Genomic DNA, 57,671 nt, shown 5'->3' on the forward strand with positions numbered 1-57,671 from the left:
GCACAGTTCAAGACGGCTAACCGCTTGTCAGCGGCCTATACGTTGACGATTGGGAGTCAAGAACTAGCTGACCAAACAGCTAACCTAAAGTCCATGGCAACGGGTGAAGAAGTTAGTGTGCCATTGGCCGATATCTATCAAGATTTTGAAAAAGTCGTGGCTACCAAGTTTACGGCAAAATAAGAGGGGAAAAGTTATGGAAAAGAATTTAAAGCGGACCACTTACGCTGGTTTAGTCGACGAACAATACCTCGACCAAACTGTCGTTTTAAAGGGGTGGGTGCAGAAGCGCCGAGACCTCGGAAGCCTGATCTTCGTTGATTTACGTGACCGTGAAGGCTTAGTTCAATTGGTCTTCAGTGAAGAATACGACAAGGACGCCTTAGCCGTTGCCGATCAACTCCGCAGCGAATACGTTATCGAAGTTCAAGGGACGGTCGTTGCTCGGACGCCGAAGGAAATCAATCCTGACATGCGGACGGGGAAGGTTGAAGTTCGGGTTACCGGCATCAACCTTTTAAACAAAGCCAAGGATTTGCCCTTTGAAATCAAGGATGGCGTCAATGCTTCCGATGACTTACGGCTGAAGTACCGTTATCTAGATTTACGTCGTCCAGAAATGCAACGGTCATTAATGTTGCGTAACCGGATTGTACAATCCGTTCACAGTTACTTCGATCAAAATGGCTTCATTGATATTGAAACACCTGATCTAACTAAGTCGACGCCAGAAGGCGCCCGCGATTATCTGGTTCCTTCACGGATCTACAAGGGTCACTTCTACGCTTTGCCACAATCCCCACAATTATTTAAGCAATTGTTAATGGGTTCTGGTTTCGATCGTTACTACCAAATTGCGCGTTGTTTCCGGGATGAGGACTTGCGGGGTGACCGTCAGCCAGAATTTACTCAGATCGATTTGGAAACCTCTTTCCTGACCGCTGAAGAAATTCAAGACATTACTGAAGGCCTGATCGCTAAGGTCATGAAGGATACATTGAACGTGGATGTCACCTTACCATTTGAACGTATGGATTGGGACGACTCCATGGCCCGCTTCGGGACCGACCAACCGGATGTTCGGTTTGGTATGGAATTGAAGGATCTGTCAGCTATCATGGCCAACACCGACTTCAAGGTCTTCTCTGGAGCCGTTGCTAACGGTGGACAAGTCAAGGCTATTGCTGTTCCCGGTGGTGCTGACAAGTATAGTCGCAAGGATATCGATAAGTACGGTCAATACATCGAACGCTTTGGTGCAAAGGGCTTGGCTTGGATGAAGGTGACCGATGACGGCTTCAGTGGTCCAATCGCGAAGTTCTTTAAGGAAGGCGACTGGTTCGACCAGATTACTACAGCTACTGGTGCTAAGAGTGGCGATCTTTTGCTGTTCGCTGCCGACTCTAAGCGTGTCGTTGCCCAAACTTTGGGTTACTTGCGTGTTGCGATTGCTAAGGAATTAGACATGATCGACCAAACCAAGTGGGCCTTTCTCTGGATCGTCAACTGGCCATTGTTTGATTACGATGTTGACTTGAAGCGTTGGGTTCCAGCCCATCACCCATTCACGATGCCTGCCGAGGGGGATGCCCACTATCTGAACGATGGCGAGGATCCACACAAGGCCTATGCTCAGAGTTATGACATCATTCTGAATGGTTTGGAATTAGGTGGCGGATCCATTCGGATTCACACTCGTGAACTTCAAATGAAGATGTTGAAGGCCTTAGGCTTTACGCCTGAACGGGCTGACCAACAATTTGGCTTCTTATTGAGAGCTTTGGATTACGGGTTCCCACCTCATGGTGGTTTGGCTATCGGGTTGGATCGGTTCGCTCGCCTGTTGGCTAAGCGCGACAACATTCGCGACGTCATTGCTTTCCCTAAGAATTCGAAGGCCACGGAACCAATGACGGAAGCGCCAAGTACGGTTGCTGACAAGCAATTAGTTGACTTGGACTTGCAGATTACGCCTGACGACCCAACCGATAAGTAGGTCGCGTTCCGGACAACTAAGAAACTGAATTTAATGAGACTGATTGATCGCTCATCTGGGTGACTGGTCAGTCTTTTTTATTGGCATTTGCCGAAAATTAGGCAATGCCGGTGGTTAACTCGGGGATGGGTTGACCTCGGTAACGAAAAGACGTTTAATAGAAATATTAGAAATTGGAGTGATTATAATGAGTGAAACTGAGACAGCGATTTTTGCCGGAGGATGTTTTTGGTGCATGGTTCAACCCTTTGAGACCTTACCTGGTATTCAAAAAGTGCTTTCGGGTTACACCGGGGGAAACGTTCCTAATCCGACCTATGAACAGGTTAAGAGTCAGACAACCGGCCATACGGAGGCCGTGAAGATTTGGTTCGATCCGCAGGTTATTTCGTACGACAAATTGGTTCGCTTGTATTGGCAACAGACAGACCCAACTGATGCTAGTGGCCAGTTTCAGGACAGAGGCGACAATTACCGCCCCGTCATCTTTGTTAATAGTCCGACCCAACGAGCCGTTGCCGAGACCTCGCGTCAAGCGCTGCAAGATCGCGAGCAATTTGACCAGCCAATTGTCACCAGAATTGAAGATGTTCAACCGTTTTACGTGGCTGAAGAACGACATCAGGAATTCTATAAGAAGAATCCGCGGGTTTATGCTGAACAGGAGGCTGGAGGTCGGTCAGCCTTCATTGCCAAGAACTGGAAAGATTAGAAGTCGCTAAGAGATCAGTTTGCCCGTGGCCGCCACGAGGGATAAATGCTATACTAATCCGAGCAATGACAACGATGGAAATAAGTGAGGTCGGTTTTTAAATCATGGATGATGTGCAGCAGTTAATGAAACGGCATACCTACACGACAAAGTTTTCCGTAGCGTTTTTCTATGGGTTACTGGTGTCAATCGCGGTGAACTTTTTTTGGACACCTGGTAAGATTTATTCTTCAGGTGTGACCGGGCTGGCCCAATTGGTTAACACGTTAACCGCGGGCTTGGGGGCCTTTCACATTACCACAGCATTGGGATTATTTTTGATTAATATCCCAATGTTTGTGTTGGCGTGGAAGCAGATCGGTAAAACATTCACTGTATTTACTTTTATTTGTGTGTTATTCGCGTCAATTATGATTCGGCTAATTCAACCCATTCATTTGACCAGTGACCCCATCATTTGTGCGATTTTCGGGGGAGCTGTCAATGGTTTTGGAACTGGCTTTGCATTGAAGAACGGGATCTCTACCGGTGGGTTGGATATCATCGGAATTGTTCTGCGACGGAAGACGGGACGAAGCATGGGAACCATTAACATCGCTTTCAACAGTCTCATTGTCATCAGTGCTGGGTTCGTTTATGGCTGGCCGTACGCGCTGTATTCAGCCCTGGGACTCTACGTGAATGCTAAGGTCATCGACATGACCTTTACACGACAACAGCGGATGCAGGTCATGGTCATTACGGACCGGCCCAAGACCGTGATCGACAGTATCCAAAACCACATGCGTCGGGGAATTACGATCGTTCATGGTGCAGAAGGGGCGTATCATCATGATGAGAAGACGATTCTTTTCACGGTGATTACCCGTTACGAGATGGATGCGTTGGAAACAGCGATGGAAGAGGCTGATCCTAAGGCATTCGTCAGCATATCTGATACGGTCAAAGTCCTTGGACATTTCTATGAGCCAAAGTGGTAAGCGGAGTGATCCGAGGGCGGTTGGCTGTTCTGGGACGTACGTTTCGCCCGTTTTAAAAAAGTCTCAAATATAAACGCCAAAGGTGAGGGGTTGTGACGATTGTCATGGCCCCTCACCGGTGATCAGATAAGCTTCAATCCCGTTTCTTAAGCCTTTTTAAAATTATCTAGGTTCAATGAAGAGATGTGGTATAATTCTCGGTGTTATGGGTAGCGAAAATAAGTGATATTGGTGATGAACGTGAAAGAGATTTATTTATGGTTAGTTCGACTAATGTCGCAGCTATGGCGTTGGCGGTCGAGGCGTGATGTGGTTTACCTCATGAGCTTTGACGACAACGTCCCTTTTATACGGGCAATGGGCCAATCGTTACCGCCAGATCGGCAGCTGTGGGTGCTTTATCGACCGAAACAACGTGCTGCGGCAGAGCGGTTGGAAGCCGATGGCATTCGGATATTGGAATTTCGGGATGGCTTGCGGTTCGTGTTAACAGGAATTCCTGTTGTGATGCGGGCTAGGGTCTTATTCTGCGATAACTATTACGCGTTTCTCGGTGGGCTAGCACATCCAGCAAATATGGTGATCGTGCAGTTGTGGCATGCCGCCGGTGCGATCAAGCGCTTCGGCTGGGAAGATCCCACGACGCCCGAACGTTCGGCAAGTGATCAGCGGCGATTCCAAGCGGTCTACGATCATTTCGACGAGTATGTTGTGGGGGCTCCAGCCATGGCCCAAGTTTTTGAACGTAGCTATCGTGCATCGTCCCAGCAGATGCATGTTCTTGGTTACCCACGTTCCGATCGGTTGTTAGACCCTAACTGGCGAGACCAGACCCACGAGCGGGTTGTGCGGTTAGCACCAGAGTTGGTTGACCAGCGGGTTATTCTATATGCACCAACGTATCGCGAAGGGGTCACGTTTACCCCCCCGAAAGGGTTAGCGGTGGCGTTGCGTGCGGATCCTAAGGCTAAGGTGGTGGTTAAGCTCCATCCGGCCTTAGCAAACGCCGCGGAACAATTACAACGTGAATTAGGTTCCCAGGTAGTGGTGGCTAAACACTTGAGTACGACGGAATTATTGACGGTTGCTGAGACTTTGGTAACCGATTATTCTTCTGTGGCATTTGACTACAGCCTGTTACCTAATGCACATAGCTTGCTATTTTATCTTTTCGATTTACCAGCCTATCAGCAAAATCCTGGGGTTCAAAGCGACCTTGCTGATTGGTTGCCAAGTCCAATGCTCACGACGAATGCGCAATTGGCAGCAGCAATTACGGCTGACGAGGCGACTGATTTCACTCAGTTTAACCGTCACTGGAATACTGCTAACGACGGATCCGCTACCACGCGAGTTATCCGTCGTTACGTTGATCTACTTAACTAGGTTAACGATTAAAAATTAAAGGAGTGCAGTGCCTTGAAAGAGGTTATCACCTTATTTAAAGAGCAGATTTCAAGTTTGGGGATTATCTTACGGATTTCCCGTTATGAGGATCAAGCCAGTTATCAGAGTCATTACTTAGGTTTAATGTGGGAATACTTATATCCCTTAATCCAAATCGGAATTTACTGGTTGGTGTTCGGTGTTGGTCTGAAACACGGTCAACCATTGAATGGGGTCAGTTACTTACCATGGATGGTTATCGGGTACTCGGCATGGTTCTTCATGAACCGGGCTACGCTGGATGCGTCAAAGAGTATCTTCCAACGGGTCAATATGGTGGCGAAGATGAAATTCCCAGTTTCTGCTTTGCCAACGATTAAGATTGTCAGCAACTTGAGTTCCTTCTGGACAATGATGGTCTTTTCCATCTTTATCGGGGCCTTGAATGGTGTTTATCCCAAGGTAGCCTGGTTCCAGTGGATTTATTACTTCTTTGCGATGATCTGTATGTTAGTGGCCTTAGGGATCTTCAACTCTTGTATCAGTGTGCTGGTTCGTGACTATCACATCTTACTTCAGTCGCTGATGCGGATGTTATTCTACATGTCCGGTGTGCTATTTAACTTCGTTACGACGTCGTTCCCCGCACCTTTCGTCCACTTGTTGGAGTTGAACCCGTACTACTACATCGTTTCTGGTTTCCGGGAATCCTTCCTGGGAACAGGCTGGTTCTGGGATCGGCCACTGTTGACGTTAGAATTCTGGTTATTTGTTTTCATCGTCTTCATAGTGGGATCACACTTGCACTTCAAGTTCCGGTCACGATTCGTTGATTTAATCTAGTTGAATTTGAAAGGAGCACGCGTCATGACTAAGGCAGTTCGTAAGATTACTCAGTCATTGAAGCTAGTTGCTCGTTATGGGCTCATCGTCTTGAACGATGGGCTTATTTGTTTACCTATTAAGCGGCGACTAGTTCTCTTTGAAAGCTTTAACGGAAAAGACGTCAACGACAATCCGGCAGCCATTTACCGGGCATTGGTGGCTAGTGACCCACGTTATCGTCAGACAGCTTATTTCAGTGTGAAACCTAGAGAGTATGCGAAATTGAAACAGCAATATCCGGAGGTTCAATTGGTTCGGCGGTTTACACTCAAGTGGGTCTGGCTCATGGCCAGAGCCCAGTACTGGGTGCTGAACTCTCGACTCCCAAATTGGTGGCGATCCAACCGGCACACGCGCACCATTCAGACGTGGCACGGGACGCCTCTAAAGAAATTGGGGGCCGATATTGAACACGTTGCCATCCCGGGAACGTCCACGGCCGATTACCATGAACAGTTTGTAACGGCGGCCTCACGGTGGGATTATCTGATTGCACCGAACCAATATTCTCGCGACATTTTTAGACGTGCTTTTGGCTATCGCGGACATTTTCTGACGGTAGGTTATCCACGAAATGATGTTCTCTATACCAAGAACCAACCGGCTAAGATTGCCGCACTTCGGCAACAGTTGTTGGGCCCAGTCAACGGGCCAGTCGTGACATATGCGCCGACCTGGCGTGATGACATGGCCGTGAGCGAGGGGGTCTATCGTTTCGATCTGCCGTTCGATCTCGGTGACTTTTTCAAGCATGTTCCAGCAGGCACACACCTGATTATTCGGCCGCATTATTTGGTCAAAGATGCCGTGAATATTCGTGGCTTCGAGGATCGTGTGACGGTGTTGGCCGATACTGATATTGCCGAACTCTATCTGATTACAGACTTGTTGACCACGGATTATTCGTCAGTCATGTTCGACTTTGCTAATTTAAAACGACCGCAACTTTTCTTTGCCTACGATTTAGAACACTATCGCGATCAGCTTCGCGGCTTCTACTTCGACTATCAAAAAGAAATTCCGGGTCCATTGGTTACCACGGCATCGGCTTTTTATGATCGATTGGATGAGTGGCAACGGCGTGGCGACTTCTCAGCCTACCGTGAGAAACAGGCAGCATTTAATCACAAGTTCTGTGAGTGGGAAGATGGGACGGCTAGTCAGCACGTGGCAGACTTAATTATCAGTGGAAAGGATGAGTAGTGATGTCAGAATTTCTAATTGGATCACATGTCAGCATGAAGGGAAAGTCGATGTTTTTGGGTTCGGCTCAGGAGGCGGCCCTGTATGGTGAAAATGTCTTTATGATTTATACAGGTGCACCGCAAAATACTCGTCGGAAGCCAATCGAAGAGCTTAACATTCCGGCAGGCCAAGCTTTTATGGCCGATCACAATCAACGGGCAGTAGTCATTCATGCGCCCTATGTGGTCAATCTTGGGAATACAGTCAAGCCTCAGAATTATGGTTTTGCCGTGGAATTTTTGACGGCAGAGATCAAACGGGCGGCAGCATTAGGGGCCAACCAGATCGTCCTACACCCTGGAGCCCATGTCGGGGCTGGTCCAGATGCCGCGATTGCTCAGATTGGCAAGGGACTTGATGAGATCCTGACTGCTACGGATGAACCGGTCCAGATTGCTCTGGAGACCATGGCAGGTAAGGGAACCGAAGTTGGCCGAAGCTTTGAAGAACTGGCTGCAATTATGGATGCGACCAGTGCTAACGATCGTTTGTCAGTTTGCTTTGATACCTGTCATACGAGCGATGCTGGTTATGACATTGCGACTGACTTTGACGGGGTTCTTAATGAATTTGATCATGTGATTGGTGTCGATCGTCTGAAGGTCATTCATCTCAATGATTCGAAGAATCCGCAAGGAAGTCATAAGGATCGGCACGCTAATATTGGGTTGGGAACGTTAGGATTTGATGTTTTAAATCGCATTGCGCATCATCCCCAATTGCAGACGGTGCCCAAGATTATGGAGACCCCTGTGATGGGACCCGATCGTAAGCATGGTGTCAATCCTCACGGTTACGAGGTGGCTATGTTGAAGGCCCAACAATTCAATCCGGACTTTGAAGCTGACGTCTTAGGAGAGAATCCAGTGGATGCTTTTTTGAATCGATAGATTATTCAGAACTTAAAAAAGTCACGTTCTGCCAGTGAAGGGCGAACGTGACTTTTAGAATTCGAATAACTTTAATCAGTCAGAGAATGGGGAATCAAATCGTAGTCAACACTCTCCATGATGAGGGTAGCCGTTTCTTCAATCGATTTGTTGGAAACATCAATGACCAGACAACCGATCTTCTTATAGAGCCGTTGCGCGTAGTCGAGTTCCAAACTGATCTTATCGGTATCTGAATAGGCACTGTCGGCAGGCAATCCATAAGAAAGCATCCGCTCTTGCCGAATCTTTCGTAGAATTTCGGGGCGATTGGTCAGACCGAAGATCCGCTTGGGGTCAACCTGCCAGAGTTCATCCGGCAGCTGTGTCGTCGGCCCCAGAGGGAGGTTGGCAACACGCAGACCCCGGTTAGCCAGGAAGAGCGACAGCGGGGTCTTAGACGTCCGTGAGACGCCAAGAATGACCAAGTCAGCCTTGAGTAGACCGGTCGGATCCTTCCCGTCATCATAAGCAACGGCAAACTCCATGGCGGCAATGCGATCGAAGTAGGTGTCATTTAAATTGTGCACCAGACCAGGAACCTCGACGGGAGTCATTCCGGTTGCTGTTTGCAAGACATCCATGGCGGGCTGGATGCAATCAAACTGATGTAAGCGATTGGCAACAGCAAATTCTTTGACGTGGGCACTTAATTTAGCATTAACTAACGTGTGAAAAATCATGGCACGTTGTTTTTTCGCCAGGTTGAGAATCCCATCCAAGATGGAATCTGTCTGAATGAAGGGGAAGCGCTGGTAGCTGGCTTCAACCTTGGGAAACTGCGAGATGGCTGTCTGGGCCACGGTTAGCGCGGTCTCACCGGACGAATCAGAGATAATGAATATGGCAATCTTTGGCATAACACCCAACTCCTCTAGTTATTTCTTATAGTGTACCCCGGAGACGAAATCGGTTCAAATTTTATTTGCTGGCATTATTGACGCGGTTTAGCAGTTTATGTATAATAGTTAAGAACCGTTACGCCGATGGATGAAATCCAATTGGTGTTATTATTTGTGCTCGGAGGGAGGGAATTTTATATGGCAAAGACAGTCGTTCGCAAAAACGAGTCTTTTGACGACGCTCTTCGGCGCTTCAAACGTACGGTTTCCCGTAGCGGTACTTTACAAGAATACCGTAAGCGTGAATTTTACGAAAAACCAAGTGTGAAGAAAAAGTTAAAATCAGAAGCTGCGCGTAAGCGTAAAGCCAAGAAGAAGCGTTTCTAAGTTCTTTTTGAAAGCTTAATAAAAAACCATCAATCGTTTTCGGTTGATGGTTTTTTATTGCGGTTAATTGGTTTCGTTGGTTATGACCACTTTTCCCATCATATGATGACTCTCTACCAGCTGATGGGCAGCTCGCAGGTTGTCTGCGTTGATGGGCTGTAGGGTCTTGGTTAACGTTGATTGCAGTTCCCCATTATCAAGTAGCTGGCCAATCCGTTCCAGAATATCGTGTTGACTGGTCATGTCCGCTGTTTGATAGTAAGACTTGGTATACATCCACTCCCAGGCAAAAGTGGCCCGTTTTTGTTTCAAAGCGCGGAGATCGACAGGGTGGTCGCTGCCAGTGATGGAAACAATGTGGCCACTAGGGGCAATAAGTTCAGCAATCTCGTGCCAATGTTGGTTGAGGTTGCTGAGTTCTAGAATGTAATCGACGTCATGACAGCCGAGGTCTCGGACCTGTTGGACGAGATCTTTTCGGTGATTGACCACGTCGTTTGCACCATGCGCTTTGGTCCAAGCAATTGTTTCGGGTCGAGAGGCAGTAGCAATGACATGCAATCCAACTGATTGCGCCAGTTGGGTTGCCACGGAACCGACACCGCCGGCCCCATTGATGATAAGGATGGTTTTTTCACGATTTTCAGAGGTGTCATCTCGTGGGATGCCAAGCTGTTCAAAGAGGGCCTCCCAGGCTGTGAGACTAGTTAGGGGCATAGCCGCAATTTCCGCGGGCTTTAAAGTCTTGGGCGCGTGGCCCACGATTCGTTCGTCAACGAGCTGGCACTCACTGTCCGTCCCTGGGCGAATGAAGGAACCAGCATAAAAGACTCGGTCACCTGGTTGAAAGAGGCTGACGGCCTCACCAGTGGCTTCTACGGTTCCATAGGCGTCCCATCCCAACACCGTTGGTCGGGCCAATGGTGTTTTAATTCCTTGGCGAACGCCGGTGTCGACTGGATTAACTGAAGTTGCCACGATTTTAACCAATAAGTCATGATCGGTTGGCGTCGGTTTCGGTTCAAAAAAGGTCGTCAAACTTTTTGGATCTTCAATCGGATAATACTGGGTGACGCCGATGGCGCGCATATCTGTCATCTTAAGACTTCCCTTCATACTTTCCAGACTAGCGCATTGATTCCAAAAATACAATTTCAGGTTCGTAAGAGAGACATCTTTACCTGACGTCGTTGCCAATAAGGTGTAAACTTAGTCATAAGATTGATTTTTAGGAGGAAATGTAATGAGTTTAGAAACCCAACTCAACACTGATTTAAAGACGGCCATGAAGGCCCACGATAAGTTATCTTTGAATGTGATTCGGATGATGAAGGCTGCCTTAACCAATGAAAAGGTTAAGCAGGGACATGACTTATCAAGTGATGAAGAGTTAACAATTGTTGCGCGTGAATTGAAGCAACGTAAAGAATCCATGGCAGAATTTGCCAAGGGCAACCGCGATGACTTGGTCGAAGGTGTCAAGGCAGAGATTGCGATCGTTGAAAAGTATGCACCTAAGCAATTGAGTGAAGATGAGATCACCAAGATCGTGGTTGATAGTATTGCTAAGGTATCTGCTAATGGCATGAGTGATTTTGGTAAAGTCATGGGTGTTGTGATGCCACAGGTTAAGGGAAAAGCCGATGGGGCCTTGGTTAATAAGACCGTTAAGGCACAATTAAACAAGTAGGACAGAAACCCGGTGTGGCGAATAGGCCAGGGGGTGTGGCCGTCACGATCTCTCGTGGCGGCTTTTTCAATCAGAGGAGGTTGAAAAGTGATGGTGTTAACCTATCAACGGGTGACGACGCCAACAATTGAAGAGAATCAACTCTTATTGTTAGCAGATCCCAGCCAGCGGTTAATCGATAGCTATGTGCCAATTAGCACTGTCTATGCGGCAAATGACACGACGGGCTTAGCGGGAATGGTGGTCCTAAAGCCACAAGAACCGTTGACGGTTGAGATCATGGCATTGGCGGTCATCCCAATTAAACAACGGCGGGGGTACGGTCGGGCTTTATTGGTTTTTGCCAAGCAATGGGCCATCGAGCATGGCTATCGTACCGTACGAATTGCGACCGGAACCACTAGTCTGAAGCAGCTTTACCTCTATCAACAGCAGGGATTTCGTGTGGTACGAGTCGACTCGAATTATTTCACGCGGAACTATAGTCAATCGATCATCGAGAACGGTTTAGTTTTACGGGACCGATTGATCTTGGAACGAGCAATTGTCTTACCAAATCTGCCAATCAATTGACTCCGGCCGACTTTTCACGCCGAATCCTTTTACAATCCCCGGCAATATGCTAAAATTTGTCTATCAGACACTAATTAAAAACAAAGGAGCCACCGTATTTGACTGAGAACGCAACGATTGAAAAAGAATATATCTTAGAACGGCCCGAGGACGAAATGGGGTTATTGGGCGCTCAGGATCAATTTGTGACGATCCTTGAGGAAGGGCTTAATGTCACGATCAAACCCTTCGGTAATTCAATCAAAGTCTCTGGTACGACTGAGGCCGTCGACCAAACGTTGGCTATTTTAAGCAACATGAGTGATCTCCTGGCCAAGGGGATCAAGTTAAACAGTGCTGATGTCCTCAGTGCGATGAAGATGTCTCAGAAGGGCACGTTGACTTATTTTAAGGATTTTTACACCGAAACGTTGATTCGTGACGCAAAAGGACGGTCCGTGCGAGTCAAGAATTTCGGTCAACGTCAGTATATCGATTCGATTAAGCACAATGACATTACTTTCGGTATTGGACCGGCAGGGACCGGGAAGACTTTCCTAGCTGTTGTGATGGCCGTGGCTGCATTGAAGAGTGGAGATGTGGAAAAGCTCATCATTACCCGTCCAGCTGTTGAAGCTGGTGAAAGTCTGGGTTTCTTGCCTGGTGACTTGAAGGAGAAGGTCGACCCATACTTGCGGCCAATCTATGATGCCTTGTACGCCATTCTTGGGGCAGAACACACGACACGGTTGATGGACCGCGGCGTGATTGAAATCGCCCCATTAGCTTATATGCGCGGGCGGACATTGGAATCGGCTTTTGTCATCTTGGATGAAGCTCAAAACACCACGAACATGCAAATGAAGATGTTTTTGACACGTTTAGGTTTTGGGTCCAAGATGATTGTTAATGGGGATATCTCCCAGATTGACTTACCCAACAATGCTAAGTCAGGACTGATTCAGGCCCAACACATTTTACAAAACGTGAAACATATTAACTTCGTCACCTTCAGCTCAGATGATGTGGTGCGCCACCCAGTTGTGGCCAGCATCATTAACGCTTATGAAGCCAACGATACTAAACCAAATGGAGCTAAAAAATAATGGATTTAGAGATTTATGATAAGACCAAAGATGGCGTGCCAGCCGAACACGTGAAATTGATTCAAGACGTCCTAGCCTATGCTGGGGATTACCTGAAGTTAGCTGATAACACGGAGATGTCTGTGACGTTGATGAACAATGAAGACATTCATCGAATTAACAAGCAATATCGTGGTGTTGACCGGGCCACCGACGTCATTAGCTTTGCGATTGAAGATGACGATGAAGAAGCCGCCGAATTTCCACTCGTGATGGATGACGAACTGGCAGCAGAGATTCCTGAAAACATCGGGGATATCTTTGTCTCGATGGATAAGGTTGAGGAACAGGCGGAATACTTGGGTCATTCCTACGAACGAGAACTCGGTTTTCTCGTGGTCCACGGTTTTCTCCACCTTAACGGCTATGATCACATGGAGCCGGAAGATGAGAAGGTGATGTTTAAGCTTCAGGCGGACATCTTGGATGCCTATGGCCTCAAGCGATAAACGGAAACAAACCGGGAAGAATCGGGCGTTTATTCAGTCGTTGGGTCACGCGTGGGATGGCCTACGGGCGTTGTTTCACTATGAACGTAACTTTCGGAAACACCTGGCCTTCGGTACGGCAGCCGTGTTGGCTGGTCTGATCTTACGACTCAATGTTAATGAGTGGTTGTGGTTGATGTTAGCAATCTTCCTAGTGTTAATCGCGGAGACCCTCAATACCATTGTGGAGGCCGTTGTGGACCTCGTGGTGGGGACAACCTATCATGATCTAGCAAAACGAGCCAAAGATGTGGCCGCTGGCGGGGTCCTGCTGGCCGCGACCTTCGCGGTGATTGTTGGGGCACTCGTGATGTTGCCGGCGCTGAGTCGTTGGTTTTAAGTGGAGGAAAATATGGATAATCCAAATTACAAATCAGGGTTCGTGGCCATTGTTGGCCGGCCCAATGTGGGGAAGTCAACGTTTTTAAACCGTGTGATTGGCCAGAAGATTGCCATCATGTCGGATACGGCGCAGACTACTCGAAACAAGATTCAAGGGATCTACACAACGGATGACGCACAAATCGTCTTTATCGATACCCCAGGGGTGCATAAGCCAAAGCACAAGCTGGGCGACTACATGGTCAAGTCGGCACTGTCAGCCTTAAATGAAGTCGATGCCGTGTTGTTCATGATTAATGCCGCGGAAAAGCGTGGGGCTGGGGACAACTTCATCATTGACCGCTTGAAGGATGTTAAGGCACCAGTCTATCTGTTAATCAACAAAATCGATCAGATTCATCCAGATGATCTGTTGCCAATCATGGAACAATACAAGACGGCTTTGCCATGGAAGGCCGTTTACCCGATCTCCGCTCTGGAAGGGAATAACGTCGATGATTTTCTGAGTGACCTGGTTGATCAGATGCCCAATGGGCCACAGTATTACCCTGAAGATCAAGTGACCGATCACCCAGAACGGTTTGTGGTGAGTGAACTCATTCGTGAAAAAATCTTTATGTTAACGCGTGAGGAAGTGCCACATTCAGTGGCCGTTGAAATCGAAAGTATGAAGCAAAAAGATGAGGACCATGTCCACATTGAAGCTACGATTATTGTCGATCGGCCAACCCAGAAGGGAATCATGATCGGTAAGGGTGGAAGCATGCTCAAAAAGATTGGAACGTTAGCACGTCGGGACATTGAACACTTGCTCGGTAGCAAGGTTTATCTACAACTGTGGGTTAAGGTTCAGCCCAATTGGCGAGACAAGTCCACGTTATTGAAGAGTTATGGTTACCGGAAAGACGATCTTTAAAACTGAAGGAAAGTAGGGATGCGGTGTGGCACGTCATGTTACGGATTTTCACGGCATCCTTTTATTTCGCCGTGATTACGCCGAACGGGATTTCCTAGTGAAGTTTTTGACGCAAGAATTCGGCAAAAAAATGTTTTTAGTTCGTGGCGCCAAGAAGCGCGGTTTTAAGATGGTAGCGGATATTCTGCCGTTTACGGTAGGCGGCTACGTGGGTGACATTGCCGACGATGGTCTCTCCTACATTCGAACGGCTCGTGAGACGCATCAGTTTCAGAATATTTCCGCTGATATCTTTAAGAATGCTTATGCCACATACGTCATGAGTTTGATCGATGCGGCTTTTCCGGATAGCCAGCCGTTGCCTGACTGGTATCACAAGGTTGAACGGGCCCTGACGTTGATTGATGATGGGATGAACGCCGCTATTGTTACGAACATCATGGAGATTCAGCTGATGCCATCCTTCGGGGTGGCTCCGCAACTTCAAGGATGTACGATCTGTGGCCGTAACGATTTGCCATTCGATTACTCGGAAAGCTACGGGGGGCTGTTGTGCCAACAGCATTGGCAACGTGATCCCCGGCGATTGCACTTGTCTCAGCGAACGATTTATTATTTACGGCAGTTTTCCGTCCTGGACTTAGATCGAGTACATTCCATCAAGGTGAAACCACAGACGGAGCACGCCTTGCGGCAACTGATGGATGAGATCTATGACAGTCAGATCGGGGTGCATCCTAAGAGCAAGCGGTTCTTGGACCAGATGCAGTCCTGGTCGGCCCGGATGAAAATGCAGCCGGACAAACCAAAAGAATAATAAGGTGTTTGAAAAGCAGTTCAGGCCGACTCATTATGAGTGCTTGAACTGCTTTTTAGTCTAAATTGGGGGCATCCCGCTGGCGATTGTTTTACAGGAATGATTGGCAGGTGATGACTTGAGAGGTCAGACGTGATAGACTAGCTTCATATCGTTTTCTAATCAAAATCTTACTGTTTTCCAACGAATGGGAGTGTTTACATATGAAGTATCGGCAATTAGGTCGGTCCGGTTTAAAAGTTAGCGAACTAGCCTTAGGGAGTTGGCTGACCGATGTCAGCGATGCGGCAAAACAGACGTTAGCGGCGCAGAGTGTCCAATTAGCTTACGACAGTGGTATCAATTACTTTGACTGTGCGGACGTGTATAGCGGTGGTGGTGCTGAACGGTTCTTGGGGCAGGCATTGCAACAGTTTCCACGTAAGGAACTGGTCGTGTCGAGCAAGGTTTACTTTCCCTCAGGCAAAGGGGTTAATGACCGAGGCTTGTCACGGAAACATATTACTGAGTCGATTGATCAGTCATTGGCTAATTTACAAACAGATTATTTAGATCTGTATTTCTGTCACCGTTTCGATACGCAGACGCCGTTGGCGGAGACACTGGAGACCTTGAGTGGTTTAGTTGATCAGGGAAAGATTTTGTATTATGGGGTTAGCGAATGGACACCAGTGCAGATTCTTAAGGCGGAACTGATCATTCAGGAGCGGGGGCTTCACCCAATGACGGTGGTACAACCCGAATACAACTTCTTTGATCGTTACATTGAACATGAATTGTTAGATTTGTGTGGCGAATTAGGCCTAGGTGTCGTGCCATTCTCGCCATTGGCCCAGGGCTTATTGACGGGTAAATATCGTCAGGGACGACCCGTTCCAGCGGGGTCGCGCGGGTCCTTCCAACCGGGCTTGCAGGCACAGTTAGTTCCTGAAAATCTGACTAAGGTTGCGGAACTATCGAAGATGGCTGCGGAATTAGGCACGGATCTGGCCACTTTTGCTTTAGCCTGGGACAAACGGGACTCCCGAATTTCCAGTCTGATCGTTGGGGCCAGTAAGCCGGAACAGTTGCAGAATAATTTGAAGGCTGTTGACTTGGAGCTTCCCGCCGAATATGAAGCACGGATTGATAAGTTGTTTGGATTTAAGAAGTTTTCCCGTGAAATTTAAAGGTTGCGGAGTGGCACATCCGAGTTAATCACTCGGATGTTTTTTGTGTTGTCGGGCTGAATTGGCAAATTCAAAAAAATACGAAACTATCAAATTTTTATGATAGTGCTTATTCTCGAAAAGGGGGCTATGCCTGATAAAAGTTACGAAAGCATGGGTCGTTATTGATAAGAGGGTTCAATCTAGAAATGGTTAGATCAAATGACAGTTTGTTGACCTGAAAGACGAGCTGTGGTGACGTGGTACGATTAATAGTTGGTACATAAAGGGTTAATGATTTTTTTAATGAATTTGACCTAAATGCGTGGTCAAGGTGAAAGAAGTCCAGGCAATGTCAGTTGATCAGCAACAAACTAAAGGTTTACAAATTTCTCATTGTCGGCAATGGTTGTTTGTGGGCGTGGCCGCTGCGGTTCTCAGTACCGAGCTTCTCGTTGGCGGTGTGACTCCAGCTCAGGCCGCAACCGCCGATCAGGTACCCACGACGATTGCCGGTGAGAACCCAGCTACAGTGGACACGAAGTCTTCGGAAGGGGGGGTGTAAATAAACCGGCAAAGAAAACCCCACAGTCTAGGAAGTCATCTCATAAAAAAGCTAACTGTCATGGTCAGTCAACGCCGTGGCCTTTCACAGTCTAGCAGTCGGTAACTGGATCACGTCCGGTCAAGACGACGATGAGTCCGACATCGGCAGCCGGACAATTGAAAGGAAATTAACTGGCCACCACCCAACGATAGACGACCTTGCCGCAAACCAGTGAGAACACAAGTTTCTGGGCAGTGATCGGCGGATGGCTACTGGCTATACTTGGCGGCCTTGACTTAAGTAACCGTCGGCGAGAACCCTAGTCAGAAGAATGGGGGTCAACCATTGACATCCCCGTCTCAGACAGCTATCATAAAACTCAGTTAAATAAGTCGATTATGATGAATGAGAGTCACCGCGTGCTTGGTTAAGCGAGTTCGGGAAAGTGTAAGCCGAACCCAAGACGTGATGAGTTGGCACATTCGGAGTCGTTTCCAAGTAAGCTGCTAGTCATGTTTGACTAGAAGTAGGGTGGAACCGCGAAATTAAAACTTCGTCCCTACGTGAATTTGCCCAAGTGAATTCTCGTAGGGATTTTTTGCGCGCTTATTTGTTTAATCGATTGACCAAAACGGCCGAATTTAGTCGCTTGGCAACCACACAAGGAGGAAACAGCACCCATGACAGAAAAACTGTCCATGCAAGCAATCATTTTAAAGTTACAACAGTACTGGTCCGCACAGGGCTGCATGCTGATGCAAGCTTACGATACTGAAAAAGGGGCCGGGACGATGAGTCCTTATACCTTCCTACGGGCGATCGGACCAGAACCTTGGAACGCCGCTTATGTTGAACCTTCCCGCCGGCCAGCTGATGGTCGTTACGGGGAAAACCCCAACCGGTTGTACCAACATCACCAATTCCAAGTAGTGATGAAACCTTCACCAGACAACATTCAGGAACTTTACCTGAACAGTCTGAAGGAACTGGGAATTAACCCGCTCGAACACGATATTCGTTTCGTGGAAGATAACTGGGAAAATCCATCCATGGGTTGTGCCGGTGTTGGTTGGGAAGTCTGGTTGGACGGGATGGAAATCACCCAGTTCACCTACTTCCAAGTCGTTGGGGGGATGGCGGTTGACCCTGTCACTTCCGAAGTGACTTATGGTCTAGAACGTTTGGCCTCTTACGTCCAAGATGTCAACTCCGTCTTTGACCTGGAATGGGCTGATGGCGTTAAGTATGGGGATATCTTCAAAGAACCCGAATACGAACATTCCAAGTACAGTTTCGAAGAGAGCAATCAAGACATGCTGTTGCGACACTTCAATGAATTTGAAGATGAAGCTAAGAAGCAGATCGCCAATGGTCTGGTTCACCCCGCCTACGACTACATCTTGAAGTGTAGCCACACCTTCAACTTGCTCGATGCCAGAGGTGCTGTGTCCGTTACTGAACGTGCCGGTTACCTGTCACGCATCCGAAACATGGCGCGTGCCGTGGCGCGTGCCTTCGTTAACGAACGGAAGAAGCGTGGCTTCCCACTGATTAAGGATGAAGCCCTGCGGACGAAACTATTAGCAGATGACGAGGAGGCCAAAAAATAATGGCACACACATTTTTACTGGAAATTGGACTAGAAGAAATGCCTGCCCACGTGGTAACGCCAGCCATCAAGCAACTGGTTAAGCGGACGGCAGATTATTTAAAAGAACAGCGCGTGGCTTACGAAGACATCAAGCCGTTCTCAACGCCGCGTCGGTTAGCCATTCAAATCAGTGGGTTAGCTGATAAGCAGGAGGACATTAGCGAATCCGTCAAAGGGCCTGCTAAGAAGATTGCTCAGGATGCCGATGGCAATTGGACGAAGGCCGCGATTGGCTTTACTCGTGGTCAGGGGCTGACACCCGATGATATTACCTTTAAGGAAATTAAGGGGACGGAATACGTCTACGTAGATAAGTTTATTGCCGGTGAACCGGTTGCTACCGTCCTGGCTGGCCTAAAGGATGTTGTGACCGCCATGACCTTCCCAACGATGATGAAATGGGGGACACATCACTTTGAATACGTTCGGCCAATTCGTTGGCTTGTGGCGTTATTGGATGCCGATGTCATTCCATTCAGTATCTTGGATGTCACGACTGGCCGCAACACCCGGGGACACCGTTTCTTAGGAACCGATGTGGATATTGCCACGGCGGCCGACTACGAAGCAGACCTCACGGCGCAGTTCGTGATTGCCGATGCCGACAAGCGTAAGGCGCTCATCAAGACTCAAATCGAAAAGATCGCTACTGATAACGACTGGACCGTTTCAATCGATGGTGGCTTGTTGGAAGAGGTTAACAACTTAGTTGAATGGCCAACAGCCTTCGCTGGGAGTTTCGACGAAAAGTACCTGACCATTCCCGAAGAAGTCTTGATTACCTCGATGCGTGATCACCAACGGTTCTTCTACGCGCGGAATGCTGAAGGCAAGCTTTTGCCTAACTTTATCTCTGTTCGTAACGGGAACGATCATGACCTTCAAAACGTCGTTGCCGGGAACGAAAAGGTTCTGACAGCACGGTTGGAAGACGCCATGTTCTTCTATACTGAAGACCAGAAGAAGTCGATCGCCGATTATGTGGAACGTCTTAAGACGGTTAGCTTCCATGATAAGATCAGTACGATGGCAGAAAAGATGGATCGCGTCAAGGCCATCGTGGGCGTATTGGCCAAACACCTCCACTTAAATGATGCCCAAACGCAGGCTACATTGCGTGCCAGTGAGATTTACAAGTTCGACCTGGTTACCGGAATGGTTGGTGAGTTCGCTGAACTGCAAGGCGTTATGGGTGAGAAGTATGCGTTATTGGCTGGGGAAGATCCAGCCGTTGCGCAGGCCATTCGTGAGCATTACGAACCTATCTCCGCTAATGGCGCTTTGCCCGAATCCGTACCGGGTGCCGTATTGGCCCTGGCCGACAAATTCGATAGCATCCTGACCTTCTTTGCTGCGGGTATGATTCCTAGTGGATCCAATGACCCCTACGCTTTACGGCGTCAGGCCATCGGTATTGTTCGGATTACGACTGATCAACAATGGTCCTTGCCAATTGCTGACCTGGCCCAGGCCTTTATCAAGGCCGAAGAGGCGGCTAAGGTGGCCCCTCAACTTGACCAGGCTAGCCAAATTGAAGCAGTGATTGACTTCGTTAAGGACCGGATTCGGAAGGTCTTGCGTTCTGCTAAGCAACGCCACGATATCATTGATGCCGTGACCAACAGTTCTAGCAGCGACGTTCTGCGAATCTTCACGGCTGCCGATATCTTAGCTAGCCATGCCAACGATGCTAATTTCAAGGCCGTTATCGAGTCCTTGACGCGGGTCATTCGTTTGGCCCAAAAAGCACCGGCTGAACTGGCTACAGCCACGGTCGATGTTGATCTGTTTGAGAACGACAGTGAAGGTGCCTTGCACCAGGGCGTTGCTAAAGTAGCGACCGCTGCTGACAAGACCTTAGCCGACCTCTACGCAGCCTTGGCGGACATTCAGCCAACGATTGCGGCTTACTTTGAAGCCACAATGGTTATGGATAAGAACGATGCTGTTCGGAATAACCGGTTAACCGAGTTGAGTGGCCTGGCTCGTCTCACGCTGAAGTTGGGTGATTTGGACCAATTAATTGTTAAATAACGGGGTCTAACCCGTTAAAATGGTTGTGATTGACACCTCTGGTGTGGGTCATGGCCATTTTTATTTGTCCAAAATGACTTGGTTCGGGCACTACCCAATCTAACTTCTTTATTGGGGACGTCTTGCAAAGGTCACTATGATCGTCTCAGGTGTAGGCGGGTTTTGCTCGTCTGGAAAGGAGACGATGAGAATGTTAGTGCCAAAGTTACGGCTCAAAAATTGGCAATTGTGTCTAGGCAATGTGGTTTTGATTATTCTGTTGTGGGACGCCCAGGCTACAGGTCTGCGTTGGGGCCTGATCGCACCCGTTCGTTCGGAGAAATTATTATTGGTACTGACGCTATTTGTCGGGATTGCAGGGCTATTACCGAGTGCGTTACCGGCTCGATTTTCAGCGAGTCAGACCACTAATATTGCCCGCGATGCCAATCTATTACTCATCTTGTATCAAGTGATTTATTTGACGGCACCGCGAGTTCTGATCGCGGCTTACCCACTGGCTAGCTTGGCGGGCGGTGGCATTATCTTTAGCCTATTAGGTGTCATTATGATGTATATGCCGAGAAATGGCGTCATTGGCATTCGAATTCCGTCGACTGCGACTTCACCAGTTATCTGGCACAAGACGAACGTCTTAGGCGGGCGATTGTTCTTTTTGCTGGGAGTGGCTATCCTATTGTCTGCTGGCTTGTTGGGAGATACCTGGGGCCTGATCGTCATGGGGGTTGGCACCGTCATTATGGCGATTGTAACGGTGGTTTATGCCCATCATTTATCAAAAATGGCTCATTGAGACGCACCGATAGTTGTTTTAAATTTTTATAGGAACAATAGACGCCATAACCGGACAGGAGAGATGACGTGCGGTATACTGAAACCATGGGTTGTCAGAGAGGCTTATGAGTTGACATGCGCCGTAATAGGAGTAGTATGTATAGTGTATTTTTGCGCACGAATTCTAATTAAAGAGTCGCACTTTTCGGGTTTCCGGGGTGCGACTTTTCAAGGCTATGGTGAGTCAGGGTCATCCACGACAAAGGAGTGATTGGGTGGCAAAGATACCTGAAGATGTCATTGAAACGGTTCGAACGGCCACAAACATCGCGGATGTCGTGGGGCAATATGTGCAACTCAAGAAGTCCGGGAAAAACCTATTCGGGTTGTGTCCATTTCATGAGGAACGAACACCGTCGTTTTCCGTTTCGGAAGATAAACAGATTTTTCATTGTTTCAGCTGTGGTCGGGGTGGCAATGTCTTTAAGTTTCTGATGGAACTTGAGCACGTGTCCTTCCCTGAGGCTGTCGTGAAGGTCGCCGATTTTAGTCACGTCGACCTGGCCAATGACTATCGTCAGGAATCGACGGGCCCAGCGATGGACTCCAAGACGGGGCAATTATTGGCGCTACATGAACAGGCTGCCAAGCTCTATCATCATATTCTGGTAAATACCGAGATGGGGCAACCGGCTCTGGATTATCTCCACGACCGGGGGTTGACCGACGAAACAATTGAAACTTATCAATTGGGCTTTGCACCGGGACAACGGTTATTGAAACCGTTCTTCGAACAACGTCAGAGTGATTACCAGTTGTTGCGTCAAACGGGTCTCTTTATTGAAAATGCCGATGGCGAACTGCGTGATCGGTTCACAGAACGGGTTATGTTCCCTCTGCGTAATGCCAGCGGACATGTGGCGGCGTTCTCTGGTCGGTTACTGAAAACGGCCCCAGATCAACCCAAATATCTGAATAGTCCGGAGACCAGCTTATTTAACAAAAGTCGCTTGCTCTTCAACTTTGATCTTGCCCGCCCAGCAATTCGCCAGGCTGGTGAAGTCACATTGTTTGAAGGATACATGGATGTCATCTCGGCCACCCAAGCAGGTGTGCTAAATGGGATTGCCTCCATGGGAACAAGTCTCACAACCGAGCAAATCTATGCTATTGAGCGGACGACCGATCGACTGAACGTCTGTTACGATGGGGATGAACCCGGACAACGGGCTATCGACCGTGCGTTGCGACTTCTCGGAGAGCACAGTCACCTGCAGTTGCGGGTGATTCAGTTGCCTGAGGGTGAGGACCCGGATGAATATCGTAAGGCGCACGGTGACGAGGCGTTTCGACAAATGCTCGAGACGGCCAAGGAGCCACCGTTACAATTTCAATTACGGTATCTGCGGCGTTCTCAAGCGTTGAATACGGACAGTGAGCGGTTGGCCTATGTTAACCAGGTCATGCCGCTACTGGCTCAGGTGACCGAGCCAGTCGAACTAGATCTTTATTTGAATCAACTGACGACAGAGCTCGGCATTGATAAGGCTGCCTTGTTGGCCCAACTCAAACAGGTTCAACGAGACAGCGCAGCACAACAGGAACGCCAGCGACCGGCGCGGCAACAACAGGCGGCGCCCAGTGAACCGGTAATGACCGTTCATCAACAACAACGGCCGCTGAATCGCCTCGAACGGGCAGAACGAAGTTTATTGTATCGATGTTTACACGATCGAAACGTGTGGACGCGGGTGAGCGATGTGCCGAATTTCAGCTTTGTTCATGAGGATTATCAAGTGATTTATACCCTGGCCCAGGGCTATTTTCAAACGCATCAAGATTATCAGGCCGCTCAGTTTACGGACTTCGTTCAAGAAGACCGGCTGCAGCAGATGGTCATCGACTTAGAAACTACCAATATGGCCGCGGCGGTAACCCCGCGGGAAATCGATGATTATTTAGCGGTGATTATGGACCAAGCGCCAGTCGATGCGCAACTCCGGCAAAAGAAACAGCAGTTGGCGGAGGCTGCGCGCTTAGGTGATGCCGATCAACAGCGCCAACTCGTGGTTGAGATTGTGCAGTTAGAGCGGCAACGACAGGCGAATAAACCAGTTTAGTCTAGGGGGTATTTTAATGGCAAAAAAAACCACGGATCAACCAATGTTTGACCAGAAAGCATACAACAAGACGGTGCGTGCTCTGATTAAGAACACCAAGAAAGCGGGTCAGATCACTTATGATGATCTGACTGATAAGGTGGCTACCCCGTACACGCTGGATGCTAAGCAGATGGATAAATTGCTTGAAACAATTTCCGATGCTGGGATCAGCGTGGTTGATGCTAAGGGTGAGCCAGACCCACGGGCGGTTAAAGCCCAAAAGGCCGTTTCTAAGAAGGAATTGAAGGCTGCCGGTTCAACGACCGGGGTCAAGATTAACGATCCAGTTCGGATGTACTTGAAGGAAATTGGTCGGGTTAGCCTGTTAACGGCGGACCAAGAAGTCGCTTTGGCTTTGCGGATCGAAAAGGGTGAAGAAGCTGCCAAGCAAGAATTGGCTGAAGCCAACTTGCGGTTGGTGGTTTCCATTGCCAAGCGTTATGTGGGTCGAGGGATGCAATTCCTGGACTTGATTCAAGAAGGGAACATGGGACTCATGAAGGCCGTCGAAAAGTTCGACTACCGTAAAGGGTTCAAGTTCTCCACGTATGCCACTTGGTGGATTCGGCAAGCGATCACACGGGCTATTGCTGACCAAGCACGGACGATTCGGATTCCCGTGCACATGGTGGAAACCATTAACAAATTAATTCGGATTCAACGGCAATTGCTTCAAGACTTAGGGCGTGAACCAACGCCTGAGGAAATTGGGGCCGAAATGGATATGCCAACGGAAAAGGTTCGTGAGATCTTGAAGATCGCGCAAGAACCCGTTTCCTTGGAAACGCCTATTGGTGAAGAAGATGACTCTCACTTGGGTGACTTCATTGAAGACCAGGATGCCACGAGTCCTGCCGATCATGCTGCTTATGAACTCTTGAAGGAGCAGTTAGAGAGTGTCTTGGACACCTTGACTGACCGGGAAGAGAATGTTTTGCGGTTACGCTTTGGTTTGGACGACGGCCGGACGCGGACTTTGGAAGAAGTCGGTAAGGTCTTCGGTGTAACTCGTGAACGAATTCGTCAGATCGAAGCTAAGGCTTTACGGAAGTTGCGTCACCCGTCACGGAGCAAACAACTGAAGGATTTCTTGGAATAGATTAATTTTGAAGAGGCATCTGACATGGACTGCAGTTTTGTAGTTTGTGTCAGGTGCTTTTTTTGTTTTAAGGGACATTGGTTACAGATAATTCCGTTAAAAGACCGTCAAAATTTTCATTTAAAATGAATCGTCGAGTTGAAACCGTTTACACTGGAAAATGATTCCGGTAGACTTAATTTATTCTTTAAAAGTCTTGCAATAATCTTTAAAGGGGATATAATGTATCTCGTTTAAAAGAAATGACTTTATGCGGAAGGGAGGGTCATCGTGAAGAGCAAACCAAGTTTGGAACAAGCCTTTTGTATCGTGGCAATCTTAGGGATTCAGGACCGGAATATCCCGTTACATAGTCATTTAGTGGCCGAAAGATTGGGAATTTCGACGAGCTATTTGAAGAAGGTTGTTCAGAAATTAGCGGGTGGTGGCATTGTGAAAACCGTTTCCGGCCGTGAAGGTGGTATTGTGTTGGCTAAAGACCCTAAGCAGATTACATTGCTGGATGTTTTTGAAGCCATTGAATCTGAAACACCGTTCGTTAAGAGTACCGGGTTGGTCTCTAAAGTCTTTGGTTTTGGCAAAGAGAGTGCGTTTATGCAGACGTATGCGTTAAAAGACTTTGAGAATCAACGTCCAGTTGCGACCGTACTGGCTGTTTTCGCTGAGGCGGAACAACGTTATCGTGAGCAATTAGCCACGTTGTCGATTGGGGATATTTTGCCCACGGCAGATCATCATCCCCTCCAACTGGATTGGACCAAGTGGTTAACACGTCATTTAGCAGAATAGATAAATTTTTAAAAATTGATTAGGAGGGTTCACAACGTGCGATGGATGAATAAGCATTACATCTGGAACGTGATTGGCTGGTTAGCGATTGTTATCCTGGCCGTTGTTACGATTCCCAGCATGAGTAAATTAGTTGCGGAGAAGGGGCAAATTACCGTCCCTAGTAGCTACCAAAGTACCCGTGCCACCAACATGCAAAAACAATGGGGGCGGTCACAACGGGGGACCACGGCGGTCGTCGTGGTCTTCAATAATGGGAATTCAGCCTTAACTTCAGAGCAGAATACCCAGATCGACAAGACGATTAATCGGATCAAAGATAATGAGAATAAGTATGAAATCCGGTCAATTACAGCAGCTAGTGACAGTTCAACTGCCGCTTCACAGTTAATTTCTAAGGACAAGAGCACGCAATTACTCCAACTGAACGTGCACAAGTCGAACAACCACTCCGTCACACAGATTCGTTCTGACATCACATCGTTGGCAAAAACGAGTGGCGTAAAAACTTACGTGACGGGAGCAGACGTCTTAAATCAAGACTTCTCCGATGCCACACAAGCCGGTGTTCAGAAGACCGAGGTCATTGCTGCCATTTTTATTTTCTTGGTGCTTTGGTTGGTCTTCCGTTCACCGATTACACCACTCTTCTCCTTATTGACGGTGGCGGTATCCGTCATTACGTCAATTTCTGTCGTCGCTAACCTGGTCGATCGGTTTAACTTCCCATTCTCCAACTTTACGGAAGTCTTTATCGTCATCGTGCTCTTCGGGATTGGGACCGACTATAATATTCTCCTGTATAATGAGTTCCGAGAGCGTCTGGGTAATGGAAAGGACCGTTATACGGCCACCAAGGAGGCCATCAAGATCGGTGGTCGGACCGTGTTGTACTCTGGTCTCTCCGTGCTGATCGGGATGAGTGTGCTGGGCTTCGCCAACTTCTCACTCTATAAGTCAGCTGTTGGAATTGCCGTTGGGGTTGTGGTCTTACTGGCCGTGCTCCTGACGTTAAATCCGTTCTTTATGGCCATCTGTGGACCCAAGATGTTCTGGCCGGTTAAAAAATTCCAGGGTGAAGGCGATAGCAAGCTCTGGCACGGTATGGCCAAACATGCCATGATTCGACCAATTCTGACATTGATCGTGACTGGTTTAATCTTTGTTCCTCTGGCCCTGACGTCTCACGGGACGTTAGATTATGATAACTTGGTGGAAATTGGCGACAATGTTCCAGCCAAGCAAGGGTTCAAGATCGTTCAACAGCACTTCTCCAAGGGAACTGCCGAACCAACGACTATTTACATTCAAAGTGATCACAAGTTAGATAATGAAAAATCCTTGTTGCTAATTGACCGGTTGACGAAACAACTCCAAGCTTCTGACGGGGTCAAGACTGTGGCTTCTGTCACCCAACCCGGTGGGAAAGCCATCAAGAAGCTTTATGTTCGGAACCAAATGAGCTCCGTCACGTCTGGGTTAGCGCAGGCACAACAAGGGGTTAACAAGGTCAACAAGGGACTCAAGTCGGCCAACAGTCAATTGAGTAGCCAAAATGTTTCCGGGGCCGTTAGCGATGCTAACAAGCTTGCTAGTGGGGCGCGACAAGTCAGTGACGGAACGAGTCAATTGCAGTCGGCGATCAGCCAGGTTTCCACTGGGGTGAACACACTGAACAGTCAAGTCTCCTCCGCTTCCGGTGGCAGACAGGCTGCCCAATTGGCCCAATTGGAAGCTGCTTTGCCACAATTAAATGCGGCGATCCAGGAACTAAATTCGCAGATTCAAAACAGTAGCACGAACACCAGTGGTATCACGACGTCATTGAACAATATTGGGGCCAAGGCCACCGATATCGGCTCACAAATCGCCACGGTGCAGAGTGAAATGAAGAGTATGCCGCAGATCGATGCGGCAACGGTTGCTCAGGCCTTTAGTCAAAGTGGCGCGCCCTTGAGCGCTAAACAACAGGCCGTCTTAGCGGGCGTTCTGAAGCAACAGAGTGCTGCTCAAAGTAAGTTACAATCAACTTTGACGAGCGCCTTAACCAACATTGGTGGGGACGCAACTGCAATTGGTGCTTCAACCAAGAGTGTGGGGGCACAACTTGAATCTCTCCAGAGCTCAACGGGGCAACTTCAGACAGCTGTGGCTACATTGGCTCAGAAATCAGGGGTTGCGTTACCAGGAGCTGCCACGGCCTTGAGTGCCGCCAGTTCACAGTCGGCACAGCTGGCAAGCGCCACCGGTCAACTTTCGGGTGCTATGTTTAGCATCAACGGGAAGATGCCAACGCTAGTGTCTGGCGCGAGTCAAGTTGCGGCTGGAAATCAGACAATGGCGGAAAAATTAGCCGCTATGAGTAAGCAATTGATGGCTTTGCGGAAGGGCTTAACCTCCGCAACTAACGGGTTAACACAGGTTTCTGGCGGTGTTGGCACGGCCAACACTTACCTGAAGGGCTTGCAGAAGTCTGCGGCTTCGGAGACCTTCTACATCCCAACGAAGCAACTCCATGGAAGTGACTTTAAGCCAGCCTTAGATACCTATGTCTCGCCAAATAAGAAGTTGACGAAGCTGACGGTTGTCTTAGATGATGATCCAAGTTCAGCCGCCGCTATGGCACGGTTACCAAAGCTTGAAAAGGTCGTTACTGGGACGCTGAAGGGAACTAGCCTGGATAAGGCCAAGGTTGCCTTTGGTGGGAATACCTCACAGACCAACGATATTAATGATATGGCTTCCAGTGACTTTACGCGGACGGTTATTATCATGTTAGCTGGGATCTTCGTTGCTTTGATGATTGTGACGCACTCCCTGGTTCAACCGATCGTGATCGAGGGTATCCTGTTAGTGGCTTACTCCGGTGCTTTAACCATTGTGCACTGGTTGGTCGATCCTGTCTTGGGAACCAACATGTTGACGTGGAATACACCATTCTTCACGTTCGTTATGCTGATTTCTCTTGGGGTGGATTACTCGATCTTCCTGATGCGTAAGTACCGTGAATATCTCCATGAACCGGGAGCAACCAGTGACAAGATGTTACAGGCTGCTACAGTTATTGGAACGGTGGTCATCTCCGCTGGGGTCATTCTAAGTGGGACTTTCGCTGCCCTGATGCCATCCGGTGTGATGACCCTGATTCAAATTGCGTTAGCCGTGATCATCGGGATTATCTTGTTGGTCATCCTCTTACCAATTGTAATGCCAGCTGTTATGAAGATTACGTATCCGTACCCGTATTCTAAGATGGGACCAACCCCGACTGATGATCAGCCGGAAGAACCCCGAACGAGAAGCGGTCACTAAATTTTAAGAATGATAAGAAAAAGTGCGTGGCAGTGGCCACGCACTTTTTTTGGCGTCAAGCAAACGTATGTCTTGATCTGCGGGGTATTCAAGAGCTAACGACTAGCTTATACTAGGAGTAATGAGAATTTAAATGTGAAAGGAAGCGTTATAAAAATGGATGCAGACCACTTATCAAACCGACTGGCAACCGTTGCCAGTTATGTGCCACAGGGGAGTCGATTAGCCGACATTGGCACTGACCATGCCTATCTCCCAGTGAACCTCTTAAAGCGCGGCCTGATTGTTGGCGGAGTTGCCGGTGAGGTCGTGCGTGGCCCCTTTGAGAATGCCACTCATGAGATTCAGCGTGAAGGCCTGACAGATCGGTTGACGGCCCGTTTAGCCAATGGGTTAAAGGCAATTGAGCCCACCGATCAGATTGATACAGTCGTTATCGCGGGGATGGGGGGAACTCTGATTACTCAGATTCTGACCCAAGACTTCGATCGTTTGGTCGGGGTGAAACGTCTGATCCTCCAACCTAACGTAGGTGAAATGGTGGTTCGACGCTTCCTAATGACCCATGGTTTCCAACTGATTACCGAGAAAATTTTGGCCGAAGATGGTCACACCTATGAAGTGCTGGTTGCCGATCGGGCCGATCAACCGGAAACCTATAATGATGAAGAATTGCGCTTTGGGCCATACTTGTTACAGGAACACTCGGCAATCTTCATTGCTAAATGGCAACGTGAGCTAGCCCGGACACAAGAAGTCCTCAAGCAAGTGAAACAAGCCGCGGTGGTTCCGGAGGACAAGGTCGGGCAATTGACAGCTGAGATTCAAGAGATTGAGGAGGTTTTACGTCGTGTTAGTGCGTGATTTAGTCGAACGCTTTGAACAATTTGCGCCTCAGACTTGGGCCGAACCGGGCGATCCCGTTGGGTTACAACTGGGGAGCTTGGATGCCCCAGTCCATAAGGTTTTAGTGACCCTCGATGTTCGACCAGAGATTGTAGCCGAAGCCATTGCCGTTAATGCTGATTTCATCTTTGCCCACCACCCCATGATGTTTCATGCCGCTAAGAATCTTGACCTGGCCGATCCACAGAATAAAATGTATGCGACCTTGTTGCAGCATCATATCACGGTGTATGGGGCACACACGAACCTGGATAGTGCCCCCGGTGGGATGAATGACTGGTTAGCTACAGCACTAGGCTTAGCGGACACCACGGGTCTGATTCCTAGCAATGGTCGTGCCGCGACACCAGAGATTATGATGGGCCGGATCGGTAATTTACCCGAATCAACGACTGTCCAGGACTTTGCTTTTCGTTGCAAGAAAATCTTTAATATTGCCGGGTTACGATTGATTAGCCAGACGCCCAATGCGCCCGTTAAGCGTGTCGCCGTCCTGGGCGGTAGCGGTAGTCAATTCTATCCTGAGGCCTTGGCTAAGGGTGCCGACGTGTACGTGACGGGGGACGTGTCTTACCATACCGGGCACGACATGCTGGCGCATGGTCTCAGTGTGATCGATCCTGGCCACCACATTGAGAGTATTTGTAAAGACCGATTGACCACGTTGTTTAAGCAGTGGGCTAAGGAAAATGACTGGTCAATTGCGGTTGAAACCTCTGGGTTGAATACGGATCCCTTTACTTTTCTTTAATTTCAAAAACAGGTACACTTAATTTGTTGATTAACTTAACTGAGGAGTGATTTATTTTGGCAAAGTATGAAAATTTGATTTCCCGCTTTCTGAAGTACGTTAAGATGAATACCCGATCCAATCCGGATTCAACGACGATCCCATCTGATCCTCGTCTGACCGAATTTGCTAATGGGCTAGTTACCGATCTCAAGGCGATTGGCTTGGAAAATGTTCACATTAATCCACAGTCAAGTTATGTTTTTGCGACGTTGCCAGCCAACACCGATAAGACTGTTCAGAAGTTAGGGCTCATTTCCCACTTTGACACGGCGGACTTTAACAGTGAGAACATTACGCCAAAGTTCGTTGAGAACTATGATGGTCAGTCAGTTATCAAGCTGGATGATGCGGGCAAATATACCCTGGATCCAGCTGTCTTTCCAAATTTGAAGAATTACAAGGGCCATACCCTGATTACTACCGATGGGAGTACCTTGTTAGGGGCCGATGATAAGTCCGGTGTTGCCGAAATTATGGCCGCTGCTGAATATTTGTTGGAACATCCAGAGATCAAGCATGGTGAAATTGAGATTGGCTTGGGACCTGATGAAGAAATCGGAACAGGGGCTGACCACTTCGACGTCAAGGACTTTGGTGCTGACATTGCCTACACCGTCGATGGTGGGCCACTTGGTCAATTGGAATATGAAACGTTTAATGCCGCCGATGCACAGGTAGAAATTACTGGGACTAACGTGCATCCAGCTGAAGCTAAGGGTGTTATGGTTAATGCCTCGCAAGTTGCGATGGATTTCCATGCCGCTTTGCCAGTACATGACCGGCCAGAGAACACTGAGGGTCGCGAAGGCTTCTTCCACTTGTACAGCATGACCGGGACCGTAGATGCCGCACATTTGAGTTACATCATCCGTGATCACGATCGTCAAATCTTCGAAGATCGTAAGAAGCTCTTCCAAGGCGTGGCTGACCAGTTGAACAAGCAATATGGCTCGCAACGGGTTCAGGTGACTATCAAGGACCAGTACTACAACATGCGGGAGGTAATTGAAAAGGACATGACCGTTGTTGATCTGGCCAAGGAAGCTTTGGAAGATCTCGATATCAAGCCACTGATCTTCCCTGTTCGTGGGGGGACTGATGGGTCTAAGATTTCCTTCATGGGCTTGCCAACACCAAACCTTTTCGCCGGTGGGGAGAATATGCATGGACGTTTCGAGTATGTGTCTGAACAGACCATGGAACAGGCCACTGACGTGATTATCAAGATCGCCGAACTAGCTGAAAATAAGGCATAAATCGATTTAGTCAAAATTGGTCAAATTATTTTGAATTTGGCTGTGGATCGGTTAAAATATGAGTGAAAATGGAGGTTGACCTAAGGGTTGCCTCTTTTTTAGACTCGAAAAATCAGATGAAACCTTGAGGAGGGTGTTTAGATGAACCCAGAAAAGATGACGCAAGCTCTTACCGATGCCTTGGCGGAGGCCCAACGAATTGCGATGACCCGTAAGCACCAGGCGGTTACGGTTGCCCACTTATTTAAATTTTTAGTTCAACCGGGGGAACTCGGTCGGCAGCTCTTCGAGGACGCCGGGGCTGATGTGACGGCTTTGGATGGCGAGTTAGACCGGGAACTTGATACTATCAGTACCGTTAGTGGCAGCGGTGTTCAATACGGTCAGGAATTTTCGCGCAATTTAACTGATCTCTTACAGAAGGCCGATAGCATTCGGGACGCCTACCATGACGATTTTATGGCAGTGGACACGGTCCTGATCGCGGTGACTCAGCTGAGTGGGGATAGCTTGACGGATTATTTAAAGCAGGTCGGAATTACCGAAAAGAAGATGCGCCAAGCCGTGGATAAACTTCGTAATGGCGAACGCGTCACGTCGAAGAATCAAGAGGACCAATATAAAGCCCTTGAGAAATACGGGATCGATCTCGTGAAGGCCATGCGTAGTGGCAAGATTGACCCGATCATAGGGCGAGATGACGAAATTCTCTCCGTCATTCGGATCCTGTCACGAAAGACCAAGAACAATCCCGTTCTGATTGGGGAACCTGGGGTTGGGAAGACCGCGATCGTTGAGGGCTTGGCGCAACGCATCGTTCGTGGGGATGTGCCCGATAATTTAAAGGACAAGACCATCTTCTCTCTCGACATGGGTTCTTTGATTGCTGGGGCTAAGTACCGTGGCGAATTTGAGGAACGCTTGAAGGCAGTTTTGAAAGAAGTGACCAAGAGCGACGGGCAGATTATTATGTTTATCGATGAAATTCATAATATTGTCGGGGCTGGAAAGGCTGAAGGCAGTATGGATGCCGGTAACATTCTGAAGCCAATGTTGGCTCGTGGGGAGCTTCACCTGATTGGAGCCACCACTTTGGACGAGTATCGCCAGTATATGGAGAAGGACAAGGCTTTGGCTCGGCGGTTCCAACGTGTGGTTGTGGCTGAACCAAGTCTAGAAGATACCATTACGATTTTACGCGGGTTGCGTGAACGGTTTGAAATTCACCATGGTGTTCGGATTCATGACAATGCTTTAATCGCAGCGGCCAAGTTATCTGATCGCTACCTAACCGATCGATTCCTGCCAGATAAGGCCATCGATCTCGTTGACGAGGCCTCGGCTTCGATTCGAGTGGAAATGAACTCGGCCCCAACGGAATTGGACCAGGCCCGGCGCTCATTGATGCGAATGCAAGTCGAACAGACGGCGTTGAAGCAGGAAACCGATGATGCTTCCAAGAAGCGTTTGGCGGAACTGCAAAAGGAACTCGCCGATACCAAGGAAAAGGTGGACCGACTTGGTGCCCGCTGGACCCAGGAAAAGACGGCCATCAAGGGACTTGGCGATAAGAAGCAGGAACTAGACCGTGCTAAACGTGACTTGGCCAATGCGGAGTCTGCCTACGATTTGAACAAGGCCGCCGAACTTCAACACGGGACTATTCCCCGTTTACAAAAAGAACTAGCGGATCTGGAACAGGCTGACCAGCAGCAAGATTGGTTAGTGTCCGAATCGGTAACTGAAAATGAGATTGCAGCGGTGGTTAGCCGTATGACTGGAATCCCGGTCACCAAGTTGGTTCAGGGTGAACGGGAGAAACTGTTGAAATTGGCCGATCGGTTACACGATCGTGTCGTGGGTCAGGATCAAGCGGTGACAGCGGTGGCTGATGCTGTGTTACGGTCACGGGCCGGCCTACAAGATCCAACGAAACCCTTGGGATCATTCCTATTCTTAGGACCAACGGGGGTCGGGAAGACGGAATTAGCCAAGGCCTTAGCCGAAAACCTCTTTGACAGTGAAGACCACATGGTTCGAATCGATATGAGTGAATATATGGAAAAGGAATCAGTTTCCCGGTTAGTCGGTGCCGCTCCCGGTTATGTGGGTTACGAACAGGGGGGCCAATTAACCGAGGCTGTTCGGCGTAATCCGTATACCATCGTTTTATTTGACGAAGTCGAGAAGGCCCATCCGGATGTCTTTAACCTGCTGCTACAGGTGTTGGATGATGGTCGCCTGACGGATAGCCAGGGACGGACCGTGGATTTTAAGAACACAATTCTCATTATGACGTCTAACTTGGGATCGGATATTCTGCTTCAGGGAACGGATGAACAGGGACAGTTGAAGCCTGAGGCTCAAAAGCAGGTCGCCCAACTCTTACAGACCCACTTCCGACCAGAGTTCCTGAATCGAATTGATGAGACGATCATGTTTACTCCGCTGACTTTAGCGGATGTTCAACAAATCGTGGTCAAGTTGATTGGCCATCTGGCAACACGCTTGCATGAGCAGCAGCTGGATCTAACCATTACGCCGGAAGCTCAGGCTTGGATTGCTAAGAAAGGGTATCTACCGGCATATGGAGCTCGGCCACTCCAACGGTTTATTACCACACACGTGGAAACGCCATTGGCTAAGGCCCTCATTAGTGGTGAGATTCCTGCCAAGAGTCTGATTACTATTGCGGTTCAAAACGATCAATTAACGTTTACACATGTCCCATTAGAGCAGTAAGTGATTTAGCGGGGTCGACGGTCGTCGATTCCGCTTTTTAGGTGGGAAATTTCAGTTGGAACGTACGTTCTTATACGACGGATCGGTCGCTAATTTCTGGTATAATAGCGATAAAGAATTTTTGAGAGGAGCGTCCAACATGTTTGTCCCGTTACAGGTCATCAGTACGTATAGTCTGTTGCAGAGTACCAATCGAATAAACGAATTAGTCCAAACGGCCAAGGAGCGGGGGTACACGACGCTTGCGATCACCGACAGAAATGTCATGTATGGGGTCGTGGCCTTTTACAATGCTTGTCGGCAGGCAGGTATTAAGCCAATCTTGGGACTCACACTGACGGTTCAAGTTCCCGGGAATGAATCTGGAGCCGATTTAGTGGTTTTAGCCCGTGATTTCACGGGGTATCAGCAGCTCATGCAACTGTCCACGGCTTATCAAGTGACATCGGCACCGGTTGACCTGACCCAACAACGAGCCAATCTGACCCATTTAAAGGCTATTGTGCCATTGAATGGGGAGGCTCCCCAGCTAGTGGTCAATGGCGATCGCACGGCGGCTAGTGAGTCGTTAGACCGATTACAGCGCCTCTTTACGCCGGCCAATGTTTCACTGGGAATTAGTGCTGATCAGAGTGAGGAGACACGATTAACTCTCCAACAACTGAGCCAAGCCGTGGGGATGCCCTTAGTTGGACTGGCTCCAGTGGAGTACTTGAATCAAGACGACCACTTTGCCGTGACGGTCCTGCGTGCTATCGACGCCGGGGCTACGATCACTGACATCCCCACCGAACAGGCTACACTAGGCACGCACTGGCTACGACCGGTTGCCGACCAACAGGCCCGTTTTGCTGCGGTCGGTTTGGAAGCCGCAGCCAGTGCGACAGTGGCCTTAGCCGAAGATTGTGACGTGACTCTGAAATTTCAACAGCCACAGTTGCCACAATTCCCGACGCCAGACCAACAACCGTCGCAAGACTATCTGCGAGCACTTTGTGATCAAGGGTTACAGCGACGACTACAGGCTAGTGGCACCACGGATGACCACCCATACCGTGAACGACTCGACCACGAGCTCTCGGTCATTCACCGAATGGGATTCGATGATTACTTTCTGATTGTTTGGGACATCATGAACTTCGCGCACCGAGCCCATATTCAAACGGGTCCAGGGCGGGGTTCGGCAGCGGGATCTCTGGTTGCTTATGTTTTAGCGATTACAGAGGTCGATCCCTTGGCCTACAACCTCTTGTTCGAGCGGTTCTTAAATGAAGAACGGGCTCAAATGCCTGATATTGATTTGGATATTCCGGATGATCGGCGAGAACAGGTCTTACAGTACGTCCATGGTAAGTATGGGCATACACGAGTAGCTCAGATCATTACCTTCGGAACGCTAGCCGCCAAGGCCGCCTTACGTGATGTCGGACGAACTTTGGGGATGGCTCCTTATCAGATGAGCGATTGGAGCGCGGCCATTCCTAATCAGTTGCACATCACATTACATGCCGCTTATGACCAGTCGCAACGATTGAAAAACTTGGTCGCGGATAGTCCTGAGAATCGATTGTTATTCGAAACGGCCTGCAAAGTCGAGGGCCTGCCGCGACATTATTCCACTCACGCTGCCGGAATCGTCTTGAGTCAGGGGCCGTTGACCGACGTCGTGCCCTTACAACCGGGAGCTGAAGACCTGTTGATGACGCAGTATCCCAAGGATACCGTCGAAGCAGTGGGGCTGTTAAAAATGGATTTGTTGGGGCTACGGAACCTGAGCATCTTGGCTAATGCCTTGGCGTTAGTTAAGCAGCAGACGGGGAAAGTTTTTGACCTCGACCAGATTGACCTCAACGATGGCAAGACCCTGACGCTCTTCGCTCAGGGGGAAACCAACGGCGTCTTTCAATTTGAATCCTCCGGGATCAAGCGGGTCCTGCGTCAGCTCAAACCGAATAGTTTTGAACTGGTAGCCGCGGTCAATGCGCTTTACCGTCCGGGGCCAATGGAAAATATTGAAACCTTTATCAATCGTAAGGATGGCAAGGAGCCCGTCAAATACGCAGCACCGGCGCTGAAACCAATTCTGGGGCCAACCTACGGCGTCTTGGTCTATCAAGAACAGGTCATGCAGGTTGCCGCAGTGATGGGGGGCTTTAGCCTCGGGGAAGCCGATCTGCTTCGTCGGGCCATGAGTAAGAAAAAGAAGGCTACCATGGATGCGATGCAAAAGAAGTTCGTGGCCGGGGCCCAGAAGCTGGGGTACGACATTGCCACCGCACAGCAGGTCTTTGCCTACATGGATCGATTCGCTAACTATGGGTTTAACCGATCCCATGCCGTGGCTTATAGCAAGTTGGCCTTTCAATTGGCCTACCTCAAGGCCCATTACCCGGGACCGTTCTATGCGGCCTTAATGAATTCGGTGGTCAACGTACCAGACAAGACTAAACTCTATCTGGCTGAAGCCAAACGCCACGGGGTAACCGTGTTGCCGCCAGACATCAATCATTCGGCAGCCTACTTTAGTCTTCAACAACAGGCAATTCTCTTTGGACTAAGCTCAATCAAAGGGGTCCGCCGGGACTTCCTGCGAGCGATCTTGGCCGATCGCAAGGCGCAGGGACCATTTCGTGACTTGCACCAATTTCTAGAGCGTATTGAGGCCAAGTATCGAAAAGAAGATCTGCTGGATGCACTGGTCTATGCTGGGGCCTTCGATCACTTCGGGTATAACCGTGCCGAGTTGATCGCTGCTTTGCCGGAATTTCTCAGCACGGTCGAACTTTCCGGGGACAATGTCGAGTTGTTCGCGGCCTTGGCACCCAAGGTGAAACGGCAACCTGATTTTGATCTGATGACCAAGTTGCACCATGAGGAGCAGGTACTTGGTGCTTACCTGTCCGGGCATCCGGTTGAACAGTATCGCCAACTGGGGGAAAAGCGTCATGCAGTTCCTATCAGTGATCTGATAGTGGATTCGCGGGTCACAGTGATTGTCTACGTCACGAAGATTCGGACGATCCGGACGAAACGTGGGGAGCCGATGGCTTTTGTGACCGGGAGCGATGAGACTGGTGAAATTAGTCTGACGGTCTTTCCTAACCAATTCCGGATTGTTAGTGAGTGGTTGGCCCCAAATCAGGTGATTTTAGTCACTGGGAAAGTCGAGCAGCAACGAGGACTGCAGATTGTCGTGAATCGTTTGGAGCGGCCAGAAGCTGAGGTCGCCCCGACAACCACGCTACCTAAGGGGCCGTGTTGGTACATTCGTGTTGATTCGGAACATGATCAACGACCAATCGCTAAACAACTAGGCCAATTCATCAAATCAAACCCCGGAAAAGTTCCGGTGATCATCTATCAAGCCCAGACCGATCAAAAAAGAATCTTACCTAATGAACAGTGGCTTTCAGATGAGAATGCTGTTATGACGGGGCTTATGAGCCTGATGGGCGAGAAAAATGTGATTCTGAGAAATGGATAGACCAATTTTGTGAAAAATACTTCTGGACTATTGTTGTCAAGTTCGGTATTATATATACCAATGAACGAGATAATCTATTTTGGGAGGATTTACAAAATGAAATTAAACGTCAAAGTCTACTCCGATGGGGCAGAATTATCTGCGATGAAGGCCGTTGCTGCGAAGGGTTTAGTTGAAGGATTCACGACGAACCCTAGTTTGATGAAGGCTGCCGGGATTACCGATTACTTAGCCTTTGCCAAGGAAGCCGTTGCAACTTTCCCAGACCAATCGATCAGTTTCGAAGTTTTTGGGAACACGCCGGAACGGATGCTTGCCGAAGCTCAGACGTTAGCATCATTGGGGAAACATGTCGCCGTTAAGGTCCCAATCATTCGTGCCACTGGTGAAGACAACACCGATGTTATTTCTAAGTTATCCGATGCTGGCGTTCGCGTGAACGTGACGGCAATCACCACTCTAGAGGAAGTTCGTTGGGCCGTTGATGCCTTGAACCCAGAAGTTGGCGGGATCGTCTCTGTCTTTGCTGGACGGGTTGCTGATTCCGGAGTTGATCCTTTACCACTGATGAGACAATCTGCTGACTTGTGTCATGCCAAGGCTAATATTGATTTGTTATGGGCTAGCACCCGGGAATCTATCAACATTGTTCAAGCAAATGAGACAGACTGTGACATCATCACGGTACCCCCAAAGATCTTGAACAAGTTAAACAAATTTGGTAAGCCAGCTTTCCAAATTTCAGTTGATACGGTAAAGACTTTTGATTCCGATATTGCCGAACTCGGATTTACGATTCCGGTGGCTGATGGGATTCAAAAATAAAATTAAAGTTATCTCTTTTATAACCTACTCGTTATCAAACGAGTAGGTTTTTAATTGCGCTGGGGCCCGTCAGCTCGCAGAAACCGCTTACTTTGAGAAAAGATGTACAAAAGGCTCGAAATTCGATAAACATAGCAGACAGAAAAAATTAAAAGTGCTAGAATGTTGGTGTAATGAAATTTGTGCCGAAACTTTTGGTCTGCTAATTTTTTTAAAATTAGTAACCATCGGGCCAATTCTAAAGGAGAGATTTTTCTAATGAAGAAAACCAAGATCGTAAGTACCCTTGGGCCTGCAAGTAATGACGTCGATACGATTGTTAAGTTAATCGAATCTGGTGCCAACATTTTCCGGTTTAACTTTTCTCACGGTGACCATGAAGAACATTTAGGTCGCTTGGACAAAGTTCACCAAGCTGAAAAGATTACTGGCAAGACTGTTGGTATCATGTTAGATACTAAGGGTGCCGAAATTCGGACGACCCTTGAAAAGGGCGGCAAGTTGCAATTTAGCACTGGCGACCAATTCCGGATCTCCATGGATGATTCACTTGAAGGAACTAACGAAAAGATTGCGGTGACTTACCCAGGTCTTTACGATGACGTTCACGAAGGTGGCCACGTTCTATTTGATGACGGTTTATTAGACACTGTTGTTGATGAAAAGGACGATGCAACTAAGGAATTAGTTGTGACTGCGCAAAACGATGGTATCTTAGGTTCCCGTAAGGGTGTTAACGCCCCTGGCGTTTCCATCAATTTACCTGGGATCACTGAAAAGGACTCAGATGACATTCGTTTCGGTTTGGATCACGAAATCAACTTCATCGCTGCTTCCTTCGTACGGAAGCCTCAAGATGTGATGGACATTCGTGAACTCCTCGAAGAAAAGCACATGGAACACGTGCAAATCTTCCCTAAGATCGAATCTCAAGAAGGTATCAACAACTTCGATGACATCATCAAAGTTTCCGATGGGTTAATGGTTGCTCGTGGTGACATGGGTGTCGAAATTCCAACGGAAAACGTGCCATTGGTACAAAAGGCTTTGATCAAGAAGTGTAACATCTTAGGCAAGCCAGTTATCACGGCTACCCAAATGTTAGACTCCATGCAAGAAAACCCACGTCCTACGCGTGCCGAAGCTTCTGACGTTGCTAACGCCGTCTTTGATGGTACTGATGCAACGATGCTTTCTGGTGAAAGTGCTAATGGTGAGTACCCAGTACAAGCCGTTGCAACTATGAACCGGATCGACATCAAGGCTGAAAATGCTTTACCAGACTTTGGTCGTGACAACTTAAACTTCGACAATGGTGACGTTACCGAATCAATCGGTGCTTCCGTTGCTCGTGTTGCCAACGAATTAGGCGTTAAAACGATTGTTGCTGCTACTGAAAGTGGCTACACCGCAAAGATGATTTCTAAGTACCGGCCAAATGCTGATATCTTAGCTGTTACCTTTGATGACCGGACTCGTCGCGGTTTGATGGTTAACTGGGGTGTTTACCCAATCGTTACCGAAAAGCCAGCTAACACTGACGAAATGTTCGATCTTGCTGCAGCCAAGGCCGTTGAAACGGGCTTAGCTAAGGAAGGCGACTTAATCCTGATCACCGCTGGTGTGCCAGTCGGCGAACGCGGGACGACTAACTTGATGAAGATCCAATTGATTGGTTCAAAGTTAGTTCAAGGTCAAGGTGTCGGTGATGACACGGTTATTGGTAAGGCAATTATTGCCAACACCGCTGCCGAAGCCAACGCCAAGGTTGTTGAAGGTGGTATCTTGATTGCCAAGAACACCGACAAGGACTACTTGCCAGCTATCGAAAAGTCAAGTGCCGTTATCGTTGAAAACGGTGGGTTGACTTCTCACGCGGCTGTTGTTGGGATTTCTATGGGGATTCCTGTTATCGTTGGGGCTACTGGTGCCAGCGACAAGATTTCCGATGGCGAATTGATCACCGTTGACTCACGTCGCGGTATCGTTTACCATGGTGCTTCCAACGCGCTTTAATAAGAGATAAACCTGTTATGAAAACGGACCCTCTGTCGGGGGTCCGTTTTTTCGTGTTTCTGAAGAAGTGCGAGACGCACAGGTCTAAAAAGATTGCGACGAATTTTACGAGAAAAGGTCGCTAGTTGGGGCGTTTCCGTGTAAAATAGGCATTAGACACTTTGAACGGGAAACTGGCCTTGCCAGTAGAATTGAGGAGATTATGGAAGAACTATTAGGCCGCATCGTTGCGGGTAAAGTTACCGACGAGAATGAAAAAGATTATTATGTACAAGTGGCGGGGACGACTTTCCGCTTGGATAAGACAGAGATCAAGAAACCACTGAAACTGGGGTCGGTTTTCAAGGGCTTCGCCTACGAAAATGAAGATCATGACATGCAGATTACTCGGGACGCGCCCGAGGTTCAAGTGGATCACTATGGTTTTGGGACGGTCGTTCGGACCCAACGGACATTAGGAGTCTTCGTGGATATTGGTTTACCTAACAAGGACATCGTGGTGTCTTTAGATGACCTCCCAGCCATGATGGAACTCTGGCCACAACAAGGGGACCGTTTGATGATTGCTCTGCGGGAAGACAAGAAACAACGGCTTTGGGGAGTGTTAGCCGATGGTGATATCTATCAAGCCATTGGCCAGCCCGCCAAGAAGAAACTTCAGAATTCGAATGTCGTGGCACGAGCGTATCAATTAAAGCTGGTAGGAACCCGTGTGATGACCGACCATTATGAGTTAGGGTTCATTCATCCTTCAGAACGTGAAACGGAACCTCGTTTAGGAGAAGAACTCCACGCTCGGGTTATCGGTGTTCATGACGATGGGACGTTAAACCTGTCACTGCGGCCACGGACCTTTGAAGCCATCGACGACGATGCTGCTATGTTATTAGCGGCATTGGAACACAGTGGCGAAGGCTACCTGGACTTCAGTGACAAGAGTGATCCAGCTGCCATTAAAGCTTACTTTGGGATTAGCAAGGGACAATTCAAGCGGGCCATTGGGCACCTCTTGAAGGCTCGGAAGATTACCCAGCATGACGGTCAGCTCTGGTTAGTTAAGGATGACGAACAAGCGACAAAATAGGAGATGATGACATGACCGAATTGGCAACGCAAATTGCGGATTTTGCCCACTATCTTACGGTAGAACAGGGATTAGCAAAGAATTCGGTCACGAGTTACGTCCAAGAATTACGAGGATTCGCTACCTATTTGTCCACTCAGAACGTGACGTCTCTGACCCAGGTCGATCGTTTACGGGTGATGGCCTATCTGGAAACGTTGACCAAGAGTGGCAAGTCGCGTAATTCCGTGATTCATGCAGTTTCAGCCTTACGAAAGGCTTACCGTTACCTTGTACAGACCCACCAACTATCAGAGAGTCCTATGGCAAATATCGCGGCACCTAAGCATGCCGAACATTTGCCGGCAGTGTTGACGGTAGCCGAAGTGGATCGACTATTAGCGGCTCCCGATACGGCGAATAAGTATGGGATTCGTGATCGCGCCATCCTCGAAGTGATGTATGCAACGGGATTGCGGGTAAGCGAACTCGTTCACCTCAAACTCGGTGACTTACATCTAGAGATGGGGCTGATTCAAACCCTGGGTAAGGGAGACAAGGAACGGATTGTGCCAATTGGCGATGTGGCCAGTGACTGGATTCAGCGTTATTTGACCGAGAGTCGACCGGTGTTGTTGAAGCAACGGACGAGTCCCTATCTCTTCTTAAATGCTCATGGTGGTGGGTTGTCACGCCAGTCTATCTGGCAGAAAATCAAGCGCTATGTGGCACTTGCCGACATTACCAAGGACGTCACGCCCCATACCCTGCGACATTCCTTTGCCACGCATTTATTAGAGAACGGGGCTGATTTACGAGTGGTTCAGGAACTCTTGGGTCACGCCGACATTACCACGACCCAGATTTACACCCATATTTCCAAAAAGCGGTTGGTAGCCGTCTATGACCAAGCGCATCCGCGTGCCTAGCGGTGACCGAAGCTTTGTGGTAAGGTATAGGGACGATTTAAACGGAGGCAGACCATGTTACTGAAATATCGGAGCGATTATCAAAAGATTGCGATGGGACTTCTGAGCCTGTTACCCACCTTTAAGGATTGGGACCGACTGCAGCGAGAACTCATCTGGTATCAGAGTGATGATAGCAGACGACTCTATTTGTGGAAGGACGACCACGATGATTTTGCCGGGGCCGTGGGTACCGAAGTTCAGGGAGACTATCTGATTGTTCGGCTAGTCACCTTGACGCCGGATCAAGATCTCACCGAAAATACTTGGCAGATGTTGGATCAACTTGCAACGGCGTTACCAGATAAACGGTTAATGGGAACCCTGACGACCGCTAAGATTATCGCAAAATGGGAGTATCAACATGGACAAAGTCACGCCCAGCGGTCAACCACTGATTCAGGTCAGTGATTTTGAGGGACCGCTTGATTTATTGCTTCACTTAATTAAAACTAATGAAATGGATATTTATGATATCCGAATCGCAACCATCACGAGTCAATACCTGACATACCTGCATCAGATGCAGGTGTTGCGCTTGGATATTGCAGGCGAATACTTTGTCATGGCGGCCAACCTGATGGCGATTAAGGCGAAACTGTTGTTGCCTAAGCCAACACTGGTGACGGATGATGACGTGGAACCCGAGGGTGATCCGCGGGAGGACCTGGTGCAACGGCTGCTGGATTACCAGCGTTATAAGCAGGCTGCCCAGGAACTGAAGGTCAGAGCCCAGCAGCGACAGCAACATTTTACTCGTCCGGCAATGGCCGTTCCAGATGACGTGGTCTTAACCGTTGAACCAGGGCTCAAGGCTGTGGATCTTCAGTCAGCCTTGGCACGCCTGATTAAACGCGCCCGCATTGCCCGGCCGGTCACCCAGAGTATTCAGCAAGAACACTACACAATTAAAGAACAGATGCAGGTGGTCTTGACTCGGTTAGAACAAGCTCAGGGACCGATGGATTTTGAACGCCTAGTGGGACAGACTTCGGTTGTGGACGAGATTGTCACAACCTTCTTGGCGATTCTTGAATTGGCTCGACAACGACAAGTAGCACTCTCACAGGCTAGTCGGCTCTTGCCCCTGCAAGTGAATTTTTTGAAAGCGAAAGGAAGTTATGCCACCGATGTCACCTCTGGCACAAATTGAAAGTCTTTTGTTCGTGAGTGGCGATGAAGGGATCACTGTAGCGGATTTGGCTGCGGCAACTGGCCTCTTACGACCAGCCATTCTAGCCAGTCTTGAACGGTTAGCGGAGAAATACCGGGCTGATCCCGACTCGTCCTTGGAATTGATGGTGAATGAGACGACCTACCGGCTAGTAACCAAGGCCACGGCCGGCGATCTTATTAAACGTTACTTTGAAAATCCACTGAGCACGAGTTTGTCGCCGGCGTCCTTAGAGGTGCTGGCAATTATTGCTTACCGGCAGCCCATTACGCGCATCGAGATTGATGAGATTCGCGGGGTTCAGAGTGCCTCTACCGTGCAAAAATTGGTCTTGCGTCGCCTGATCGAAGATGCGGGACGGTTAGATGAGCCTGGACGACCGAAACTTTATCGGACCAGTGCTTACTTCTTAGACTATTTTGGCCTAGAAGAGATAACAGATCTGCCGCCGTTACCCGCTGCGGCAACGACCGGTGACCAGGCGGGCGAAGATGGTGGCGACATCTTTTTAAAAGCCTTCAATCAACAACTTAATCAAGCAGGAGATGACGAATAAATGGAACGATTACAAAAAGTCTTAGCCCATGACGGGGTTGCATCACGACGTCAATCGGAAAAGCTCATCATGAGTGGCCGAGTACGGGTCAATGGTGACGTTGTCACAGAACTCGGAACGAAGGTCGGTGTCCACGACAAAATCGTGGTGGACGGTGTGCCGGTGTCTAGTGAAGCCCCAACCTACGTTCTGTTGTACAAGCCTCGTGGGGTGGTTTCGACCGCTAACGATGAAAAGGGGCGCGAAACAGTTGTGGACCTGATCGAAAACGTTCCCCAACGAATTTATCCCGTGGGCCGTTTAGATTACGATACGACTGGCCTGTTGTTGTTAACCAATGATGGTGAGCTTGCCAACAGATTGACGCATCCCAAGTATGGGGTTGAGAAGACGTACGTGGCGAAGGTCACGGGAATTCCAACCAACGATGCCTTACGTCAATTGCGTCAGGGAGTTGAAGTGGATAATGTCACCTATGCACCAGCAAAGGCCAAGGTATTGAGTACCGATGACAAGAAGCATACGGCGATTGTCTCGCTGACCATTCATGAAGGAAAGAATCACCAGGTCAAGAAAATGTTAGCTAGTGTGGGCTGTCCTGTTGAAAAGTTGAAGCGAGAAGAGTACGCCAAGCTGACGCTCAAGGGTCTTAATCCTGGTGATTCACGTTATCTGAAACCAGAAGAAGTTAAGGAATTAAGACGACTGACGGATCTGGCCTAAGTCAAATGATTGACAGTCACTCGTGGCATTAGTATATTTGTAGTGTCAAATAATTTATGGTTCATCTTCAGGGCAGGGTGAAATTCCCGACCGGCGGTAAAGTCCGCGACCCGCGTTAAGCGGTTGATTCGGTGAAACTCCGGAACCGACAGTAAAGTCTGGTATGCAGAAGATGAGACGTTGCTCTTTGCGTAGGCCCATGTTTACGTAAAGCCAAGGTCTTACCCTTCTGTGGTGGGATCTTTTTTCGTGGTCTCACCACTGAGATGGCCGCAAGGAGGAACAGAATTATGGAAAATGTTCACAAGGGTCTAGGGGTTCGTGCAATGGTGGAAATGTCACTGTTTGCGGGGGTCGCCTACATTCTCATGTTTATGTCGGTATCAATTATTCCTATCGTGCCGTACATGAAGTTAGATCTTAGTGACCTAGTGGTATTAGTGGGGCTGGGTGTCTTTGGTCCCACGGGAGCAATTCTCATCGCCGCCTTAAAGGAACTGCTGTACTTCGTCACAACTGGGATGGACATCATGAATTTCATTGGTGTCATGACGGCCTTCATTGCCGATATGGCTTACGTGTTACCTATCAGTGCTATTTTGCGGCGACAACACGCGGCTTCGATTCGGCGACACATTCTCGCTATTATTGCGGGAACAGTAAGCCTGACGGTCGTGTTGTCATTAGCAAACTGGTGGGTCATTACGCCACTCTATCTTAAGGTCTGGCACATGAATCTTGGACTCCCTGTGAAGCAGTTGGTTCTGCTGGGAGTCGTTCCATTTAACCTGATCAAGGGAATTGTGCTTGGGGTATTATTTATTCCATTGAATCGGCGATTGGCACCCTGGATGGCTAAGCATACGCTGTCATAAAGACACGCATAAACAATTACAGACAAACGAAGGACTGGCAGTCGTCAGTCCTTTTTCTATGGTAAAATTAAGCGATATGAGGAGATGGTCTTTTGGAAGCGGCGGATTTAATTCAGGTTTTGACTCCACAGCAAGCCCGACGATTGCGGGTGATTGAAAACCTCCTTCGTGGTAAAAAGACGGTCTCGACCCTGTATTGGGGGCAACGATACCAGTTATTGCCCCTGATTGGGTTGGATAAGACACTGGATCGCGGGGCTTTAGATGCTGCGGCACAGTCACTGGTCACCGGGGGCCTGGCGACCTTGGATGAGGAAAATGACCAGCTCCGATTAACGCCGGCGGGGGTCATTGCCGCCCAACGAGACTATTATCAGCCACAGATGGCAGACCAATGGATTCAGTTGGACTTGATGGCGGCTCGTCAACGGATCCTGTTAGCCGTTCAGGTTGTCAGTGAATATACCCATGCCACCCGGCGGTACTATCCGCTGACGACAGATCTGGTGACACGTCAAGCGGTTAGAGCTTGGTTTCAACGTGTAAAGTCCGCCCAACTTGGGAAACAAATTTTACACGTTTTAATGCATGCTTTGGAGCAATTACCAGAGGAGGTAGCGACGGTCACGACGAGCTTGTTGACGGGTTATCAACATCCAGGATTAACGCGTGAACAGGTGGCGCAGGCCCATCAGCGGACAGCCTGGGAGGTGACCCTCATGCAACTGGATGGGCTGATGCAGATTTGTCAGGATGCCCGGGTCACAGAGACGCCATTTACCAGCCTGTTGCGTAGTTTGTGGCAGTCACCGGTCACGCGAAGTGCCCAGTTGACTTTAGCAGCCGTCCGACAGACCGGTGATCTTGACCAAGTGGCGGCACAACGTCGAATCAAGCTCAGTACGGTGCGGGAACATTTGTTAGAGGCGGCCATTTTTCTTCCATTATCAGACTTTCCCTATGGGCGAATTCTGACACTTGAATTATGTCAGCTTTTTGATAAAAATTTAACGGGTGCGATTGATGATTGGCAATATACTAATCTACCTAATGACTTACAGCAGCAATATGATTTCTTTTACTTTCGGCTCTATGCCATTTGGATTGAGAAAGGCGGTGCACTAGTCGATGGAAGAACTAACAGCGAGCCTTAAACGTGTCTTTGGCTTCGAAAAGTTTCGAACGGGGCAGGCAGAGACTTTGCATGATCTAGAAGCGGGACAAGATGTTCTGGCTGTTCTACCGACTGGTGCCGGTAAAACACTAATCTATCAGCTTTATGGCTATCGCCATCCTGGCTGTGTCCTGATCGTGTCTCCTTTATTGTCTCTGATGAATGATCAGGTTGATCGTATGCGAATGGCTGGGTTTCGGCGAGTAGCGGCGATTAATTCGCTAACTGGACGAGACGAACGTCAAGCTATTTTACGTCATCTGAAGGACTATCAGTTTCTTTTCATGTCTCCGGAGATGTTGTCACAGCCGACAATGTTGAGCCAACTTCGTCGGGTGAATCTCAGTCTTCTAGTCATTGACGAGGCACATTGCATCGTTCAGTGGGGCCCCGACTTTCGACCGGAATATCTGCTACTGGGGGCTATTCGAGAGAAGCTGGGGATGCCCCGGACACTGATGTTGACAGCCACGGCAGGTAAGACGACTCGTCAAGAAATTGCACATCAGTTACGGTGTCAGCCACAGGTTGTGGCGACTTCTGTGGACCGACCGAATATTTTTTTAGATGTGGAAGGTGTTGGTGATGGCAACGAGAAGCAAGCGCGATTGGCTGAGCTGGTTGGCAAGTTGCCAGGGCCAGGAATCGTGTATTTCTCCAGTAAGCAGCTTGCCAGTGATATGGCCTTATGGTTGCAGTCACAGACGGGGAAGATTGTGGCGGCTTATCATGCCGGACTAGATAGCGACTCACGGTTTAAGATTCAACAGCAATATATGGCCGGCCAATTGGACTTGATTTGTGCTACCAGTGCATTTGGAATGGGTGTCGATAAGAATGATGTTCGGTATGTGATTCATTACCATCTCCCAGCGGATATGGAAAGCTATGCACAAGAGATCGGTCGTGCAGGCCGTGACGGCGATCCCAGTCTGGCAGTCTTGCTGTATGCACCAGGGGATGAGCAGCTTCCCTTAATGTTAGGTCAGGCAAATCGACCAACGGCAGTCACCGTGCATGAGTACTATGCACGACCAGAGGCATTTGATGATGCTGACCCTGGGGTACATCTCCTGGTCTTTTATCGTAATCACGGCATCAGTGAGGAAGCTGTAAGTCGACTTTTCACGCGACGAGAGCGTGAACGCAACCGGGCTCTGGCCCAGATGCTCAGTTACGTCAGAGAACCGCAGTGCTTACGTCAGAACTGGTTGAAAGCCTTCGATGAGCACGGCGTACATAGCGATAAGTGCTGTGCCCCTAAAGCGGTTGCACTCGATTTAGCAACCTTGGGTCTTCGACAGACGACCATGGCAACAGGCACTCGAAACGAAACCGCTTGGCGTGACCAGCTTAGACAGCTATTTTAAGAAGATTTTAGAGAATTCAGGTTGTCGATATGGTACAATTACGGGTGAAAGTTTTTCTGGGAGGTTAGATGATGAGTCAAAAGCGTGACGATCAAACACCAAAGGAGCAAGAATCCCATCCGTGGGATCAATCGTTTGCCGATGATCGCGACGATCAGGGTAACCTGTCGCGAACGAAAATGCGGCGGCAGAATCACAGCAATACGATGGTGACGATTATTCTCGTTGCTATTATTATCGTTATTGCCGCGGCCTCACTGGTTTATGGTTTAGCTCGGCAAAGCGCGGTTAACCGGCCCGAGAATACAGAGAACGTGGCGTCAACTTCGTCACATTCGTCTAAGGCGGCTAAACACAAGTCGAGCAAATCCTCGACTAGTCAAAAGTCTTCCTCAACGGCTAGTAGTCGCAAGAAGAGTTCAACGTCGAATACGACTGCTAGTTCAGCAAAGAAGACTAGCAGCTCTTCGGCTACCCAAGAAAGTCAAGCGGCCTCATCGTCTAGCAAGACCACGAGTAGCAGTAGTACAACTGCTGGTGCCAAGTACACGACCGTTGAATCTGGTCAAGGTGTTTACCGCGTGGCGACTAACGCCGGCATCTCGGTAGACAAATTGCTAGAACTTAACGGCCTTTCCTCGGGTTCGTCATTGTATCCGGGTCAGCGCTTACGGGTTAGATAAGCAAATGATTAAAATTGGATAGGGAGCTTGGTTTTCATGGATAAACAAGGTTTGCAAGTTGCAATCGACGGGCCGGCGTCGGCTGGTAAGAGTACGGTTGCTAAGATTGTCGCAACGCGGTTCCACTATATTTACTGCGATACGGGTGCAATGTATCGGGCCATTACCTGGAAGGCGTTACAGGCAGGTGTTGCTTTGGATGACGAGGCGGCTATCAAGAAACTATTAGATGGTATCGTGATTCGGTTTGAACCCGGTAAGCCCGTTCAGAAGGTTTATGTGGATGATACCGAAGTGACGTTGGCCATTCGTCAGCCGGATGTTACGAACGCAGTTTCTCAAGTATCCGCACTATCTGCGGTACGTTCTGAATTGACGGAACGCCAGCGGCAAATCGCTGACGCTGGTGGCATTGTCATGGACGGCCGAGACATCGGCTCGACGGTTTTACCTGATGCCGAAGTGAAGATCTTCATGGTTGCAAGCGTCGATGAACGGGCGCAACGCCGTTTGAAGGATAATGCAGCCAAGGGGATTGATACGCCATTGGCAACATTGAAGTATGAGATCGAAGAACGGGACCGTAAAGATTCCACTCGAAAGATTTCACCATTAACCCAAGCAGACGATGCGATTCGGCTCGATACGACGTCAATGTCCATCGAACAAGTTGCCGATCGAATCGCTGAAATTATTCAAGAAAAAGAATCCCTAGAGAAATAGGCATTTTACTAGCTTTTACTGGCACAATCGGCTAGAATAGTATATAGAGTTGTCGCAAGGAGGAAAAATTCGCATGAGTGAAAATGGCACGAGTCAAAACAATGAAAACAACGATTTATTGAATGCTTTAAACAGCATCGAAACCGTTAAAGTTGGTGACGTTGTTAAGGGTGAAGTCTTAGCAATTGATGATGACCAACAAGCAATCGTCGGCATTGCCGACACTGGAATTGAAGGGGTAGTTCCTAAGAAGGAATTATCAACTAAGCCAGTAGATGACATTAATACTGTAATTAAAGTCGGGGACGTTATGGACCTCGTCGTAATTTCTCGTATCGGTACCGATAAGGAAGGCGGTAGCTACTTACTGTCTCAACGTCGTTTGGAAGCCCGTAAGGTTTGGGACGACATCCAAAAAGAATTCGAAGCTGGTCACACGTTAACTGCCCCTGTTACCCAAGTGGTTAAGGGTGGGTTAGTTGTTGATGCTGGTGTGCGTGGATTCGTTCCTGCATCTATGGTATCCGACCACTTCGTTGAAGATCTTTCTCAATTTAAGGGTCAGACTCTTGAATTCAAGATCATCGAAATCGAACCTAGTGAAAATCGTTTAATCTTATCTCACCGTGCAATTGTCGAAAAGGAACGGGCAGCACAAAAAGCTGAAATTATGGCTAAGCTGACCGCCGGCGACATTGTTGAAGGTAAGGTTGCTCGTTTGACCAACTTCGGTGCGTTCGTTGACCTTGGTGGTGTTGATGGGTTGGTTCACGTTTCAGAAATCGCCTTTGAACGGGTTGAAAAGCCTAGCGATGTTTTGAAGGTGGGTCAAGAGGTTAAGGTTAAGGTCTTATCTGTAGACCCAGATCGTGACCGTATCTCCCTTTCCATCAAGCAAACTTTACCAGAACCTTGGGATGGTATTGAAGAAAAGGCACCACAAGGTAGTGTCTTGGACGGAACTGTTAAGCGTTTGACTAGCTTTGGGGCCTTCGTTGAAGTCTTCCCTGGCGTTGAAGGTTTAGTTCACATTTCCCAAATTTCTCACCAACACATCGCAACGCCTGCTGACGTTCTGAAGGTTGGTCAAGAAATCAAGGTTAAGGTCTTGGACGTTCGTCCTAACGACCACCGTTTAGCCTTATCAATTAAGGCTCTTGAAGAAAAGCCACAATCTGGTGACGACAGCAATGCTGACGAACACCGGAGCAGCAGTAACAACAACCGTAGCCGTAACAATGGCGGTAACAACCGTCGTCGTAACAGCCGGAACTCTGCTGAAACTTCAACGGCTAACGCCCCAGAAGAAAGCACTGGTTTCTCTTTAGGTGATCTGATTGGTGATAGCTTAAAGAAAGATATGGAAGATAACGAAAACAACTAATACGTTTGGTTGAAATGGGTCTAGAGCGAAACTTTGTTGGTTTCGTTCCAGACCTTTTTTCGTCACTATTTGAAATTAAAGGAGGGATTGTCGTGGCATTTCCAGTAGTTGCCATTGTCGGCCGCCCCAACGTGGGAAAGTCGACGTTATTCAACCGGATTGCCGGTGAGCGAATCTCGATTGTCGAAGATACGCCAGGTGTCACTCGTGACCGGATTTATGCTGGTGGAGAGTGGCTAGGAACTGAATTCCGGATGATTGATACCGGGGGTATTGACCTCGGTGACGAACCATTTATGACTCAAATTACCCAACAAGCCGAGATCGCGGTTGAAGAAGCTGACGTGATCGTCTTTATCGTGAGCGCCCCTGAGGGCGTGACCGATGCCGATGAACGGGTTGCTAAGATCTTGTATCGGGCCGACAAGCCAGTTATTCTGGCCGTCAATAAAGCTGATAATCCAGAAGTTCGGGAGTCAATTTACGACTTCTATTCCTTAGGATTTGGCGATCCATACCCTGTTTCTGGGGTTCACGGACTTGGTTTAGGAGACTTACTTGATGCCGTTGTTAAGGAATTTCCTGACAACAGTGGGGCACCTAAGGACGATACGATTCGTTTCAGCCTGATTGGTCGACCTAACGTTGGAAAGTCATCGTTGGTTAACGCCATTCTTGGTGAAGACCGGGTTATTGTATCTGACATTGCCGGAACCACACGTGATGCGATCGATACCAAGTTTACTGCTGACAAGACGAAGTTTACCATGGTCGATACGGCTGGTATTCGAAAGCGCGGGAAGGTCTATGAGAACACGGAACGCTACAGTGTGATGCGGGCCATGCGGGCGATTGATAATTCAGATGTTGTCCTGATGGTCATGAATGCTGAAGAAGGTATCCGTGAACAGGATAAACGAGTCGCTGGGTATGCTCATGAAGCGGGACGTGGGATCATTATTTTGGTCAACAAGTGGGATACCTTGAAGAAGGACAATCACACACTGACGGACTTCCAAAACCTGATTAGACTGGAGTTCCAGTACCTGAGTTATGCGCCGATTGTCTTCGTTTCTGCTAAGACGGGGCAACGTTTGGAACAACTTCCAGCGTTGATCAAGCGGGTTTCCGAGAATCATAACAAACGGGTTCAATCGTCCACATTGAATGATGTGGTTATGGATGCCATTGCTGTTAATCCAACGCCGTCGGACAACGGAAAACGATTGCGGGTTTACTACGCGACGCAGGTCGCAGTGGCGCCACCAACCTTCGTGGTCTTTGTCAATGATCCGAAAATGATGCACTTCTCTTACGAGCGTTTCTTGGAAAATCAGATTCGGGAACACTTCGATTTCGAGGGGACACCACTTCATCTGATTGAACGCGCAAGAAAGTAGGATAAAGGGCCTTAGACCGGGTCTAAGGGGGATTTTGGTGAGTTTTCACCGAAAACTCTTAATATTCGACGTTTTATTACTAAAAAATGCCGTTATCCCTTGTCATATAAGGCTTCCTGTGCTATCTTTGATTAAGAAATGATGCGGCTGACCGTATTTGTTTCATCATTTTTGGACCACTCAAAAATGACCTAGATGGTAATCATCTAATCTTCTTTGCAGGAGGTGAATTCAAACATGGCAAACAAAGCACAATTGGTTAGCGACGTTGCAACTGCAACTGGTTTAACTAAAAAAGACGCAACGGCTGCAGTTGATGCAGTCTTCGATTCTGTCCAAGCAACGTTAGCTAAAGGCGAAAAGGTTCAATTGATCGGCTTTGGTAACTTTGAGGTTCGTGAACGTGCAGCTCGTAAGGGCCGTAACCCACAAACTGGACAAGAAATCCAAATCCCAGCAAGCAAAGTACCTGCATTCAAGCCAGGTAAAGCTTTAAAGGATGCTGTTAAATAATGACTCTTCATTATTTAATCGGTAAAGGACCAGGTCGACTTTTGTCGGTCTGGTTTTTTTGACCTCAAAATTGTGCTGGACTGAGTGTTTATGGTTTCCATGTTTGATAGGATTGCGTATAATTAAATGCGTTGCGAATTTTAGAGGGAACAATGACTGTGTGTAGCCGTGGCAGTGCTACACCTAACTAGCAGATTAAATGGAGGCGGGTTATGAGTTACGCACAAACAGCACTTGACCAATTGGAAAAGGGACAGCTCGAGGATTTCAAGAAACAGTACGCCTTGTCGCTACGTCATGACAATGATGATACCTTATTCAGTTTGGCGGAGGAACTCTACTCACTGGGTTTTCTGAACCAGTCTCGACGCATCTATGAGAAACTTTTGAAGAAGTATCCAGATGAAGATGAGCTACGAACAAACTTAGCAGATATTGCGATCGATGAAGATAAAAATGACGAAGCTCTGGATTATTTGAACCAGGTCAACCCAGACTCACCGGCTTATGTGGAATCCCTGATGGTAGCGGCCGATTTGTACCAGACGCAAGAGCTTTTTGAAGTGAGTGAACAGAAGCTTCTGACGGCGAAAAAATTGGCCCCAGACGAGCCGGTCATCACCTTTGCTCTGGCCGAATTATACTTCACCATGCGTGAATTTCGGAAGGCTATTCCCTTATACCTAGATTTGATTACTAGTGGCACGACGTCGCTCTCACAGGTGAATCTGGTGGAACGCTTAGGGGTGGCCTATGCCAATGCCGGACGTTTTGAGCAAGCCATTGGTTATCTCAAACAGATTCATTCAGGTGAGATGACCCCGGACGTCAAATTTGAAACGGCGTTTACCTACCTGCAACTGAAGGAACGGTCAACGGCCATTACCTTATTTAATGAGTTGAAAGAGTCCGATCCTCATTACACGTCACTCTATCCTTACCTGGGACAGGCACTAGAGGACGAGAACAGACTTTCTGAGGCCCTGAAGAGCCTTCAGGAAGGTTTGGGCGTCGACCAGTATAATGAGAAACTTTGGCTCCAAGCAGCCCATGTGGCCACAAAATTGGACGATGAGAAGCTTGCTGAACGTTACTTGAAAAAAGGGCATGAACTAGACAGCGAAGACTTAGGCGCTGTGATTCAGCTCAGTAACCTATATGTGAAGCAGGAACGTTGGGACGAGAACGCGGAACTGGCCAAGCCTTATTTGGCGAGTGAGGATGCCGATCCACAACTCTATTGGAACTTAGCAGTTACGGCGTTAAATCAAGAGGATTATGACGCGGCAAGAAAGTACTACGATGCGGCAACACCGTTTTTCATGGACCAGGCAGACTTTTTAAAGCCAGCTATCTACTTCTACCGTGAAGAGGGGGCAACTGACCAAGTCGTGAAGTTACTCAAGGCTTATCTGAAGGTCGTGCCTGACGATGAAGAAATGGCTTTGATGTTGGAAGGCTATCAGGAAAATTAACAGGAAAAGGTGGCCTAACGGGTCACCTTTTTTTAACAAGTTAAGACACATTAATTACTTTAACTTAAGATTTCATCAAATCACAACCGCAAAAACCGCGGTTGTAGCCCAATTAACAACAGTCGACCCATTTCTACCAAAAGGGACCCGTCTTTGAATTCAATTCTGCGGCCGAATCTGTTAGACTGGCATATAGAGCACGACCGACTATTATCGGCTGGAAAGGTGACGGAAAACATGCAATTGAACCACTTACCACAAGAATTCGAGCTGGCACGGCCCGTCCTACAAACCATCGAACGCGCAGGCTACGAAGCCTACTTCGTTGGTGGGAGTGTCCGTGACACTATTTTAGGGAAACCTATTCACGACGTCGATATCGCCACCAGCGCCTATCCCAATGAGATTAAGGGGCTCTTTCACCGTACCGTCGATACTGGTATCGAACATGGAACGGTTATGATCTTAGACCACGGAACTGGCTATGAAACGACGACTTTTCGGTCGGAGTCAACCTATACCGATTTTCGTCGGCCAGACCAAGTGACCTTTGTTCGATCCTTAGAAGAGGATCTCAAGCGTCGTGATTTCACCATCAATGCCTTGGCAATGAAGGAGGACGGCGAAATCATTGATCTCTTCGATGGCCTCAATGACCTGAAAACTCATCAAATTCGAGCTGTGGGCGATCCACAAGAACGGTTCCACGAAGATGCCTTACGTATGATGCGTGCCGTTCGTTTCGCTAGTCAACTCGACTTTACCATTGTCGAACCGACGTTAGCAGCCATTACCGATCACGCCGAACTACTCGCTAAGATTGCCGTTGAACGCACCCAGGTCGAACTTCTCAAGCTCTTCACGGGACGGACACCACAACGGGGGCTGAAGCCGTTCATGAAAACAGGACTCTGGCAACATTGTCCGGACTTTGCGACACACGAGGGCGCCTTAACTGATCTGACACAACGCCTGACTCACGGCGTAAGTGATGCAGAGACTGCTTGGACACTACTCGCAACGCAATTTGATCTACCAGCCACTGCTGTTTCGCCATTTTTGAAACACTGGAAAACAGCCAACCAAACTATTGCCACCGTTCAAAGCGCCAGCCAAACGGCACAGCGTCTTCGTCAAGGTGAGCTCAATGCCTGGCAACTTTACCAGGGTGGCGCTAATTTGGCACGAGCCAATGAAGTCGCCGTCATTCTTGGCGCCCCCGATCGCGCAACTGACTTATCACAGGCTTATGCCGCATTGCCCATTCATGATAAAAAACAGTTGGCCGTCACGGGACGTGATCTCATCAAAGCCGGAATTCAACCTGGACCTCAGTTGGGAGCGACCCTGGGCGATCTTGAATTCCAAGTTGTTACGGGACAGTTACCCAACGACGCCACAGCGCTCATCAAAAAAGTTACGATCAACTGAATCTAAACTAAGAGAGTGAAGACAGTATGCAAACCTTACGTGCAGAGAATTTACACCGAACTTACGGTGAAAAAGTACTTTTTGACAATCTGAATTTCATTATTAACGAACACGACCGAATTGGGCTCATTGGAGTCAACGGAAGTGGAAAAACGTCGTTATTGGATACCTTAGCCGGCGTCAGCAATGACCAAACAGGGGTGATCGACACTCCCAAAGAATACAGTATCGGTTATCTCACCCAAAAACCCGACTTGGATGAGAATCTGACGGTGATGGACGCTGTTTTTTCTGGTGACCAACCTGTCTTTAAGACTATCCGGCGATATGAAGCTGCTCTGGCCGCCTATGGGGCCCATCCAGAAGACCAGAAGGCACTTCAACGTTATCTGGATACCGAGGCACAAATGAACGAAGAAGACGCCTGGACAGCTGAGAGTGACGTTAAGACCATCCTCACGCAATTAAAGATTACGGACCTCACACAGGAGATTAAAACCATGTCTGGAGGCCAAATCAAACGGGTTGGCCTGGCACAAGTATTGATTCAATCGCCAGACCTGCTCTTGCTGGACGAACCGACCAACCATTTGGACTTCGACTCCATTGCCTGGCTCCAACAATATCTAAGTGCCTACAAGGGTGCCTTGCTCGTTGTAACTCATGATCGCTATTTCCTGGATCAGGTGGCCAATCAGATTTGGGAACTCGACTTCGGGAAACTCTACCAGTATCCCGGTAATTATCAGGCTTACGTTCAGGAGAAAGCCGAACGGGTTAGCCAAGAGGCTGTCGCCGATCGGAAGCAACAGCGACTCTACCAACAAGAACTAGCTTGGATGAAGGCTGGGGCACAAGCCCGTTCAACGAAACAACAGGCTCGGATTAACCGCTTTAACGATCTGGAAGATAACGTGGGTACACGTCAAGTACAACATAACGTGGCCATTTCATTAGGGCAACAACGTCTAGGAAAAAAGGTTATTGAACTCAAAGAGGCCTCACTAGATCTCGGGGGTCACCACATTCTCAAGGATTTCAGCGACCTCATTCAGGCCGGCGAACGTATCGGGATCAGTGGCGACAACGGAGCCGGTAAGTCCAGTCTTTTAAACGTTATTGCCCAGCGCTTACCTTTAGATTCTGGGACAGTATCCATCGGGGAAACTGTCAAGATGGCTTACTACACGCAACAGATCGAACCGATTCCTGAAGATAAACGCATGATCAACTATCTCTCCGAAGTTGGCCAAACGGTCACAGACAAGGATGGGAATGCCGTCAGTGTCACCGATCTTCTGGAACAATT

52 protein-coding genes and 1 riboswitch (2 of these 53 cut by a window edge) are annotated in these 57,671 nt (G+C 48.5%); of the genes, 50 read left to right on the plus strand and 2 right to left on the minus strand.

The annotated features are described in order from the left end of the window. The 8 genes from hisS to EKM71_RS01200 all read left to right on the plus strand — a co-directional run. Positions 1–183 carry the 3' end of a histidine--tRNA ligase gene (gene hisS, locus EKM71_RS01165; RefSeq protein WP_125572850.1) on the plus strand. 1,113 nt of this gene lie to the left of the window's left edge, so only the last 183 of its 1,296 coding nucleotides appear in the window; its start codon lies off the left edge, out of view; it ends in the stop codon at positions 181–183. 13 nt (positions 184–196) lie between these two features. Next, positions 197–1,996 (plus strand): aspartate--tRNA ligase, encoded by a 1,800-nt coding sequence (gene aspS / locus EKM71_RS01170; protein WP_125572851.1) that lies wholly within the window; start codon positions 197–199, stop codon positions 1,994–1,996. A 187-nt stretch (positions 1,997–2,183) separates the two neighbouring features. Beyond that, positions 2,184–2,708 (plus strand): peptide-methionine (S)-S-oxide reductase MsrA, encoded by a 525-nt coding sequence (msrA, locus tag EKM71_RS01175; protein ID WP_125572852.1) that lies wholly within the window; start codon positions 2,184–2,186, stop codon positions 2,706–2,708. Positions 2,709–2,812: 104 nt separating this feature from the next. After that, positions 2,813–3,688 carry a YitT family protein gene (locus EKM71_RS01180; protein WP_125572853.1) on the plus strand — a complete coding sequence of 292 codons (876 nt, stop codon included), beginning with the start codon at positions 2,813–2,815 and terminating at the stop codon, positions 3,686–3,688. 273 nt (positions 3,689–3,961) lie between these two features. Then, entirely contained in the window at positions 3,962–5,074 is a 1,113-nt protein-coding gene (locus EKM71_RS01185) for a CDP-glycerol glycerophosphotransferase family protein (protein WP_125572854.1), read from the plus strand. A 33-nt stretch (positions 5,075–5,107) separates the two neighbouring features. Continuing rightward, positions 5,108–5,917 carry an ABC transporter permease gene (locus EKM71_RS01190; RefSeq protein ID WP_125572855.1) on the plus strand — a complete coding sequence of 270 codons (810 nt, stop codon included), beginning with the start codon at positions 5,108–5,110 and terminating at the stop codon, positions 5,915–5,917. Positions 5,918–5,941: 24 nt separating this feature from the next. After that, complete coding sequence (locus tag EKM71_RS01195) at positions 5,942–7,162, plus strand: CDP-glycerol glycerophosphotransferase family protein (RefSeq protein ID WP_125572856.1); 1,221 nt, start codon at positions 5,942–5,944, stop codon at positions 7,160–7,162. 2 nt (positions 7,163–7,164) lie between these two features. Further along, on the plus strand, positions 7,165–8,094 hold the full coding sequence (locus EKM71_RS01200) for a deoxyribonuclease IV (RefSeq protein WP_125572857.1): 930 nt from the start codon (positions 7,165–7,167) through the stop codon (positions 8,092–8,094). 71 nt (positions 8,095–8,165) lie between these two features. Here EKM71_RS01200 and EKM71_RS01205 read toward each other — a convergent pair whose 3' ends face one another. Then, entirely contained in the window at positions 8,166–8,993 is an 828-nt protein-coding gene (locus EKM71_RS01205) for a pyruvate, water dikinase regulatory protein (protein ID WP_125572858.1), read from the minus strand. A gap of 180 nt (positions 8,994–9,173) precedes the next feature. Here EKM71_RS01205 and rpsU point away from each other — a divergent pair, with 180 nt between their 5' ends. After that, a complete protein-coding gene (rpsU, locus tag EKM71_RS01210) occupies positions 9,174–9,362 on the plus strand; it encodes a 30S ribosomal protein S21 (RefSeq protein WP_011667518.1) in 189 nt (62 codons plus the stop codon). Between the two features lie 63 nt (positions 9,363–9,425). Here rpsU and EKM71_RS01215 read toward each other — a convergent pair whose 3' ends face one another. Continuing rightward, positions 9,426–10,451, minus strand: coding sequence for a zinc-binding alcohol dehydrogenase family protein (locus EKM71_RS01215; protein WP_125573021.1), 1,026 nt, complete (start codon positions 10,449–10,451; stop codon positions 9,426–9,428). Positions 10,452–10,605: 154 nt separating this feature from the next. On the opposite strand from EKM71_RS01215, the gene EKM71_RS01220 reads away from it, so the two are divergent. From EKM71_RS01220 to EKM71_RS01420, 41 genes are all read left to right on the plus strand, one after another. After that, positions 10,606–11,052: a GatB/YqeY domain-containing protein gene (locus tag EKM71_RS01220; RefSeq protein WP_125572859.1), complete on the plus strand. Its 447-nt coding sequence runs from the start codon at positions 10,606–10,608 to the stop codon at positions 11,050–11,052. A gap of 90 nt (positions 11,053–11,142) precedes the next feature. Further along, on the plus strand, positions 11,143–11,625 hold the full coding sequence (locus EKM71_RS01225; RefSeq protein ID WP_125572860.1) for a GNAT family N-acetyltransferase: 483 nt from the start codon (positions 11,143–11,145) through the stop codon (positions 11,623–11,625). Between the two features lie 155 nt (positions 11,626–11,780). Beyond that, positions 11,781–12,710 (plus strand): PhoH family protein, encoded by a 930-nt coding sequence (locus tag EKM71_RS01230; RefSeq protein ID WP_191986152.1) that lies wholly within the window; start codon positions 11,781–11,783, stop codon positions 12,708–12,710. Further along, entirely contained in the window at positions 12,710–13,198 is a 489-nt protein-coding gene (gene ybeY, locus EKM71_RS01235) for an rRNA maturation RNase YbeY (RefSeq protein WP_125572862.1), read from the plus strand. The genes EKM71_RS01230 and ybeY overlap by 1 nt, the downstream gene beginning before the upstream one ends. Further along, complete coding sequence (locus EKM71_RS01240) at positions 13,176–13,577, plus strand: diacylglycerol kinase family protein (RefSeq protein WP_125572863.1); 402 nt, start codon at positions 13,176–13,178, stop codon at positions 13,575–13,577. Before ybeY ends, EKM71_RS01240 begins: the two co-directional genes overlap by 23 nt. 12 nt (positions 13,578–13,589) lie before the next feature. After that, positions 13,590–14,495 carry a GTPase Era gene (gene era / locus EKM71_RS01245; protein ID WP_125572864.1) on the plus strand — a complete coding sequence of 302 codons (906 nt, stop codon included), beginning with the start codon at positions 13,590–13,592 and terminating at the stop codon, positions 14,493–14,495. Positions 14,496–14,520: 25 nt separating this feature from the next. Continuing rightward, on the plus strand, positions 14,521–15,312 hold the full coding sequence (recO, locus tag EKM71_RS01250; protein ID WP_125572865.1) for a DNA repair protein RecO: 792 nt from the start codon (positions 14,521–14,523) through the stop codon (positions 15,310–15,312). A gap of 203 nt (positions 15,313–15,515) precedes the next feature. After that, entirely contained in the window at positions 15,516–16,481 is a 966-nt protein-coding gene (locus EKM71_RS01255; RefSeq protein WP_125572866.1) for an aldo/keto reductase family protein, read from the plus strand. Positions 16,482–16,812: 331 nt separating this feature from the next. Then, positions 16,813–17,025, plus strand: coding sequence for a hypothetical protein (locus EKM71_RS01260; protein ID WP_164504691.1), 213 nt, complete (start codon positions 16,813–16,815; stop codon positions 17,023–17,025). A gap of 200 nt (positions 17,026–17,225) precedes the next feature. Beyond that, entirely contained in the window at positions 17,226–17,330 is a 105-nt protein-coding gene (locus EKM71_RS11300) for an LPXTG cell wall anchor domain-containing protein (RefSeq protein WP_125572868.1), read from the plus strand. 357 nt (positions 17,331–17,687) lie between these two features. Further along, positions 17,688–18,617 carry a glycine--tRNA ligase subunit alpha gene (gene glyQ, locus EKM71_RS01270; protein WP_125572869.1) on the plus strand — a complete coding sequence of 310 codons (930 nt, stop codon included), beginning with the start codon at positions 17,688–17,690 and terminating at the stop codon, positions 18,615–18,617. Then, positions 18,617–20,692, plus strand: a complete 2,076-nt coding sequence (glyS, locus tag EKM71_RS01275; protein WP_125572870.1) for a glycine--tRNA ligase subunit beta — start codon at positions 18,617–18,619, stop codon at positions 20,690–20,692. Before glyQ ends, glyS begins: the two co-directional genes overlap by 1 nt. Positions 20,693–20,882: 190 nt before the next feature. Beyond that, entirely contained in the window at positions 20,883–21,485 is a 603-nt protein-coding gene (locus tag EKM71_RS01280) for an SdpI family protein (RefSeq protein WP_164504692.1), read from the plus strand. Positions 21,486–21,741: 256 nt separating this feature from the next. Then, on the plus strand, positions 21,742–23,586 hold the full coding sequence (dnaG, locus tag EKM71_RS01285) for a DNA primase (protein WP_125572872.1): 1,845 nt from the start codon (positions 21,742–21,744) through the stop codon (positions 23,584–23,586). 10 nt (positions 23,587–23,596) lie between these two features. Continuing rightward, positions 23,597–24,727, plus strand: coding sequence for an RNA polymerase sigma factor RpoD (rpoD, locus tag EKM71_RS01290; RefSeq protein WP_373875056.1), 1,131 nt, complete (start codon positions 23,597–23,599; stop codon positions 24,725–24,727). 270 nt (positions 24,728–24,997) lie between these two features. Then, on the plus strand, positions 24,998–25,516 hold the full coding sequence (locus EKM71_RS01295) for an RrF2 family transcriptional regulator (RefSeq protein WP_125572873.1): 519 nt from the start codon (positions 24,998–25,000) through the stop codon (positions 25,514–25,516). A 45-nt stretch (positions 25,517–25,561) separates the two neighbouring features. Further along, the gene (locus tag EKM71_RS01300) at positions 25,562–28,828 is read left to right on the plus strand and encodes an MMPL family transporter (RefSeq protein ID WP_225417973.1); all 3,267 of its coding nucleotides are present in this window, start codon (positions 25,562–25,564) and stop codon (positions 28,826–28,828) included. 156 nt (positions 28,829–28,984) lie between these two features. Then, entirely contained in the window at positions 28,985–29,692 is a 708-nt protein-coding gene (locus tag EKM71_RS01305) for a tRNA (adenine(22)-N(1))-methyltransferase (protein ID WP_125572875.1), read from the plus strand. After that, entirely contained in the window at positions 29,679–30,485 is an 807-nt protein-coding gene (locus EKM71_RS01310) for a Nif3-like dinuclear metal center hexameric protein (RefSeq protein WP_125572876.1), read from the plus strand. The genes EKM71_RS01305 and EKM71_RS01310 overlap by 14 nt, the downstream gene beginning before the upstream one ends. A 56-nt stretch (positions 30,486–30,541) precedes the next feature. Then, positions 30,542–31,783: a peptidase T gene (gene pepT / locus EKM71_RS01315; protein ID WP_125572877.1), complete on the plus strand. Its 1,242-nt coding sequence runs from the start codon at positions 30,542–30,544 to the stop codon at positions 31,781–31,783. Positions 31,784–31,924: 141 nt separating this feature from the next. Continuing rightward, on the plus strand, positions 31,925–34,525 hold the full coding sequence (gene clpB, locus EKM71_RS01320) for an ATP-dependent chaperone ClpB (RefSeq protein ID WP_125572878.1): 2,601 nt from the start codon (positions 31,925–31,927) through the stop codon (positions 34,523–34,525). Between the two features lie 139 nt (positions 34,526–34,664). Then, the gene (gene dnaE, locus EKM71_RS01325; RefSeq protein ID WP_125572879.1) at positions 34,665–38,009 is read left to right on the plus strand and encodes a DNA polymerase III subunit alpha; all 3,345 of its coding nucleotides are present in this window, start codon (positions 34,665–34,667) and stop codon (positions 38,007–38,009) included. Between the two features lie 96 nt (positions 38,010–38,105). Further along, complete coding sequence (locus tag EKM71_RS01330) at positions 38,106–38,834, plus strand: transaldolase (protein WP_125572880.1); 729 nt, start codon at positions 38,106–38,108, stop codon at positions 38,832–38,834. A 258-nt stretch (positions 38,835–39,092) separates the two neighbouring features. Continuing rightward, positions 39,093–40,850 carry a pyruvate kinase gene (gene pyk, locus EKM71_RS01335; RefSeq protein ID WP_125572881.1) on the plus strand — a complete coding sequence of 586 codons (1,758 nt, stop codon included), beginning with the start codon at positions 39,093–39,095 and terminating at the stop codon, positions 40,848–40,850. A gap of 202 nt (positions 40,851–41,052) precedes the next feature. Then, positions 41,053–41,934: a CvfB family protein gene (locus tag EKM71_RS01340; protein ID WP_125572882.1), complete on the plus strand. Its 882-nt coding sequence runs from the start codon at positions 41,053–41,055 to the stop codon at positions 41,932–41,934. Positions 41,935–41,945: 11 nt separating this feature from the next. Further along, a complete protein-coding gene (xerD, locus tag EKM71_RS01345) occupies positions 41,946–42,842 on the plus strand; it encodes a site-specific tyrosine recombinase XerD (protein WP_125572883.1) in 897 nt (298 codons plus the stop codon). Between the two features lie 54 nt (positions 42,843–42,896). Beyond that, positions 42,897–43,292 carry an N-acetyltransferase gene (locus tag EKM71_RS01350; RefSeq protein WP_125572884.1) on the plus strand — a complete coding sequence of 132 codons (396 nt, stop codon included), beginning with the start codon at positions 42,897–42,899 and terminating at the stop codon, positions 43,290–43,292. Further along, on the plus strand, positions 43,246–44,034 hold the full coding sequence (locus EKM71_RS01355) for a segregation and condensation protein A (RefSeq protein ID WP_125572885.1): 789 nt from the start codon (positions 43,246–43,248) through the stop codon (positions 44,032–44,034). Before EKM71_RS01350 ends, EKM71_RS01355 begins: the two co-directional genes overlap by 47 nt. Further along, positions 44,012–44,611: an SMC-Scp complex subunit ScpB gene (gene scpB / locus EKM71_RS01360; protein WP_125572886.1), complete on the plus strand. Its 600-nt coding sequence runs from the start codon at positions 44,012–44,014 to the stop codon at positions 44,609–44,611. Before EKM71_RS01355 ends, scpB begins: the two co-directional genes overlap by 23 nt. Beyond that, on the plus strand, positions 44,612–45,334 hold the full coding sequence (locus EKM71_RS01365; RefSeq protein WP_125572887.1) for a pseudouridine synthase: 723 nt from the start codon (positions 44,612–44,614) through the stop codon (positions 45,332–45,334). It begins immediately after the preceding gene. 59 nt (positions 45,335–45,393) lie between these two features. Next, a riboswitch (FMN riboswitch) is annotated at positions 45,394–45,512 on the plus strand. A 112-nt stretch (positions 45,513–45,624) separates the two neighbouring features. Continuing rightward, positions 45,625–46,209, plus strand: a complete 585-nt coding sequence (locus EKM71_RS01370; protein ID WP_125572888.1) for an ECF transporter S component — start codon at positions 45,625–45,627, stop codon at positions 46,207–46,209. A 92-nt stretch (positions 46,210–46,301) separates the two neighbouring features. Next, positions 46,302–47,363, plus strand: a complete 1,062-nt coding sequence (locus tag EKM71_RS01375; RefSeq protein ID WP_125572889.1) for a helix-turn-helix domain-containing protein — start codon at positions 46,302–46,304, stop codon at positions 47,361–47,363. After that, positions 47,338–48,753, plus strand: a complete 1,416-nt coding sequence (locus tag EKM71_RS01380; RefSeq protein WP_125572890.1) for a RecQ family ATP-dependent DNA helicase — start codon at positions 47,338–47,340, stop codon at positions 48,751–48,753. The genes EKM71_RS01375 and EKM71_RS01380 overlap by 26 nt, the downstream gene beginning before the upstream one ends. 71 nt (positions 48,754–48,824) lie before the next feature. After that, positions 48,825–49,436, plus strand: a complete 612-nt coding sequence (locus EKM71_RS01385) for a LysM peptidoglycan-binding domain-containing protein (protein ID WP_125572891.1) — start codon at positions 48,825–48,827, stop codon at positions 49,434–49,436. Positions 49,437–49,472: 36 nt separating this feature from the next. Next, positions 49,473–50,159 carry a (d)CMP kinase gene (cmk, locus tag EKM71_RS01390; RefSeq protein WP_125572892.1) on the plus strand — a complete coding sequence of 229 codons (687 nt, stop codon included), beginning with the start codon at positions 49,473–49,475 and terminating at the stop codon, positions 50,157–50,159. Between the two features lie 73 nt (positions 50,160–50,232). Beyond that, positions 50,233–51,543 (plus strand): 30S ribosomal protein S1, encoded by a 1,311-nt coding sequence (gene rpsA / locus EKM71_RS01395; protein WP_125572893.1) that lies wholly within the window; start codon positions 50,233–50,235, stop codon positions 51,541–51,543. A 92-nt stretch (positions 51,544–51,635) separates the two neighbouring features. After that, complete coding sequence (der, locus tag EKM71_RS01400) at positions 51,636–52,943, plus strand: ribosome biogenesis GTPase Der (protein ID WP_125572894.1); 1,308 nt, start codon at positions 51,636–51,638, stop codon at positions 52,941–52,943. Between the two features lie 237 nt (positions 52,944–53,180). Continuing rightward, a complete protein-coding gene (locus EKM71_RS01405; RefSeq protein ID WP_011667553.1) occupies positions 53,181–53,456 on the plus strand; it encodes an HU family DNA-binding protein in 276 nt (91 codons plus the stop codon). A 212-nt stretch (positions 53,457–53,668) separates the two neighbouring features. Then, the gene (locus tag EKM71_RS01410) at positions 53,669–54,931 is read left to right on the plus strand and encodes a tetratricopeptide repeat protein (protein WP_125572895.1); all 1,263 of its coding nucleotides are present in this window, start codon (positions 53,669–53,671) and stop codon (positions 54,929–54,931) included. 237 nt (positions 54,932–55,168) lie between these two features. Beyond that, positions 55,169–56,362 carry a CCA tRNA nucleotidyltransferase gene (locus tag EKM71_RS01415; protein ID WP_125572896.1) on the plus strand — a complete coding sequence of 398 codons (1,194 nt, stop codon included), beginning with the start codon at positions 55,169–55,171 and terminating at the stop codon, positions 56,360–56,362. Between the two features lie 26 nt (positions 56,363–56,388). Further along, a protein-coding gene (locus tag EKM71_RS01420; protein WP_125572897.1) for an ABC-F family ATP-binding cassette domain-containing protein crosses the window boundary here: on the plus strand, positions 56,389–57,671 show its 5' portion. 610 nt of this gene lie beyond the right edge of the window; the window shows 1,283 of its 1,893 coding nt (coding positions 1–1,283); the start codon lies at positions 56,389–56,391; the stop codon falls past the right edge of the window.

Origin of the sequence: Levilactobacillus huananensis, assembly GCF_003946145.1 — a bacterium.
GTDB lineage: Bacteria > Bacillota > Bacilli > Lactobacillales > Lactobacillaceae > Levilactobacillus > Levilactobacillus huananensis.

Excerpts from the sequence above, each read along its gene's own strand:
- pyk (WP_125572881.1), top strand. The coding sequence starts at position 39,093 with ATGAAGAAAACCAAGATCGTAAGTACCCTTGGGCCTGCAAGTAATGAC.
- EKM71_RS01205 (WP_125572858.1), bottom strand. The coding sequence starts at position 8,993 with ATGCCAAAGATTGCCATATTCATTATCTCTGATTCGTCCGGTGAGACC.
- cmk (WP_125572892.1), top strand. The coding sequence starts at position 49,473 with ATGGATAAACAAGGTTTGCAAGTTGCAATCGACGGGCCGGCGTCGGCT.
- EKM71_RS01255 (WP_125572866.1), top strand. The coding sequence starts at position 15,516 with ATGAAGTATCGGCAATTAGGTCGGTCCGGTTTAAAAGTTAGCGAACTA.
- EKM71_RS01370 (WP_125572888.1), top strand. The coding sequence starts at position 45,625 with ATGGAAAATGTTCACAAGGGTCTAGGGGTTCGTGCAATGGTGGAAATG.
- EKM71_RS01350 (WP_125572884.1), top strand. The coding sequence starts at position 42,897 with ATGTTACTGAAATATCGGAGCGATTATCAAAAGATTGCGATGGGACTT.
- EKM71_RS01305 (WP_125572875.1), top strand. The coding sequence starts at position 28,985 with ATGGATGCAGACCACTTATCAAACCGACTGGCAACCGTTGCCAGTTAT.
- EKM71_RS01365 (WP_125572887.1), top strand. The coding sequence starts at position 44,612 with ATGGAACGATTACAAAAAGTCTTAGCCCATGACGGGGTTGCATCACGA.
- glyS (WP_125572870.1), top strand. The coding sequence starts at position 18,617 with ATGGCACACACATTTTTACTGGAAATTGGACTAGAAGAAATGCCTGCC.
- era (WP_125572864.1), top strand. The coding sequence starts at position 13,590 with ATGGATAATCCAAATTACAAATCAGGGTTCGTGGCCATTGTTGGCCGG.
- glyQ (WP_125572869.1), top strand. The coding sequence starts at position 17,688 with ATGACAGAAAAACTGTCCATGCAAGCAATCATTTTAAAGTTACAACAG.
- EKM71_RS01330 (WP_125572880.1), top strand. The coding sequence starts at position 38,106 with ATGAAATTAAACGTCAAAGTCTACTCCGATGGGGCAGAATTATCTGCG.
- EKM71_RS01300 (WP_225417973.1), top strand. The coding sequence starts at position 25,562 with ATGAATAAGCATTACATCTGGAACGTGATTGGCTGGTTAGCGATTGTT.
- xerD (WP_125572883.1), top strand. The coding sequence starts at position 41,946 with ATGACCGAATTGGCAACGCAAATTGCGGATTTTGCCCACTATCTTACG.
- EKM71_RS01260 (WP_164504691.1), top strand. The coding sequence starts at position 16,813 with ATGTCAGTTGATCAGCAACAAACTAAAGGTTTACAAATTTCTCATTGT.
- EKM71_RS01240 (WP_125572863.1), top strand. The coding sequence starts at position 13,176 with ATGCCTATGGCCTCAAGCGATAAACGGAAACAAACCGGGAAGAATCGG.
- EKM71_RS01180 (WP_125572853.1), top strand. The coding sequence starts at position 2,813 with ATGGATGATGTGCAGCAGTTAATGAAACGGCATACCTACACGACAAAG.
- rpsA (WP_125572893.1), top strand. The coding sequence starts at position 50,233 with ATGAGTGAAAATGGCACGAGTCAAAACAATGAAAACAACGATTTATTG.
- EKM71_RS01280 (WP_164504692.1), top strand. The coding sequence starts at position 20,883 with ATGTTAGTGCCAAAGTTACGGCTCAAAAATTGGCAATTGTGTCTAGGC.
- EKM71_RS01215 (WP_125573021.1), bottom strand. The coding sequence starts at position 10,451 with ATGCGCGCCATCGGCGTCACCCAGTATTATCCGATTGAAGATCCAAAA.
- EKM71_RS01355 (WP_125572885.1), top strand. The coding sequence starts at position 43,246 with ATGGACAAAGTCACGCCCAGCGGTCAACCACTGATTCAGGTCAGTGAT.
- aspS (WP_125572851.1), top strand. The coding sequence starts at position 197 with ATGGAAAAGAATTTAAAGCGGACCACTTACGCTGGTTTAGTCGACGAA.
- EKM71_RS01185 (WP_125572854.1), top strand. The coding sequence starts at position 3,962 with ATGTCGCAGCTATGGCGTTGGCGGTCGAGGCGTGATGTGGTTTACCTC.
- EKM71_RS01410 (WP_125572895.1), top strand. The coding sequence starts at position 53,669 with ATGAGTTACGCACAAACAGCACTTGACCAATTGGAAAAGGGACAGCTC.
- EKM71_RS01220 (WP_125572859.1), top strand. The coding sequence starts at position 10,606 with ATGAGTTTAGAAACCCAACTCAACACTGATTTAAAGACGGCCATGAAG.
- ybeY (WP_125572862.1), top strand. The coding sequence starts at position 12,710 with ATGGATTTAGAGATTTATGATAAGACCAAAGATGGCGTGCCAGCCGAA.
- rpsU (WP_011667518.1), top strand. The coding sequence starts at position 9,174 with ATGGCAAAGACAGTCGTTCGCAAAAACGAGTCTTTTGACGACGCTCTT.
- scpB (WP_125572886.1), top strand. The coding sequence starts at position 44,012 with ATGTCACCTCTGGCACAAATTGAAAGTCTTTTGTTCGTGAGTGGCGAT.
- EKM71_RS01200 (WP_125572857.1), top strand. The coding sequence starts at position 7,165 with ATGTCAGAATTTCTAATTGGATCACATGTCAGCATGAAGGGAAAGTCG.
- EKM71_RS01230 (WP_191986152.1), top strand. The coding sequence starts at position 11,781 with ATGGGGTTATTGGGCGCTCAGGATCAATTTGTGACGATCCTTGAGGAA.
- EKM71_RS01415 (WP_125572896.1), top strand. The coding sequence starts at position 55,169 with ATGCAATTGAACCACTTACCACAAGAATTCGAGCTGGCACGGCCCGTC.
- EKM71_RS01340 (WP_125572882.1), top strand. The coding sequence starts at position 41,053 with ATGGAAGAACTATTAGGCCGCATCGTTGCGGGTAAAGTTACCGACGAG.
- EKM71_RS01380 (WP_125572890.1), top strand. The coding sequence starts at position 47,338 with ATGGAAGAACTAACAGCGAGCCTTAAACGTGTCTTTGGCTTCGAAAAG.
- EKM71_RS01195 (WP_125572856.1), top strand. The coding sequence starts at position 5,942 with ATGACTAAGGCAGTTCGTAAGATTACTCAGTCATTGAAGCTAGTTGCT.
- clpB (WP_125572878.1), top strand. The coding sequence starts at position 31,925 with ATGAACCCAGAAAAGATGACGCAAGCTCTTACCGATGCCTTGGCGGAG.
- EKM71_RS01225 (WP_125572860.1), top strand. The coding sequence starts at position 11,143 with ATGGTGTTAACCTATCAACGGGTGACGACGCCAACAATTGAAGAGAAT.
- dnaE (WP_125572879.1), top strand. The coding sequence starts at position 34,665 with ATGTTTGTCCCGTTACAGGTCATCAGTACGTATAGTCTGTTGCAGAGT.
- msrA (WP_125572852.1), top strand. The coding sequence starts at position 2,184 with ATGAGTGAAACTGAGACAGCGATTTTTGCCGGAGGATGTTTTTGGTGC.
- EKM71_RS01385 (WP_125572891.1), top strand. The coding sequence starts at position 48,825 with ATGAGTCAAAAGCGTGACGATCAAACACCAAAGGAGCAAGAATCCCAT.
- EKM71_RS01405 (WP_011667553.1), top strand. The coding sequence starts at position 53,181 with ATGGCAAACAAAGCACAATTGGTTAGCGACGTTGCAACTGCAACTGGT.